Raw genomic sequence first — 57,671 nt, forward strand, 5'->3', positions numbered from 1 at the left:
TCTCCTCCGTCCTGCCGGACTGGGAGATGGCGACGGCCAGCACGCCGTCGAGGTCGAGCTTGCGCCGGTAGGTGGTGGCGATCGACGGCGCGGCGAGGGCGGACAGGCGTCCGGCGTGCGACTCGATGAGATAACGGCCGTAGACTGCGGCGTTGTCGGAGGTGCCGCGCGCGATGAACAGCAGCTGCCTGGTCTGCTCGCCGAGCGCCTTCACCTCGTCGACCCGGGGAAGCAATGAGTCCAGGGTGGCCCGCAACGCGGCCGGTTGCTCGGCGATCTCGCTGCGCATCTTCGTGGTCATCGTGTCCCCATCGCTTGACTGGCTGTTCCGGCATGTGGTCTAGTCCGGACTAGACCAGTACGAACCATAACTCATCGCCCAGGTCAGATCGAGGGGAGGATCCGTGGCGCACATCGATCCGGACAGCCCGGTGCCCAAGTACTTCCAGCTCCGCGAGATCCTGCTGGATCTCATCGACAGCAACGAGCTGAGCATCGGCGCGGCGATCCCGTCCGAGCGCGAGCTCTGCCAGCGTTTCGGCCTGTCGCGGATGACCGTCCGCCAGGCCGTCGACCACCTGGTCTCGGAGGGCCGGCTGCACAGGGTGCCCGGGAAGGGCACCTTCGTCGCCAGGCCGAAGATCGAGCTGGCGCTCCAGCTCACCTCCTTCACCAACGACATGCGCGCCCGCGGCCTCGAACCGGGCTCCCGCGACCTCGACCGGCGCATCGTGCGCGCGAGCGCCCACCTGGCGAAGGAACTCGGCATCCAGCCGGGCGAGGAGGTCCACTTCATCGAACGGCTGCGCACCGCCGACGGCGAGCCGTTGTCGATCGAGCGCGCCCACATCCCCGTCTCGCTGGCGCCCGACCTGGCCGACCACGACCTGACGGGCAAGTCGCTCTACCAGCTGCTCGAGGCGCGCTACGGCATCGTGATGGACGCCGGCGAGCTGACCATCGACGGAGGGATCGCCGACCCCAGCGACGCCGACCTGCTGAAGCTGCCCCGTGGCGGGGCGGTGCTGCTGCTGCAACGCCGCTCCTTCTCCGGTGGGGTCTGCGCCGAGCTGGGCGTGTCCACCTACCGGGCCGATCGGTACCAGTTGCGCACCGTCCTGGAGATCCCCGCCCGTCGCGGCTGACCGGCTCGCAGGGGGTACGGCATGCTTGGGTCCTGCTCGTCACCCCGCCCCGCCAGGTCCCCCGGCCGGGCCTGGTCCTTACCCCCCACACTCCGGAGGAACTCCCGGTGACCGAGTCCGCCGCGATCCCTTCGCCGTTCGCCCGCTTCATGGCCGTGCTCCAGCGCATGGGCCGCTCGCTCATGCTCCCCATCACCGCCCTGCCCGCCGCCGCGCTCCTGCAGCGCTTCGGCCAGCCCGACATGCTGGGCGCCAACGGCGCCGAACCCGGAGGACTGGCCGACGTGGCGGCCTTCGCGTGGATGACCCACGTCGCCGAGGTGCTCGACGCCGCCGGAGCCGCCCTGTTCGAGAACCTGCCGCTGCTGTTCGCGGTCGGCGTGGCCATCGGGTTCGCCCGCAAGGCCGACGGCTCCACCGCCCTGGCCGCCGTGGTCGGCTACCTGGTCTTCGACCGCGTCACCAAGGTGATGTTCTTCGAGTCCGCCATCAGGGACACCGTCATGATCCGCCAGGCGGAGAGCCAGGGGATCAAGGAGATCATCAACTACGGCATCCAGAACCCGACCAAGGTGCTCGGCGGCATCCTGATCGGGCTGGTCACCGCGGTGCTCTGGCAGCGCTTCTACCGGATCAAGCTGCCCTCGTGGCTGGCCTTCTTCGGCGGGCGGCGCTTCGTGCCGATCATCACCTCGATCGCGGCGCTGCTGATCGGCGTGCTCATCGGCTGGATCTGGCCGGTGCTCGGCGAGTGGATCGGCCAGGCGGGCCGGGCGCTGGCCGACGCGGGAGCACTCGGCACCGGCCTGTACGGGTTCTTCAACCGGCTGCTGGTACCGCTCGGCCTGCACCACTTCGTCAACTCGATCGTCTGGTACGTCGTCCCCGAGTGCCAGATCGGCGGGCGCACCTTCGCCGGCGACTGGAACTGCTACTTCGGCGGCGACCCCGGCGCGGGCGAGTTCATGGCGGGGTTCTTCCCCGTCATGATGTTCGCGCTGCCCGCCGCGGCCCTGGCCATCTGGCGCGCCGCACTGCCGGGCAAGCGGACCGCGGTCGGCGGCATCATGCTCTCGGCGGCGCTCGCCTCGTTCGTCACCGGCATCACCGAGCCGATCGAGTTCGCGTTCATCTTCGTCGCGCCGGTGCTGCTCGTCGTCCACGCGGTGCTGACCGGGATCGCGATGGCGGTGACGACGCTGGTCGGCGGGCAGCTCGGGTTCGGCTTCTCGGCCGGGCTGCTCGACATGCTGCTGAACGCCGGCAAGTCCAACACGAACAACGTGATCGGGATCCTGGTCATCGGGGTGATCTACGGGGCGGTCTACTACGTGGTGTTCAGCTTCCTGATCAGGCGGCTGGACATCATGACGCCGGGACGGGAGCCGGAGGTGGACGTCGACTCCGGCGAGACCGCCACCGTCCCCTCCTCCCCACCCACCCCCAGGCCCCCGTCCGAACCCCACACGCCATGACCCACCCCTCATGACCCACCCCCTATGACCCGCCCCTCATGACCCGTCGCCCTCATGACCTGTCGCCCTCAAGACCTGTCGCCCTCAAGACCTGTCGCCCTCATGACCTGTCGCCCTCGGGAAACCCCGCCCGAGACCCGCCACAGGCCATGACCCACCCCTCGGGACCCGCCGTCCTCGGGCCATCCCGCCCGGGCGCCGGCCGCGCGCCCGTCGCCGTGCGGGAGGCGTTTCCGCAGGACGGGGCGTGGTAGATACCCCGCATCCCCCGTGACGATCTGCCGGGGGTGTCGGGATGAGCGAAACGACCGCCGACGGCCGCACGTCCTTCTGGTCGGCCGTCCTCGCCGTGCTGCAGCGGATCGGCCGATCCCTCATGCTGCCCATCGCCGTCCTGCCGGCCGCCGGCCTGCTGCTCCGCTTCGGCCAGGACGACCTGCTCGGCCGTACCGACAACGCCTTCGTCGACAAGGTGGCCGTCATCTTCGCCGCCGCCGGCGGCGCGCTCTTCGACAACCTGCCGCTGCTGTTCGCGGTCGGCGTCGCCATCGGGTTCGCCAAGCGCGCCGACGGCTCGACCGCGCTGGCCGCCGTCGTCGGCTACCTGGTGTTCGACCAGGTCACCCGCCGCATGTTCTTCTACTCCACCAGCGAGGCGGTCAGGGCCAAGGTCACCCTCACCCTCCAGGACCACAGCACGGTCATCAACCAGGCCGCCTCCGCCCAGCCGACGGGCGTCCTCGGCGGCATCGTGATCGGCCTGGTGGCTGCGGTGCTCTGGCAGCGCTACTACCGGATCAAGCTGCCCACCTGGCTGGCCTTCTTCGGCGGCAGACGGTTCGTCCCCATCATCACCGCCGTCGCCGCTCTCGGGCTCGGCGTCGTGTTCGGCATCATCTGGCCGCCCATCGGCACCGCGCTGACCGCCTTCGGCGACTGGCTGGCCACCCATTCCACCGTCGGCGCGGGCGTCTACGGCGTGGCCAACCGCCTGCTCATCCCGCTCGGCCTGCACCACTTCATCAACTCGATCGTCTGGACCGTCATCCCCGAGTGCACGGTGAACGGCGTGCACGCCGCGGGCGACCTCAAGTGCTACGCCATCGGCCAGCAGGGCGCGGGGATCTTCATGACCGGCTTCTTCCCGGTGCTGATGTTCGGCGTCCCGGGGGCGGCGCTGGCGATCTGGCGGGCGGCGCCCTCGCACAAGCGGGCGGCGGTGGGCTCCATCATGGTCGGCGCCGCCCTCACCGCGTTCGTCACCGGGATCACCGAGCCGGTGGAGTTCGCGTTCATCTTCGTGGCGCCGCTGCTGTTCGTCCTGCACGCGCTGCTCACCGGGGTCTCCATGGCCCTGCTCGCGACGCTGGACACCCGCCTCGGGTTCAGCTTCTCGGCGGGTGGCATCGACATGCTGCTCAACGCCACCAAGTCGAACACCCACAACCTGGTCCTGATCATCGCGATCGGGCTGGTCTACTTCGTCCTGTACTACGCGCTCTTCAGCTTCCTGATACGCAAGTTCGACATCCTCACCCCGGGCCGGGAGCCCGACGAGGACACCGAGCAGCCCGCTCGCTGACATTCGACGGGCCGGCAATCGGCCCCAAATACCGGCCGGAATGGATTCGGAACGGCAGGCACGCCATGCGCGTCCGCCGAAATGCACGACAGGCTGGTGACCAACCGATCCAACTCGTCGTGATCTTCTTCGTTGATCCCCGCAAAAAGATCGGGAGAAGCGGAAAAGTTGGCGACTGATGTATCTGGGCTTGGGACCGAAAACTCCTTATACCGACGTTCTCCCGCATGAGGTTGGAGGTTTCATGGCATCACGGCTGCGTCCCGCTCCGCTCCCCCGCGTCACCCTCACCCCCGTCCCCGACCCGCCGTACGACGGGGAGCACCACGGTCCGGAGCCCACCACCCAGGGGTCGCTCGCCCTCGCCCCCGACCCGCTCCCGTTGGTCTGGGGGCCGCCCGGCTCCATCCCCGACGAGCGCCACCTGCGCCACCTCGGCCAGGCGCTCGCCGAGATCCTGGCCGGCCGCCGGCCACCCGAAACGGTCAGCGACCGGCTCACCGAACGGGCCTACGCCGAACTCGTCCGCGCCGGAAAGATGATCACCACCGGCGGCCGGCCGTTCGCGGGCGTTCCCCGCGTGACGCAGCCCGGGGAAGGGGTGGTGGAGATGTGCCTGCTGGTGCACTGCGGCGAACGCAGCCACGTGCTGGCGCTCCGGCTGGAACGGCGCGGTGTCCAGTGGCTGTGCACCGACTTCGAGACCGCCTGACACCCCGGTAGTCCGAACCCACCGGACACGCCGGTACGGCGGGCCTCCCGCCCGCCGTACCGCCCTCTACCGACGCCCCGCGCCACTACCCCACCGACGACCCTCCACACCCGACCTGCCCCCGCTTCCTCAGCCACCCCCCAGAACCCGGCGCCCCCGCAGCCCACCACCGGAACCTGCCGCCCCTCGCAGCCCACCACCCCGGAACCTGCCGCTCCCCACAGCCCACCACCCCGGAATCTGCCGCCCCCCGCAGCCCACCACCCCGGAATCTGCCGCCCCCCGCAGCCCACCACCCCGGAATCTGCCGCCCCCCGCAGCCCACCACCCGGTAAGGACCGCGGCGCCCCGGCAGTACCGTGCCCTCGGCATCACGCCACGCCGGAACCCGACCCGCGCTTCCGCTACTCCCCGGTGTGCGGCCGGTGGGCCGCATGCGAAAGGCCCCGCCCCCACGTGGGGACGGGGCCTCGAAACGCCGGCCGCTACGCCTCGACGTGCTTCGGGTCGCCGTGGCAGCGCTTGTACTTCTTGCCCGACCCGCACGGGCACGGCGCGTTGCGCTCCACGTTGCCGTAGGCGGCACGCTCGGCGGCCGTCGTGCGGACCTTGGTGTGCTCGACCTCGCCGGCCTCACCGGGAGCGGTGTACTCCAGCTCGGTCGGCCGCTGCGGCCCGCGCAGGCCACGCGCGATGATCGACCGGGTCTCGGCGATCTCCGCCGACTCCTCGACGATCGGGTTCTCCTGCACCTCGACCTCGAGGTTGAACAGGTAGCCGACCGACTCCTCCTTGATGCCGTCGAGCATCGCGGAGAACATCTCGAAGCCCTCGCGCTGGTACTCGATCAGGGGGTCGCGCTGCGCCATGGCGCGCAGGCCGATGCCCTCCTGGAGGTAGTCCATCTCGTAGAGGTGCTCGCGCCACTTGCGGTCGAGGACCGACAGGATGACGCGCCGCTCCAGCTCGCGCATGGCCTCGGAGCCGAGCTCCTCCTCGCGCCGGTCGTAGGCGGCGAGGGCGTCGGTCTTGATCTTGTCGCGGAGCACGTCGGCCGACAGCTCCTCGCGGCCGCCCGCCCCCTCGACGACGTCCTCGAGGCTGATCGAGATCGGGTACAGCTCGCCGAACGCCTTCCACAGCTTGTCGAGGTCCCACTCCTCGGAGAAGCCCTCGGCCGTGGCGGCGCCGACGTACTCGTCGATCACGTCGGTGACGAAGCCGCGGACCTGCTCGTGCAGGTCGGCGCCCTCCAGCACCCGGTGGCGCTCGGCGTAGATCACCTTGCGCTGCCGGTTCATGACCTCGTCGTACTTCAGAACGTTCTTGCGGATCTCGAAGTTCTGCTGCTCGACCTGGTGCTGGGCGGAGGCGACGGCCTTGGTGACGATGCCCGACTCGATCGGCTGGTCGTCGGGGATGTTCATCCTGACCATGATCGCCTCGACGCGCGGCGAGTTGAACAGCCGCATGAGGTCGTCGCCGAGCGAGAGGTAGAAGCGCGACTCGCCGGGGTCGCCCTGACGTCCGGAACGGCCGCGCAGCTGGTTGTCGATGCGCCGCGACTCGTGACGCTCGGTGCCGAGGACGTAGAGGCCGCCGAGCTCGGTGACCTCCTCGTGCTCGGTCTTGACCGCCTGCTTGGCCTTCTCCAGCGCCTCGGCGTAGGACTTCTCGTACTCCTCCGGCGTCTCGACGGGGTCGAGGCCGCGCTGGCGCAGCTCGGTGTCGGCGCGGAACTCGGGGTTGCCACCGAGCATGATGTCGGTGCCTCGACCGGCCATGTTGGTGGCCACGGTCACGGCGTGCTTACGGCCCGCCTCGGCGACGATCGACGCCTCACGCGCGTGGTTCTTCGCGTTGAGCACCTCGTGCTTGACGCCCTGGCGGGTCAGCATCTTCGACAGCCGCTCGGACTTCTCGACCGAGGTGGTGCCGACCAGGACCGGCTGGCCGGCGGCGTAGCGCTCCTTGATGTCCTCGACGACCGCGGTGAACTTGGCGTCCTCGGTGCGGTAGATGAGGTCGGACTGGTCCTTGCGGATCATCGGCCGGTTGGTCGGGATCGGGACCACGCCGAGCTTGTAGGTCTGGTGGAACTCGTTCGCCTCGGTGGCCGCGGTGCCGGTCATGCCGGCGAGCTTGCTGTAGAGACGGAAGTAGTTCTGGAGGGTGATCGTGGCGAGCGTCTGGTTCTCGTCCTTGATCTTCACCCCCTCCTTGGCCTCGATGGCCTGGTGCATGCCCTCGTTGTAGCGGCGCCCGTGCAGGACTCGGCCGGTGAACTCGTCGACGATGAGGACCTCGCCGTCGGCGACGATGTAGTCCTTGTCCTTCTTGTAGAGCTCCTTGGCCTTCAACGCGTTGTTGAGGAAGCCGACCAGGTGGGTGTGCTCGGGCTTGTAGAGGTTGTCGATGCCGAGCCAGTCCTCGACCTTCTCCACGCCGGACTCGAGCACGCCGACGGTGCGCTTCTTCTCGTCGACGACGTAGTCGCCGGTGCTGGGCTCGCCCGGGTTCTTGGCCTCGACGCCCCTGCGGAGGCGCGGCACGATCTTGGCGAACTCGGTGTACCACTTGCCCGACTGCTCGCCGGGACCCGAGATGATCAGCGGCGTACGTGCCTCGTCGATGAGGATGGAGTCGACCTCGTCGACGATCGCGAAGTTGTGGCCGCGCTGGACGCACTCGTCCAGCGACCAGGCCATGTTGTCGCGCAGGTAGTCGAAGCCGAACTCGTTGTTGGTGCCGTAGGTGATGTCGGCGGCGTACATCTTGCGCCGCTCCTCGGGACTCTGCCCCGCGATGATCACCCCGGTCTCGAGGCCGAGGAAGCGGTGGATCCGCCCCATCTTCTCCGCGTCACGCTGGGCCAGGTAGTCGTTGACCGTGATGACGTGGACGCCCTTGCCGGTCAGCGCGTTAAGGTAGCTGGGCAGCACGCAGGTCAGGGTCTTGCCCTCACCGGTCTTCATCTCGGAGATGTTGCCCAGGTGAAGGTTGGCGCCGCCCATGATCTGGACGTCGTACGGGCGCTGGCCGAGCACGCGCCGCGCCGCCTCCCGCACCGCGGCGAAAGCCTCGGGCAACAGATCGTCGAGCGACTCCCCATCGGCGTGTCGCTGCTTGAACTCGTCCGTAAGCGCGCGCAACTCCGCGTCGGACAGGCTCTTGAAGTCGTCCTCGATGGAGTTGACCTGGTCGGCGATCCGCTTGAGCTTGCGCAGGACCTTGCCCTCGCCGGCGCGCAGAATCTTGTCGAGAATGGCTGGCACTTTGTGTAAAGCTCCTCGCAGGTCTACCCCGGCGGCCGCCAGGAGGAGAGGCTGAGACAAACTTCCCCATGGCCATCGTAGGCGGTTCCGCCACCAGACACAGCCACCGCGACTAGGAGGCCGCAACACCCGTCTGGGAGAATGGTCTTTCGGCAGAGCGTATGCCGATCTGGTTTGATCTCGCACCATTGACATGGCTCGGCGGGAAACATCTTCAGGAGGGATAGGCCATGGCAGATGGTCACAACCTTGGCAACCACGCCGGACGGGCGTCCTCGTGGCTGGCGGTCAGCATCATGCTGGCCGGGTTCACCGTGGGCGGTGTCGGCCTGACGACAGCCAACTGGATGATCGTCTGGGTCGGTGTCGGGATCTTCGTGCTCGGCGGGGTCCTCGCCCTTGTCTTCGACATCTTCTCCGACGTCGTCATCGACGCGCCCCGTGTCGGCATGCGCGCCGAGGACCATCGCTGACGAACTCCGCCGACGGCGGGCGGCAGGGGATCCAGACCCCGCCGCCCGCCGTCGCCGTTCCAGGACCCGAACCCAGGCGTCGCTCCCGGCGTCCGCCCGATGCCGACGCCGGTGCCGGTGCCGGTGCCGGCCGACCGTTGTGCGGCGGGTGGTCACCCCGCGCGGACACCTCCCGACCGGCGTTTCCCTGACCGGCAGACGTGCTCCCCAGCCGGTGGACGTGCTCGCTGACCGGCAGACGTGCCCCCTGACCGGTGGACGTGCTCGCTGACCGGCAGACGTGCCCCCTGACCAGTAGACGTGCCCTCTGACCGGTGGACGTGCCCCTGACCGGTGGAGGCCGGGGCGGTCCATGTCGAGGCGCCGGTCGTGGTGGCGATCCGTGGCGCGACGGGTGAACGGCGCCGCGGTCCCCCGGGCACGGTTTTCTGTCGGTGCCCGCCGTTACGATCGCGGCATGCTGTGCCGTACCCCCGGATCCACGACATGACCGAGCTGAGCGCCGACGACGCGCGCCGCCTGATCCTGCGCGCCCAGGGCTTCCTGGGCGCCGATGGAAGGCGCGGCGGCGTGCAGGGGATGCTGCGCAGGCTGGGCGCCGTCCAGCTCGACACGGTCTCCGTCCTGGCCCGCTCCCACGAACTGGTCGCCTACGGCAGGCTGGGCGCCGTCGGCAGGACCACCGTCGAGCGCGCCTACTGGCACAACCCCGCCCGCAGCTTCGAGTACTGGTGCCACGCCGCCTGCATCCTGCCGATCGAGCACTGGCCGCTGTACGGCTTCCGCCGCCGCGCCTACCGCGCGCGCCGGCAGCGCTGGCACGAGGTGCCCGCCGACTACGAGAAGGTCCTTCACCAGGTGCGCGACAGCGGCCCGGTCACCACCTCCGACATCGGCGGCGCCAAGAAGAGCGCCGAATGGTGGGACTGGTCCGACTCGAAGATCGCGCTCGAGTGGCTGCTCGACATCGGCGAGCTCGTCTGCACCAGGCGCGTCGGCTGGCGCAGGGTCTACGACCTGGCCGAGCGTGCCGTCCCCGCCGACCTGCTCGGGCAGGAGCTCACCGACGAGGAGTGCGTCGTACGGCTGGCCGCCGTCGCCGGCGCCTCCCTCGGCGTGGCCACGCGCGCCGACCTGATCGACTTCCTCAGGTTGAGGGGCTCCTACGCCGCGCTGCTCGACCAGGCTCTGGCCGGCGGCGCGGCCGGGCTGGTGCCGGTCAAGGTGGCCGGCTGGGCGCCGAACGGGCAGGCCGCCGACGCCTGGGCGAGCCCCGAGGCGCTCGCGTCGGAGCCGCGCGGGCGGCACCGCACCACGCTCGTCTCGCCGTTCGACTCGCTGATCTGGCACCGGGGCCGCACGTCGCGGGTGTTCGGCTTCGACTACACCCTGGAGCTCTACGTCCCCAAGGCGAAGCGGGTCCACGGGTACTTCACGATGCCGGTCCTGTCGGGCGGCAAGCTGATCGCGCGGGTCGATCCGGCGCGCGAGGGGCAGACGTTCGTGGCCAGGCACGTGTCGTTCGAGTCGCCGAGGGTGCGGCCGGCCGACCTGGCGGGGGTGCGGGAGGCGCTCTGGTCGGCGGCGAGCTGGGTGGGGTGCACCGACGTGCGGGTGGAGCGGGTCACCTCCGAGGCGCACGCCAAGCCGCTGCTCGACGCACTCCCTCTCGCCCTGCCCGACCTCCGCTGACGCGCCGGGCGGCCCGCTGACGGCAGACCCAGACGAAGCCGGGCGGCCCGCTGACGGCAGCCCCGGACGAAGCGGGGCGCCCCGGAAAGGGGCGCCCCGTTTGGTCACGCAGGGTGAGGGCGGAGCCTCAGGTGATCTCCAGCATGCGTTCGCGGACGGCGTAGACCACCGCCTCCATCCGGGAGTGCAGCTGTAGCTTGTCCAGGATGTTGCGCACGTGGTTCTTCACCGTGTTCTCGGAGATGAACAGCTGCTTGGCGATCTCGCGGTTGTTCATCCCCTTGGCCACCAGCCGCAGCACCTCCATCTCCCGGTCGGTCAACCGGGGTACGGGCAGCTGCGGCGGCCGCTCGGCCTCCTTGCGGCTCATGTTGGCGAACTCGGTGATGAGCTTGGCCGCCATGGCGGGGTTGATGAGCGACTGCCCCTCGTACACCCCGCGCACCGCGTCGGGCACCTCGTCGATCTGGACGTCCTTGAGCAGGTAGCCGGTCGCCCCCGCCTTGATGGCCTCGAAGAGGTCCTCCTCCTCGTCGCTGACCGTCAGCATGATGATCCGCGTGCTGGGCACCGACGCCTTGATGCCGCGGGTCGCCTCGATGCCGCCTTGGCGGGGCATCCTGACGTCCATCAACACCACGTCGGGCAGAAGACGATCGGCGAGTTCGACCGCCTCCTGACCGTCGCTGGCCTCGCCGACCACCTCGATGTCGTCCTCGGCGGCCAAAGCCAGCGCGAGGCTGCGCCTGATCAGCTCGTGATCGTCAACGATCATCACGCGGATCGGGTCGCTCATGCGGCCTCCTCAGCGGACCGCATCTGCCTGATGGCTCGCTCGCTCACGTGGCCGAGGCGCGCCGCCCCGGCTCGCTCGCTGCGCTCGCTCACGTCTCCTCCTCGTGGGGGGCCAGAGCCGTTGAACCGCCATGATGCCAGGCTTTTGCGGTCCTGGGGTGGTCGAGAGGATCTTCGTTGGCGTTGTTCAGGGCTCGACGAGCCGCAACACGCCGTAGTTGTAGCCGCGCCGGCTGTAGACGACGCTCGCCTGGCCGCTCTCCTTGTCGCGGAACAGATAGAAGTCGTGCCCGACCAGTTCCATCTCGAGGAGGGCCTGGTCGATGGTCATGGGTTCGGCTTTGTGGAACTTCTCCCGGACGACACATGGCCCGTCGCCGTCCATCTCGATGGGGACGATGTCGTCATAGGCCTTGTCGTCGGGCAGGAACTCCTCTTCGGACTCCGCCGGGGCGGGGGCGGGTATGGCCTCCGGCGTCGCTTCGTACACATCGGCGAGTGCGGCTGTCAGCTCCGCCACGGAAGGGGTCGCGTGGTTGCCGTGATGCACCTTGCGCCGGTCGGCGATGCGCCGCAGGCGACCTTCCAGCTTGTCGAGAGCGAGGTCGAGGGCGGCGAATCGGTCGTCGGCCGAGGCCTCGGCGCGGACCGCCGGTCCGCGGGAGTGAATGGTCAGCTCGACACGCTCGCGCTGGTCGGCGAGGCGGGGGTTGCGCTCCTTCGACACCTCCACATCCACTCGGATGAGCTTGTTGTCCAGACGTTCGATCCTGGCCAGCTTGGTCGTCACATGGTCTCGGAACCGGTCACTCACTCCTGTGTGCCGTCCCTTGACGATGATGTCCATGCAACAGCCCCCCTTCGTCTAACGACTGAGACAGAGCGCCCGGCGACGTGCATGCCAGGCGTGGTCTAGTTTCACCGTTACCCTCTTTCGACACGTCGTCACCAATGGCTCCAGTGGCACCCGTTCGGCCGACCTGGTCTTCGACCCCACATCCGCCTGCTGAGGGGTTCGCGGCTCCGTGCCACTACTGCCCTTCTCTTCTTGGCGAGGGACATCTGGACCCTCGGGAAGGCAGGACTTACCTCTAAGCCGCACCGTGATCAGTCGACAAAAAGTCGCTTTACGTGGACCGTTTCGCCTGCGGCTGGCATCGGCTAGCAGAGCCGGGACCCCCGGCTCTGCGCAACCACGGACCCGAACGGGTGCCATGTCAGAACGCTATCCGCATCAGGACCGAATGTCAGCCTGAGGATCGCCCAAAAGATCACTTTCCGTGATTTTATTCGGCTCCTCAAGGGGTAGAAGATGCCCCCTTTGACGGTTGAACACACCTTTCGACCTGCCTCTCCAGACGGATGAGCTGCGCAGAAGGAAGGGACATGTGGCGAACCGGGGAGGCCACGGACTTGGCGTTCTCTTTACCCTCCGTGAGGAAATCCGGTGGACCGTGTCGGCGTGTCGCGGCGACGGTCACCGCGGCGGCCACCTCCGCTCCCGTCGCACGTACCGCTCTGGCCGCCTCCGCGAGCGTCGCCCCCGTGGTGACGACGTCGTCCACGATGACCATGGACGCGCCTGAGCGGCCGCCCAGGCGGCCTTTACCCACGGGGTCGGCTCGCAGGGAGGAGGCGAGGTTGGCGGCCCGCTGCGCGGCGCTCAGGCCCGCCTGATCGGCGACCCGCCTGCCGTGCCGGAGGTCGGTGCGGAGAGTGACCTCCCGGCCGAGCCCGCTCAGCTGCCGTACGGCGAGCGCGGCCAGACGGCGGACCGGGTCGTGCCCCCTGGCCCGTACGGCACGCCCGGCGCTCGGCACGGGCACGACGGCCAGGGCACCCTCGGGGACGGCCGTGGCCAGGGTGAAGGCGAGGGCGTGGGCCAGCGGGACGGCCAGCGCCGTACGGCCGCGCTCCTTGTAATGGAGGATCGCCTGGCGGGCCGCGCCCTCGTAGAGGGTCGCCGACCAGCAGGCGGGCAGGCCGGCGGGGGCGGGACGGGGCGCGCGGGGGGCGGGGGCGACGACCAGGCAGGCGTCGCACAGCAGGCTGCCGCGCCTGTCGCAGCCGACGCAGCGGGTGGGCAGGAGGAGGTCCAGCACGGGGTCCAGCATGGAGGCCGGCACCGACAGAATCCCGGCGCGGGCGGCCGGGCCTCCGGGGTGGAAGGTCGAGGCCGGCACCGGCAGAACCGCCGGTCAGGGCGGATGCCGGCGGCTCCGGAGGAGCGCGTCAGTCCAGGGGGAAGGTCGGTGACTGGGTGCCGGCCTGGACCTTGGTGTCGACCCACTTGTCCTGGACCAGCTCCAGCACCTTGCCGCCATCCTCGCCGTCGGTGCCGGCGACCAGCCGCTCGTTCAGGGCCGAGATGGACGTGATCCGCTTGTCCGCCGCCAGCTGCCGCAGCTGCCCGTTGCTGATGTCGATCTCCGTCGGCGTGCTGCCCGAGCTGCTCCCCACCAGCGCGATCAGGTGCTCGGAGTCACTCCAAGCCAGGTCCTTGATCTCCTCGGTCTCCCCGGTGGTCAGCAACGTCTGGAAGTGGTCGAGCCGGTCGCCCGCGATCACACCCACCATGACCGACAGCGCGCCGCCGTCGGAGACGACGGCCGCCACGCGGGTGCCGTCCCGCGCCACCTTGAACGCGGTGACCCGCTTGCCGTTGAGCTCGGGCGCGGCGACGCGCGTCACCGGCTGCTCGTGGTTGGAGCTGTCGTGGCGCAGCACGTAGGAGGTGTGGTCGTCGATCCTGTCGACCGTCCACAGCGTGCCGTTCCAGTTCCAGCTCGGCGGCGTCAGGTCGGTGCCCTTGATCGCCTCCTGCCACTGGCTCTCCGGCGAGAGCCGGTTGGTCCAGATGCTGCGCCCGTCGCTCTTCAGCGCGGCCACGTACTCGGTCGGGTCTCCCTTGGCGAGGGGGCCTGGCGCGATCGCGGGCTCCTTGTACTCCTCGCCGAGCTGGCCGACGGGTCCGGGGACGGCCAGGCCCGCGCCCTTGGCGCCGAGCCACATCAGCTGGCCGTTCTGGACGAAGTAGACCTTGCTCTCCGGCGGGCGCGGCCAGCCGTCGTTGTCCTTGGGCCCGATGACCAGCGGGGTGGAGTCGTAGAAGGTGTCGCCGTTGAGCCGCACCTCGATGCTGCGGCCCTTGGTCACCTCGCGCAGGCTCCACTGCAGCTGCTTCATCAGCGCCTCGGCCGGTGGCGGGTCCTGCTTGAACCGCCCTTCGAGGTAGACCACGACCGACTCCTCGCCGGGCGTGATCCGGTCGAGGCTGATGCCCTCGAACGCGGTGGACACGGCGCCTTCGAGCGACTCGCTCGGCCCTTCGAGCAGCCTGTCGACGATCGTCTCCGCCAGTGACCTGGTGGGGTTGATCGGCAGCCAGACGTGGTCGACGACGGGCAGCGCGCCCGGGTCGTCCAGCGAGCCGGACCCGCCGAGGAAGTAGATGTCGGCCGGCTCGTAGGCCCTGCGCACGTCGGCGGCGGTGAGCAGCATCAGCCCGTTCCTCAGCCTGGCGACCCGGTAGCCGTCCGGGGTCTTGGCCACCATGAACTGCAGGGTCAGCTTCTCCCGCTTGGGCTCGTACCAGCCGTCGTCGTGGATGACGGCGATCTGGGTGGCCTCGAGCTGCACGATGTCGTCGCCCACCGGCTGGTAGGTGGGGTTGTCCTCGACGACGAGGACCGAACCGTCCGGCTTCCAGGCGCGCTTGGCCTCGGGCGTGAGGTACTCGCGCAGGATCTTCTGCTCGACGTCGTCGAAGCTGGCCATGGAGGCCTGCAGCCCCTTGACGGTCCTGACGGCGTCCCACTCCTTCTGGGGCGGTGTGGCGACCATGCGCTGGAACGGCTTGCTCAGCGAGTCGGCCGCGTCGGCGGGGGTCACCTGCTCGGGTGGGCCGCCCACCGAGATCACCGAGCAGGCGGAGCCGCCGCACATCACGCTCGCCGCCATCACGGAGGCCAGGATCCTCCTACTCCGCATGGAAGACCCCCTCCCCCACCACCGGTGAGAGGACCGGCGTGATGTGCCCGCGCCACGTCCGCCGCATCTCCACCTCCGGCGGCACGAGCGAGAGCGGCGAGCCCTTCAGCTCGGCCCCCGCCGTGCGCGGCAGGGTGAGCCTGAACTGCGAGCCCTCCCCGGGCGAGCCCCACGCCTGCAGCCAGCCTCCGTGCAGCATGGCGTCCTCGCGCGAGATGGCCAGCCCGAGCCCGGTGCCGCCGATGGTGCGCGCCCGCGACGGGTCGGCCCGCCAGAAGCGGTCGAAGACCATCTGCTCCTCGCCCGGCTTGAGGCCCACGCCGTGATCCCGTACGGCCACGGCCGCCGAGTCGCGGTCGGCGCCCACCGTGACGACGATCTCGCGCCCCTCGCCGTGCTCGATCGCGTTGAACAGCAGGTTACGCAGGATCCGCTCGACCCTGCGGCTGTCGATCTCGACCATGCAGGGCTCGCTGGGCAGCCGCAGCTCGAAGCGGGTGCCGTGCCGTTCGGCCAGCGCCTCGGAGTCGGCCACCGCGCGCAGCACCACGTCGCGCACGTCGGTGGAGTCGAGGTCGAGCGTGGCCGCTCCCGCGTCGTAGCGGCTGATCTCCAGCAGGTCGGCCAGCATCGACTCGAACCGCTCGAGCTGCGCCTGCATGAGCTCGGCCGAGCGCGCGGCCATCGGCTCGAAGTCCTCACGGGCGTCGTAGAGCAGGTCGGCGGCCATGCGCACGGTCGTCAGCGGGGTGCGCAGCTCGTGCGAGACGTCGGAGACGAACTGCCGCTGCACCTGCGACAGCTCCTCCAGCTGATGGATCTTGAGCGCCAGGTTGGCGGCCATCTCGTTGAAGGAGGTGGCCAGGCGGGCCAGGTCGTCCTCGCCGCGTACCTTGAGCCGCTCGTCGAGGCGCCCGGAGGCGAGGCGTTCGGCGGCCTGGCGGGCCAGCCGTACGGGGGTCACCACCTGGCGGGTGACCAGGGAGGCGATGGCGCCGAGCAGCAGCACCAGGCCGATGCCCACGACCACGACCACCTGTCTGACGATGGAGAGCAGCGACTCCTCGTCGGTGAGCGGGAAGAAGTGGTAGATCTCGTAGCCGTCGTCGATGAAGGCGCCCACGACCAGGGTAAGCTGCGGTTCGGTGCTGGGGGCGAACTTGAGCCGGTAGACGCCCTGCAGGGGGTCGTTGAGCACGCCCTTGTCGCGCTTGAGGAGGAGCCGGTTGCGCAGGTCCTCGGGGACGTCGGTGGGCAGGACGCTGCCGGTGGCGCGTGACTGCCCCGGTTCGGTCGGGTTGAGCACGAGCAGCTGGTAGCGCTTGCGCCAGCCGTTCTCGCCGGTGCCGATGATGCTGTTGACGGCCGCGTCGAGCGGGCCCTCGGCGACCGCCGGGCCCTCGCCCTGTTTGGGCGGTTCGATGGGCTCGGCGTCGAGGGCCGCCGCGATGGCCACCCGGTCGGCGGTGGCCTCGTTGGCCGCCGACAGCTTGCGGCCGTTGAGCACCGAGGTGTTGATCTCCTGGACCAGGAAGACGCCGAGCACCGCCACCACGGTCACCGAGATCACCAGCGTGCTGGTGATGACCTGGAGCTGCAGCGACCGCCGCCAGGTGCGCCGGACAGCGCTTGCCGCACGCCGAGCCCGCCGCCGGACGCCACCCAGAATCTGGCGAAGCGTCCTGCGACGGATCCTGGTCTTCGACGGAGGCATGAGCGGAGGGGAGGTCAGGCAGGACCGGCTTTGTAGCCCACGCCGCGGACCGTCACCACGATCTCGGGGTGCTCGGGGTCCTTCTCGATCTTGGCGCGGAGGCGCTGGACGTGCACGTTGACCAGGCGGGTGTCGGCGGCGTGCCGGTAGCCCCACACCTGCTCGAGCAGCACCTCGCGGGTGAAGACCTGGCGCGGCTTGCGGGCCAGCGCGACGAGCAGGTCGAACTCCAGCGGGGTGAGGTTGATGGTCTCCTCGCCGCGCTTGACGGAGTGGCCCGCCACGTCGATGGTGATGTCGCCGATCTGCAGGATCTCGGGCGTCGGCTCGTCGGTACGGCGAAGGCGCGCGCGCACCCTCGCCACGAGCTCCTTGGGCTTGAACGGCTTGACGATGTAGTCGTCGGCACCGGACTCCAGACCGAGCACGACGTCGATCGTGTCGCTCTTGGCGGTGAGCATGACGATCGGAACCCCCGACTCAGCCCTGATCCTGCGCGCCACGTCGATGCCGTCCGCCCCCGGCAGCATCAGGTCGAGCAGGACCAGATCCGGGCGCGTATCCCGGAACGCGTCGAGGGCCTTGTCGCCGTCGGAGACGAAGGACGGTTCGAAGCCTTCGCCCCGCAGGACGATGCCGAGCATCTCGGCGAGAGCGGCGTCGTCGTCGACAACCAGCACGCGACCTTTCATGGCCCCTCATTCGTTCTACGCATTGTGGGACATACCCGCACGGTTGCTGAAGGTTACCCTTGCCAGGCTCATGGCATAACCATCAGACCATTGAAAGCCGAATTTTAGACTTCCTGGTAACCCCCGTAATCTCAGTCTGCAAGACCAGGGTGGGTTTCGGCCATCCCCGAAGACCGACTACACCAACGAGCCGCCCATCATGCCAGGATTGGTGTATGTCAGACGGTCACGAGACGCCGCCCGGCTGGTCGGCTGAGCAGCCCCCGCCCTACCAGGCGCCCGGATCCCCCTACAGCGGCCCGGCCCCGTCCGCCTGGCAGCAGCCGGCTTCCCCGCCGCCGCCCCCGCCTCACGCCAACCCAGGCTACGGTCACCCACCCCCAGGGTACGGCTACGCGCCGCCGCCCGCGCTCCGTCCCGGGATCATCCCGCTGCGACCGCTGCGCCTCGGCGACATCTACGACGGCACGATCAAGCTGATCAGGTCGAACCCGAAGGCGGTGCTCGGCCTGTCGGCGATCGTGGCGGCGGTGGCCTCCGTCCCCGTCTCGATCGGGCAGGCGCTGGCGTTCCGCTCGCTGGGCAGCGTGCTGACCGACCCGGCCGCCGCCGACGCCGCCACGCTGGAGGGCGGCGGCTTCCTGTCGCAGACGCTCCCCACGATCATCTCCGCGGTGGTGAGCCTCGTCGCGGTCACGATCCTGACCGGCGTGCTCACCAGGATCCTCGGCCGGGCCGTCTTCGGCGGGAAGATCACCGCCGGCGAGGCGTGGCGGCTGGTCGCGCCGCGGGTGCCCGCGCTGTTCGGGGTGACGTTCCTGATCATGGGCATCGCGCTGCTGCCGGCCGTCCCGATCGCCCTGATCGTCGTCGCGCTGGCGGCGGCGGGGTCGCCGGGCGCGGCGGCCGGGCTCGCCCTGCTGTCCCTGCTCTTCTACATCTGCTACGCGCTGGCCGTCAACGCGCGCTTCGCCTTCGCGGCGCCCGCCGTCGTGCTCGAAGGGCTCGGCCCCGTGCAGGCGTTGCGCCGCTCGTGGCGGCTGGTGAGCGGCGACTTCTGGCGGGTGCTGGGCATCCTCCTCCTCACGATGCTCCTCGCCTACCTGGTCAGCATGGTCATCAGCTTCCCGTTCGGGCTGATCGCGGGCGTCGTCGCGCTGATGGGCGGCGGCTCCACGGGCGCGACCATCCTGGTAGCCGCGGTGTTCGCCATCGGCAGCACGCTCGGCGCGATGATCACCTACCCGCTGCAGGCGGGCGTGGCCGGCCTGCTCTACACCGACAGGCGGATGCGCAGCGAGGCCTTCGACCTGGTCCTGCAGACCGCCGCGCTCGAGCAGCAGCGCCAGGGTTGGGTGCACGCCTCGGCCGACGACCTCTGGCATCCGTCGAACGCGCGCAGGCCGTGACCCCTCCTGGACGAGAGGAGGCCCAGCGCAGGGCCGCCGAGGAGCTGGCCAGGCCCGAGTACGCCCACGAGCCGCTCCCCGACCGGCTCTGGCGCATGCTCCAGCAGTTCCTCGGCGACCTGACCGACTTCAAGACCGGCGACAACCCCGTCGGGGCCGTCCTCGCGGCGGTGCTGCTCGTCCTGGTCGTCGTGGTGGCCGTCGCGGCCATGGTGTGGCTGTCGCGCCGGTCGGCGCGCACCCGCGCCGCCGCGCCAGGCGACCTGTTCGGCGGCAGGGCGATGACCGCCGCCGAGCACCGGCTGGCCGCCGAACGGCTGGCCGGGGAGGGCCGCTGGGCCGAGGCCGTCCAGGAGCGCCTGCGGGCGATCGCCCGCGACCTGCAGGACCGCGCGCTGGTCGACAACCTTCCTGGGCGCACCGCCGACGAGCTGGCCGCCGAGGCGGGCCGGTCGCTGCCTGCCTTCGCCGGCGAGCTCGCCGCCGCCGCGCGCGCCTTCGACGACGTCGCCTACGGCGGCGTGCCCGGCACTCCTGAGGCCTACGCGATGCTGCGCGAGCTGGACGAACGGCTGCGCGCGGCGAGGCCGGTGGCACCGTGAGCGTTCCTGTCTCTCCCACCGCCGCCGGGCTGTGGCGGCGCTCCAGGGCGGCCGTGCTCGTCGGGCTGCTCGTCGTCGTGACGGCCGTCGTGGGCGCGTTGATCGCCGGCGGCGAGAAACCCGGGCACTACCTCGACCCGGCCGACACCTCGCTGGGCGGCGCGAAGGCGCTGGCACGGCTGCTCGCCGCGCAGGGCGTGCGCGTGGACAGGGTCGACTCGGTGGCGGTCGCCGAGTCGCTGGGCCGCGAGGGCGAGCGGGTGCTGTTGGTCGCGGCGCCGTGGAGCGGCGGCTTCGACGAGGCCGAGCGGCTGGCCGCGATCCCGGGCGACCGGGTGGTGGTGGGCGAGCAGCCGTACTTCGACGTGCTCGCGCCCGACATCGTGGCCGAGGAGAAGGTGCGGCTGCGCTCGCGGGAGCCCGGCTGCGACCTGCCCGCCGCCCACGTCGCGGGCAGCGCCTTCCTGGGCGGCCGGACGTTCGAGGCGGGCGGCACCTCCTGCTACGACGGATCGCTCATGGTCGCGGGTACGGTCACCGCGGTCGGCAGCGGCGAGTTCATGACCAACCAGCGCCTGGCCGAGGACGGCAACGCGGCGCTGGCGCTGCACCTGCTGGGCACGCGGAAGGCGGTGACGTGGCTGGTGCCCGCGCCGGTTCCGCCGGGCGGCGAGCCGGTGGCCGGACCCGGCGGCAGGACCATCGAGGAGCTGCTGCCCGACAGCGTCCCGTGGGCGGTGCTGATGGCGGCCGTCGCGGTCCTGCTGACCGCGTTCTGGCAGGCCCGGCGCCTGGGCCCGGTGGTGGCCGAGCGGCTGCCCGTGGTCGTCAGGGCGGCCGAGACCGTGGAGGGCAGGGGACGCCTCTACAACGCCCGCAGGGCCAGGCTCCAAGCCGCCGAGGCGCTGCGCGGCGGCGCCCTCGACCGGCTCGTCCCCCGGCTCGGGCTCGGCTCGGGCGCGGGCGCCAACGAGGTCGTCGCGGCGCTCGCCGTACGGACGGGGCAGGACCCCGGCAGGCTCGCGACGGTTCTGTACGGCCCGCCGCCGGCCGGCGACGCAGAACTCGTGGCCCTGGCTGGATACTTGGACGAGATCGAGAGGCAGGTACGTGAACACTGAGGAGACCACCCGCGTGGCGGGGCGCGGCGACGTCGCGCGCGAGGCGCTCGGAGCGCTGCGCGCCGAGGTGGCCAAGGCCGTCGTCGGCCAGGACGCGGTGGTGACGGGGCTGGTCATCGCGCTGCTGTGCAGGGGCCACGTGCTGCTGGAAGGCGTGCCGGGCGTCGCCAAGACGCTGATGGTGCGCACGCTCGCGGCGGCCATGTCGCTCGACTTCAAGCGCGTGCAGTTCACGCCCGACCTGATGCCGGGCGACGTGACCGGCTCGCTGATCTACGACGCGAAGACGGCCGAGTTCGAGTTCCGCGAGGGCCCGGTCTTCACCAACCTGCTGCTCGCCGACGAGATCAACCGCACGCCGCCCAAGACGCAGGCCTCGCTGCTGGAGGCGATGGAGGAGCGGCAGGTCAGCGTCGAGGGCGACGCGCGGCCGCTGCCCGACCCGTTCGTGGTGTGCGCGACGCAGAACCCCGTGGAGTACGAGGGCACCTACCAGCTGCCCGAGGCGCAGCTCGACAGGTTCCTGCTGAAGCTGACCGTGCCGCTGCCGCCGCGCGATCAGGAGATCGCGGTGCTCGAACGGCACGCGCGCGGCTTCGACCCTCGCGACCTGACCCAGGTCAAGCCGGTCGCCTCCGCCGACGACCTGGCGGCCGGACGCGACGCGGTCGCCGCCGTGCACGTGGCGCCCGAGGTGCTCGGCTACATCGTCGACCTGGCCAGGGCCACCAGGCAGTCGCCGTCGCTCCAGCTCGGCGTCTCGCCGCGCGGCGCGACCGCGCTGCTGGCGGCCTCGCGGGCGTGGGCGTGGCTGTCCGGCCGTACCTATGTGACACCTGACGACGTGAAGGCGTTGGCCAGGCCCGCGCTGCGGCACCGGATCCAGCTGCGGCCCGAGGCGGAGCTCGAGGGCGCGACCCCCGACGGCCTGCTCGACGGCATCCTGGCCGCCGTGCCGGTTCCCCGCTGATGGCGCTGACAGGACGTGTGGGGCTCGTCGCGGCGCTCTGCGTCGTGGTGGTCCTGCTCGCGCCCGGCCCCGGCTACGCGGTGGCCGCCTGCTGCCTGCTGCTGGCCGCGGCCGTCGTGGTGGACCTGCTGTTCGCCGGATCGGTGCGGGCGCTCAGGTTCACCCGCTCGGGCGACACGACGGTACGGCTCGGCCAGACGGCCACCGTCTCGCTCGTCGTGGAGAACCCGGGGCCGCGCCGGGTGCGTGGCGTCCTGCGCGACGCCTGGCCGCCCTCGGCCGGGCTCGCGACCCGATCTGTGCCGCTCGACGTGCCCGCGGGCGAGAGGCGGCGGATCGACCTGGCGCTGACGCCCACGCGCCGCGGCGACCGCTCGTCCGTCGCGGTGACCGTGCGCGCGCTCGGCCCGCTCGGGCTGGGCGCCCGTCAGGGCGACCACAGCGCGCCGTGGACCCTCAGGGTGCTGCCGCCGTTCCTGTCACGCAAGCACCTGCCCTCACGGCTGGCGCGCTTGAGAGAGCTCGAAGGCAGCCATCCCGCGCTGGTCAGAGGGCAGGGCACGGAGTTCGACTCGCTGCGGGAGTACGTGGTCGGCGACGACGTGCGCTCCATCGACTGGCGGGCCACCGCCCGCCGCAACGACGTGGTGGTGCGCACCTGGCGGCCCGAGCGCGACCGGCGCGTGCTGATCGTGCTCGACACCGGGCGCACCTCCGCGGGCCGCCTCGACGCCGGTTGGCCCCGCCTCGACTGGTCGATGGACGCGGCCCTGCTGCTGTCCGCCCTGGCCGCCAAGGCGGGCGACCAGGTCGACTTCCTCGCCTACGACAGGGCCGTACGCGCGTGGGTGGCCGGCGCCTCCCGCACCGAGCTGCTGTCGGCGCTGGTGAACGTCATGGCGCCGATCGAGGCCTCGCTGGTGGAGTCCGACGCGCCGGGGATGGTCGCCGCGATCCTGGCCAGGGCCAGGCGGCGTGCCCTGGTGGTCGTGCTCACCGACCTCAACGCCGCCGCGCTGGAGGAGGGCCTGATGCCGGTGCTGCCGCAGCTGTCGGCCAGGCACCTGGTGCTGGTCGCGGCCGTCTCCGACCCGCGCGTCGCCGAGATGGCCGCCGGCAGGGGTACGGCCGAGCTGGTCTACGACGCGGCGGCGGCCTCCCGCGCCGTCGCCGAGCGCAGGCGCATCACGGCCCGGCTCAGGGGCCATGGCGTGGAGGTCGTGGACGCCCTGCCGGAGGACTTCGCGCCCGCCCTCGCCGACGCCTACCTGGCGCTGAAGGCGGCCGGACGCCTCTAACCGCGCCGGGATGACCCGCAGGGGCGGCCGGACAGCTCTTAGCCGCGCCGCGTGACCTGCAGGGGCGGCCGGACTGCTCTTAGCGGCGCCGCATGACCCGCAGGGGCGGCCGGACGGCTCCGGCCAGGCCGGACGGACCGCTGGGCGGGGGCGGCTTTTCGCGTGTCAGGCCGTGGGAACGACGTCCGGCGCCCGCTCCAGGTCGCCCGTCTCGCCGGCCCGCTCGGCCTTCCGCCCGAACCAGCCGATGTAGGCGAGGAAGGCCACCAGCGCCAGTACCCCGATGCCCACCCGGGCCCACGTCGGCAGGCCCGAAGGAGTGACCAGCGCCTCGATCAGCCCCGACACGAACAGCACCACCACCAGCCCGACCGCCACGCTGACCACCGCCCTGCCCTGCTCGGCCAGCACGTCGATCCGGCGGCGCGCGCCCGGCGCGACGACCGTCCAGCCGAGCCGCATGCCGACGGCCGCGGCCAGGAACACCGCCGTCAGCTCGAGCAGACCGTGAGGAAGGATGAGGCCGAAGAAGACGTCGAGCTTGCCCCGCGAGGCCATGAGCCCGCCGGAGATCGCCACGTTGGCCGCGTTCTGGAACAGGATCCACGGGATGGGCAGGCCGAGAAAGATGGCGTACACGATGACCTGCATGGACACCCACGCGTTGTTGATCCACACCCGGCTGGCGAACGACGCGGCGGGATTCTCCGAGTAGTAGTCGGAGAAGTCGTGCTCGACGAGCTGCTTGATCTCCTCGGGCGTGCCGATCGCGGCCTGCACCTCGGGGTTGCCCGCCACCCACGCGCCCATGATCCACGAGAGGGCCAGGAAGGCCAGCGCCGTGATCGCCCACCACCATCTGGCGCGGTAGGCCACCACGGGGAACGACACGGTGAAGAACCGCACGAACTCCCGCCACACGGGCACGTGCGCACCCGTCACCGCCGAGCGGGCCCTGGCCACGAGCGCCGACAGCCGTCCGACGAGCATCGCGTCCTGGGCGTCCGAGCGCACGATCGACAGGTGGGTGGACACCCGCTGGTAGAGCTCGACCAGTTCGTCCACTTCCGCGCCGGTCAGCGACCTGCGTCGCCGTACCAGATGCTCCAGGCGATCCCAGGCCGGGCGATGCGCGGCGACGAAGGCGTCAATGTCCACCGGGACATTCTGGCACTAGGCTCCCCTTATGTCCGAGGTGGTAACCGGCGACGCGGTCGTCGTGGAGGTGCGGGTAGCGCAGCCGCCCATCAGGGCCGTGGCGCTCGCGATCGACATGATCGTGCAGATCGTGCTTCTGGTCGGGGCCGTGACACTGGTCTTCTCCGCCTCCATCGTGTCCGACCCCGCCCTCGCCGCCGCGGTGTCGATCCTGATCAGCGTCCTGGTGATGGTCGGCTACCCGGTCGTCTTCGAGACGGCGACGCGGGGGCGCAGCCTCGGCAAGCTCGCGCTCGGCCTGCGGGTGGTCAGCGACGACGGCGGGCCCGAGCGGTTCCGGCAGGCGCTGTTCAGGGGGCTGGCCGGGGTGCTGGAGTTCTGGACGTTCTTCGGCGCGCCCGCGCTCATCGCCTCCCTGGTCTCGCAGCGGGGCAAGCGGCTCGGCGACGCGTTCGCCGGCACGATCGTGATCTCCGAGCGCGGGCCGAGCGGGACGTCGCAGCCGGTTCTCATGCCGCCCGAGCTGAGGGGATGGGCGCAGACGCTGGAGCTGTCCCAGCTGCCGGACGAGGTGGCGGGGGCGGCCCGGCAGTACCTCTTGCGATGGCATGACCTGTCGCCCGCCGTCCAGCACGAGATGGGGGTGCGGATCGCCACCCAGGTCGCGGCCTACGTGACGCCCCCGCCGCCGCCCGGGGTGCCACCGCACGCGTACCTGAGCGCGGTGCTGGCCGAACGCCGTCGGCGGGACCATGCGCGCCTGGGTTATCCACAGGGCGCTCCTCATGCCGCCGGTCGTCCACAGGCTGCGCCGCGACCGCCGTCCATGCCGTACGGCGGGCCGTACGCTGCTCCGCATGCCCCGGCCGCACCACCACCCCCCTCGCAGCCCTGGTCCGCCCCTGGCTCCGCGCAGCCTGCGCCCGGCCGGTCCGGTCCCACGGGCGCTCCGCCGTCGGGTCCCGCGCCGGGCACGACCACCCCGCCCGGCCCCACCCCGGGCGGCTTCGCCCCACCCCAGTAACCGGGCCCTGCCTTCGTCGAGTGTCGCCAGGTGCGGGCGCCTCCCGGCATCCCGGGAGTGCCGTCGGACGCGCGGCTTGGCTTGTCGGGCGCGCGCCTCGCCGGCACCCCGGCACCCCGGCACCCCGGCACCCCGGCACCCCGGCACCCCGGCACCCCGGCACCCCGGCACCCCGGCACCCCGGCACCCCGGCACCGGGGAATGTTCTCGGGTGCGCGGATCGCCGGCACCTCGGTCTTCCGCCGACCGCCTCCGGGCGGGCCGTCCTGCGCGAAGGGCGGTGCCGCGCCGTACCGTGCGACGGCGCGGCACCGGAAGGGTCAGAAGGGCAGCTGGGTTTAGACGAAGCCGTTGTAGTAGTACGCCGACCACGACCCGCCTGCCCGGCGCGGCTTCAGCGCGCCACGGTCGAAGTAGCCGATCTCCTTGGGGCTGGCCGAGTCGGTGAAGTCCCAGATCGAGACGCCGCCCTGGTACCACGCCTGCACCATGATGTCCTTGCCCTTGACGGGGATCAGCGAGCCGTTGTGCGCCACGCAGTTCTCCGCCGCCCCCTGATGGCGGGGGATCTTGAAGTACGCCTTGTGCGTCAGCTGCCCGTCCACGATGTCGAAGATCGCGTCCGCGCCGCGCTGCCCGCCGACCCGCTCGTTACACGTGGCCGACATGCCTCCGCCGAGCTCGTCGGTGAAGACCACCTTCGTCCCGGTGTTGTTGAAGGTCGCCGAGTGCCAGAAGGCGAAGTTCTCGTCGGTGACCGTCGCCGTCACCTTGGGGCGCTCACGGTCGGAGATGTCCATCAGCACGCCGTCGCCCATGCAGGCACCGGCGGCCAGGTTCTTGGAGGGGAAGACGGTGATGTCGTGACATCCGCTGGTGGGCAGCAGCAGACCGTTCTGCTGCTCGTTGCCGCCGTCGGGGAAGAGCACGGGCGTCGCGACGACCTTCGCGGCGGCCGGCTTGTCCAGCGGCACCTTGACGATCGAGATCTTGTCGTGGGGCGGCTTGCACTCGGCGAAGACGGGGGCCGGCATGTACGAGGAGACATACAGATAGACCGACTTACCCGACTTACCGGGCACCAGCGTGTGCGTGTGCGAGCCACAGGCCGTCTCGACCGCCTTCACGTACTTCGGCCGGGACTTGTCGCTGATGTCGAAGATCCTGATGCCCTCCCACGACGCCTTGCTCGTGGGCACGCCGTAGTCGCTCGAACAGGACTCGCCGTCGCGGGGGTCGTCCACCGACAGGAAGAGGAGGTCGCCGTGCACCGAGATGTCGTTCTGCGCGCCCGGGCAGTTCACCTGGCTGACGACCTTGGGCTTCACCGGGTTCTTGATGTCGTAGATCGTGAAACCGTTGTAGTTGCCCTGGAAGGCGTAGCTGCCCTGGAACGCCAGATCGGAGTTGAACGCGTCAGCGCCCTTGAACGATCCCGTCTTGGGCAGGTTGGCCACGTGCTGGACGTTGGGGCTCTTGATGATCGTGTCAGCCGACTCCGCCTGCGCCGGCGTCGTGGCCGCCGCCAGAGTCAGGGCCATACCGGCCATCATGAACAAGCGGCCGAGTCTGGACGCCACCGAGACCTCCTGTCGAGACTAAACGATCAGACCGACCCACTATGTCACCACAAATCACCCTCAATCCGGCCCGATACCGAGCCGATACACCTCCCCCGGCAAACCTCCGTACGGCACGCCCTCCCACAGACCACTCCGCCCGCAACCCCAGTCACCCCATCCCCCCAGCTCAGACCCTCACGCCGGTTCTCCGGCCAGCCGAACAGCTCCCACATGTCCCCCGATCGCCACCCGGACTCACGCCCGCCCCGTCCTCCCACAGACCGCTCCGCCCTCAATCCCGGCCACCCAGTCGCCCCAGCTCAGACCGTCACGCCGGTTCTCCGGCCGGCCGAACAGCTCCCCACACGCCCTCCGGTCCCCCGCCACCCGGACCCACGCCCGCCCCTGCCCTCCCACAACCGCTCCGCCCGCAACCCCAGCCACCCCCGTCGCCCAGCTCAGACCCTCACGCGGTTCTCCGGCCAGCGACACAGCTCCCCACACGCCCTCCGTTCCCCCGCCGCCCGGACCCACGGCCCACAGGCCGCTCCTGTCACGCCGCCGACGAGTGTGACGCCTGCCGCGTCGTCCTGCGCGGCGAAGGGGACGGCCGGGCGCTGCGCCGGTTCGTGGACGCGCTCGGCGAGGCGACCGCCACGGTGTTCCCGGCCCGCACCGAGGCGATGGACGCGACACCCGCGTCGACGTCGAGGTGCTCCCGAGCGGACAGGTCTCCGTGCTCCTGTGGTGGCTGGAGTCCGGCTCACCGCGACTGCCGGCCGAAGCGGTCACGCGGATGCTGCTCGCGCTCTCCTCACGGGAGGTACTGGGCCAACGGCTCACGGGAGGTACTGGGCCAACGGCTCACGGGAGGTACTGGGCCGACGGCTTCGACGGCGAACCACCCACCACATTCACATGACACGGCTTCCCACCCCCGGGCAACACCACAGGAAAGCGGCGAGCCGCCAGGGATCTGCCCTGGCGGCTCGCCGAGTTGCGGAAGGAGGGGAAGGAACCTAGTCGCGGCCGTGCTCGGCGTACGACGGCTGCGTCTGGGCGTTCAGGAGGTCGAACTTGACGCTGTTGGCCTGGTTCGTGCGCGGGTCGTTGATCCGCAGCACGTCGAGCCCCAGGTTGAAGTCCGATCCGTAGATGTAGCCGTTGTAGTAGTACGCCGACCAGAAGCCGCCGGACAGCGGCGGAGCGGTGTTGTCGGGGCCGCGCTCGAAGAAGGCGATCTCCTGCGGGTTGGCCGAGTCGGTGAAGTCGACGACCGAGATGCCGCCCTGGTACCAGGCCTGGACCATGATGTCGCGGCCCTTGACCGGGATCAGGGAGCCGTTGTGGGCGACGCAGTTCTCGGTGTCCGCCTGGTGGCGGGCGATCTTGAAGTAGCCGCGACGCTCCAGCTTGCCGCCGACGATGTCGTAGTAGGCGTTGGCGCCCCGGTTGGCGCCGATGGCCGCGTTGCAGGTGGCACGGGTGCCGCCGCCGAGCTCGTCGGTGAAGATGACCTTGGTGCCCTCGTTGTTGAACGTCGCCGAGTGCCAGAAGGCGAAGTTCTCCGTGTCGCGGACGACCTCGGTGACGCGCGGGTGCTCGCGGTCGGAGATGTCGAGCAGGATGCCGTCGCCCATGCAGGCGCCGGCCGCGATGTCCTTCTCCGGGTAGGCGGTGATGTCGTGGCAGCCGCTGGTCGCCGACTTGCCGTTCGGGTACGGCAGCTGCACGCCCCCGTAGCCGTCCTCGTCGGGGATGCCGTCGCCGGTGATGTCCTTGGGCGGGAACAGCACCGGCGTGCCGACGACCGCGGCGGCCGTCGGGTTGTTCAGCGGCACCTTGATGACCGAGATCAGGTCGTGCGGCGGCTTGCAGTCAGGGAAGCTGGCGTTCGGGCTGTAGGACGAGACGTAGATGTAGACGTTCTCGCCCGTCTTGTCCGGCACCAGGGTGTTGGTGTGCGAACCGCAGTTGGTCTCGACCGACTTGATGTACGTCGGGTTGGTCTTGTCGCTGATGTCGAAGATCCGGACGCCCTCCCACGACTCCTTGATCGACGCGCTCTGCGACGTGCTGTTGCACGAGTCGTTGTTGCGGGAGGAGTCGACGGAGCCGAACAGCAGGTTGCCGTAGACGGACACGTCCATCTGGCCGCCCGGGCAGACCACCGAGCTGACGAGGGTGGTCTTCTTCGGGTGCTTGATGTCGTAGATCGAGAACCCGGCGTAGTTGCCGACGTAGGCGTAGTCGCCCTGGAAGGCCATGTCGGTGTGGATGTCGGTCAGTACGCCCGGCTTGGGCACGTTGGTGACGTGCTCGATGTTCGGGCTCATGACGATCTCGCCGGGGGCGGGGATGTCAGACGCCTGGGCGGGCAGCGCCGTCAGGACCAAGGCGCCTGCCGCTCCGAGCATGACGAGGGCTTTGCGGGGGGTGATCACTCAGTTGCCTCCATAAAGGGGACATAAATGTAGAGAATCTTCGCCCGCGACCCGTCTGATGACCAGCGTCCAGAATGTCAGATGATATTGCGCTTTGCCGTCTTTTTAATGATCACGGTTATGGTTTACAGTTCGCTCTCTCGACACAGGGAGGTCAGGTGCGCGCCGCGCTCATTGTCATCACTGGTACGGTGATCGCCCTCTCGGGCTGCAGTGGTGACAGCCGTCCCGTCGCCGCCACGGACACGTCGACGGCACCGGTGCTCGCGCCGGGCAAACCGGGCGAGCCGGCACGGACGCTGTCGCCTGCCGAGGCCGCGACCGCCGTTCCCACGCCCACGGCCAACGCGGCGGACGTCACGTTCATGCAGGACATGATCATTCATCACCGCCAGGCGCTCGACATGGCGATCCTCGCCCCGACCAGGGCCCAGTCGGAGAAGCTGAAGGGACTCGCCTCCCGGATCAAGGACGCGCAGGCCCCGGAGATCCAGTACATGACGACGTGGCTGCAGGAGCAGGGCCAGAAGGTGCCCGCCCACCACGCGGGGCACGCGACCATGCCGGGCATGGCCACCCCCGAGCAGATGGAGGCGCTGAAGGCGGCCTCCGGGGCGGCGTTCGACAAGCTGTTCCTGGAGTTGATGATCGCGCACCACAGCGGGGCGATCACGATGTCCACGAAGCAGCTCACCGAGGGCTCGCACCAGCGAATCTCCGAGCTGGCCACCGACATCGGCGCGGAGCAGACGGCGGAGATCCGGCGCATGCGGGAGATGCAGGCAGCCCTCTGACCGCTCCGTGAGGGCTGGCGGTACGGCCCGCACAGCCGTCCCGGCGACTCATCAGGGCCCCGTGGCGGAACGCACCGGTGGGACGCACGTCGCCGGGGCGCAGGAGCCCCTACGGGAAAGTCGCCGGCGTGCGGGAACCGTACGGGGAAGGTCGCCGGCGTGCGGGAGCCGTACGGGAAGAGAGGGCCCGCGCCGGTCGCGACGCGGGCCCTGCGAGGCGCGGTCAGTGGCCGCGGCTCCGGTACCTGGACTGGGTCTGCACGTTCAGCCGGTCGAACCTGACGCCGTCGGCCGAGTTCACCCACGGATCCCTCACCCTGAAGACGTCGAACCCGCGGAAGATCTCGCTCCCGTAGATGTAGCCGTTGTAGTAGTAGGCCGACCAGAAGCCGCCCAGCGTGAGCTGGGTGTCGTTGATCGGGCCGCGGTCGAAGAAGGCGATCTCGCGTGGACGGGACGAGTTGGTGAAGTCCCAGACCGACAGCCCGCCCTGGTACCAGGCCTGCACCATGATGTCGCGCCCCCTGACCGGGATCAGCGATCCGTTGTGGGCGACGCAGTTCTCGGTGCTCGTCTGGATCCTGGAGATCTTGTAGTAGCTCTTGAAGACGAGCTTGCGGCCGACGATGTCGACGATGGCGTCGGCGCCCCTGGTCGGGCCCTCGGCCGCGGTGCAGCGGGCTTGCGAGCCGCCGCCGAGCTCGTCGGTGAAGACCACCTTGGTTCCGGCGTTGTTGAAGGTCGCCGAGTGCCAGAACGCGAAGTTCGTGTCCCTGATCGTGTCGATGACCTTGGGGTGTTCCCTGTCGGAGATGTCGAGGAGGACGCCGTCGCCCATGCAGGCGCCCGCGGCGAGGTCCTTCTCGGCGTAGACGGTGATGTCATGGCAGCCGCTGGTGTCGGCCAGGAGGTTGGGCTGCTGGGTGCGGTCGTTGCCGCCCTCGGGGAAGATCACCGGCGTGTTCACCACGGCGGCCGCGGCCGGGTCGCGCACGGGGACCTTCACGACCGAGATGCGGTCGTGCGGCGGCTGGCAGTCGGGGAAGTCTGCCGCCGGGAAGTAGGACGAGACGTAGACGTAGAAGGCGTCACGCGACCTGCCCGGCACCAGCGTGTGGGTGTGGGAGCCGCAGCTGGTCTCGACGGACTTGACGTACTTCGGGTTGGCCCTGTCGCTGACGTCGAAGATCCGCAGGCCCTCCCATGAGCTCTTCTCGCGGGCCGACTGGCGCGTGCCGGAGCAGGAGTCGTCCTTCATCGACTCGTCGACGGAGGTGACCAGGATGTCCCCGTAGACGGTGACGTCCATCTGACCACCCGGACAGGTGACCGAGCTGACCAGCTTGGGGCGCTTGGGGTGCTTGATGTCGTAGATCGAGAATCCGCTGTAGCTGCCGACGTAGGCGTAGTCGCCCTGGAAGGCGATGTCGGTGTTGATCTGCACACCGGCGGGCAGATCGAGGTGGGCTTCGTGCCGGATGTTGTCACTCTTGGTGACCTCGTCGCCGGCCGAGGCGGGGACGGGAACAAGGGCGATCGCCACCACGATCCCGGCCAGGAGGGAGGATAAGCCACGCAGTCCCATGGAGCCTCCAGAGATGGAAATGTCCTGGATTATCCCTAGAGCCGGTGGATCAACCAAGTGATTGTCCGGGAACTGTCACACGAAAATCAGGAGCCCGTCCGCCAGGAGTGGAGGTAGTCCTCCTGCTCGGCGGTCAGCCGGTCGATCTCGATGCCCGCCGCCGCCAGTTTCAGCCGCGCCACCTCGATGTCGATGTCCTCGGGCACGTCGTAGACGCCCGGCGCCAGCCGTACGCGCTCGACGGCCAGCCAGGCGACGGCCAGCGCCTGGGCCGAGAAGGACATGTCCATGACGGCGGCCGGATGCCCCTCGGCGGCCGTGAGGTTGACCAGGCGCCCCTCGGCCAGCAGCAGCAGGCGGCGGCCGTCGGCGAGCACGTACTCGTCGGTGTTGGGCCGCACCCCCGGATTGAGCGCGACGGCCAGCCCCTCCAGCCCGCGCACGTCGACCTCGACGTCGAAGTGGCCCGCGTTGGCGAGGATCGCGCCGTCCTTCATCACCGACAGGTGCTCGGCCGTGATGACGTCGCGGTTGCCGGTGACGGTGATGAACAGGTCGCCGACCTGCGCGGCGGCCGCCATGGTGCGCACCTCGTAGCCCTGCAGGGAGGCGTCGAGCGCCTTGACCGGGTCGATCTCGGTGACGATCACCCGCGCGCCCAGGCCCTTGGCCCGCTCGGCGACGCCCCGCCCGCAGTAGCCGAACCCGGCCACCACGACCGTCCGGCCGGCGAGCATGACGTTCGTGGCGCGCATGATGCCGTCGAGCGTCGACTGGCCGGTGCCGTACCTGTTGTCGAACATCCGCTTCGTCCGCGTGTCGTTGACCGCGACGACGGGGAACCTCAGCGCGCCCTCGGCCGCCATCTGGCGCAGCCTGATGATGCCGGTGGTGGTCTCCTCACAGCCGCCGCTCACGCCGTCGAGCAGGTCGGTGCGCTCGGTGTGGAGGATGTTGACCAGGTCGCAGCCGTCGTCGAGGACGAGGTCGGGCGCCAGGTCGAGCGCTTGATGGATGTGGCGGTAGTAGGTCGCCCGGTCGACGCCCGCGCGCGCGTGGACCGCGATGCCGTAGTCCTTGAGCGCCTCGGCGACGTCGTCCTGGGTGGAGAGCGGGTTGGAGGCGGCCAGCGCGATCTCGGCGCCGCCCGCCTTGAGCGCGCCCATGAGGACGGCGGTCTCGGCGGTCACGTGCAGGCACGCGGCGATCCTGAGGCCGTCGAGCGGGCGCTCGCGCCCGAACCGCTCCCCGATCGCGGTGAGGACGGGCATCGCCCTCCCCGCCCACGCGATCCTCCGCTCTCCCACCACATCTCCAGTCTCTTGTACGGCAAGCCGGCCCGGCGCCACCGTGGTCACCGGTGACCGCCCGTCCATCACAGCACTCCAGCAGGACTCCGGTGGCCACCGTCACGTCGTATCGTGCACCGGCTTCCGCGGACGGCCGTCCCGCCGGCCGCCCGCCATCGGCTCGTCGGGGGCCGCGACAGGGCACCGGAACCCTGCCGCCAGGTCTTCGGGGCGCCGTGACGGCGGGGACCGGAGTCCTGCCGGGCGGCGCGCCCGCGGCGGGCGGTGACCCGGTGACCGCGCAGGCGCCAGGCCCGGCTTGCCGTACGGGCCCGGCCCCGCGAGAACGGAAACCCCGCCCGGCGCGACGGGTGCGGCCGGGATATGGGACGACGGCGGGTGCCCGGCCGGGCGCCCGCCGTCGGGAGGAACGTCAGTAGCGGTAGTGGTCCGACTTGTACGGGCCCTCGACGTCGACGCCGATGTACTCCGCCTGCGCCTTGGTCAGCGTCGTCAACTTGACGCCCAGCGCGTCGAGGTGGAGGCGGGCGACCTTCTCGTCCAGGTGCTTGGGCAGGGTGTAGACGCCGATCGGGTACTCCTCGGTCTTGGTGAAGAGCTCGATCTGCGCGATGACCTGGTTGGTGAAGGAGTTGGACATCACGAACGACGGGTGGCCGGTCGCGCAGCCCAGGTTCATCAGGCGGCCCTCGGCCAGCACGATGATGGAGTGGCCGTCGGGGAAGACCCACTCGTCGACCTGCGGCTTGATGGTGTTCCTGACGATCCCGGGGGTCTTCGCGAGCCCGGCCATGTCGATCTCGTTGTCGAAGTGGCCGATGTTGGAGACGATCGCCTGGTGCTTCATCTTGGCCATGTGGTCGGCCGTGATGATGTCGAAGTTGCCGGTGGTGGTCACGAAGATGTCGGCGATGCCGACGACCTCCTCCAGCGTGGTGACCTGGAAGCCGTCCATGGCCGCCTGGAGCGCGCAGATCGGGTCGATCTCGGTGACGATGACGCGGGCGCCCTGGCCGCGCAGCGCGTCGGCGCAGCCCTTGCCGACGTCGCCGTAGCCGCAGACCACGGCCACCTTGCCGCCGATGAGCACGTCGGTGGCCCGGTTGAGGCCGTCGATGACCGAGTGGCGGCAGCCGTACTTGTTGTCGAACTTCGACTTGGTCACCGAGTCGTTGACGTTGATCGCCGGGAACAGCAGCGAGCCGCTCTTGAACATCTCGTAGAGGCGGTGGACACCGGTGGTGGTCTCCTCCGTCACGCCCTTGATCTGCTCAGCGATCTGCGTCCACTTCTTGTCCTCGCCGACCGTGCGGGTGAGCAGGTCGATGATGACGTGCCACTCCTCCGGGTCCTCGTCGGAGGCGGCGGGGACGGCGCCGGCCTTCTCGTACTCGGCGCCCTTGTGGACCAGCAGCGTGGCGTCGCCGCCGTCGTCGAGGATCATGTTCGGGCCCTCGCCGCCGGGCCAGGTGAGCGCCTGCTCGGTGCACCACCAGTACTCCTCCAGCGTCTCGCCCTTCCAGGCGAAGACGGGGACGCCCTGCGGGTTGTCGACGGTGCCGTTGGGGCCGACGGCGACCGCGGCGGCGGCGTGGTCCTGGGTGGAGAAGATGTTGCAGCTGACCCAGCGGACCTCGGCGCCGAGCGCGACGAGCGTCTCGATGAGGACGGCGGTCTGGATGGTCATGTGGAGCGAGCCCATGATCTTCGCGCCGCGGAGGGGCTGGGAGGCCGCGTACTCCTTACGAACCGCCATGAGGCCGGGCATCTCGTGCTCGGCGAGCCGGATCTCCTTGCGGCCGAAGTCGGCAAGTGAAAGGTCGGCGACCTTGAAGTCCATCTGATTACCCCTCGATACACGAAGTTGTCGCCGTCGAGTTTAGGCGCCGGTTCTCCGAGCCGCATCTCGCGGGGGCTGAATCTTCCACAAGAATGTAAGGATGCGCATCACTGAGGCAGCGAGACGGTTGGGGATGTCCCCTCGCATGCTCCGCTACCGGGAGGCACTGGGACTGTTGCCGCCGGTCAGGGAGCAGGGCGCGCACCGCAGGTTCACCGAGGAGGACCTGACGGCCGTGGCCCAGGCCGCGGAGCTGGAGAAGCGGTTCGACGTCTCACCCGCCGAGCTGGCCTTCGCGTTGCGGGCGCTGGCCGAGCCGGCGGTGACCCAGGCCGTCAGGGACCTGGGCCTGCGGATCGGCCGCCTCCACGCGCCCAGGAGGGCACTGGACTTCGAGAAGGAGAAGGCGTTGCGACTGCTGCAAACCAGAGGCGCGAACGGACCGTCCAACCGGATATGAAGGCTCTCCTCACGGCCACCGCGCTGGCGGTGGTTCCCGCGCTCGCCCTGATGCCCGCGCAGGCGTCAGCGGCCTCCCCCACGGCCTCGACGGCCGCCTCGACGACCTCCGCAGCCGCCGCCTCAGGCGGCTCCTCAGGTGGGACGGTGAAGGTCTACTTCTCCGCCGACTTCGACGTCCCCGGCAAGGTCGTCGCCGTCACCAGGAAGGCGCCCGACCGCGGGGTGGCCACGTTCGCCATCCAGCAGCTCATCAAGGGCCCGACCAAGGCCGAGCGCAAGCGTGGCCTGCACTCCGAGCTCGGCCCGCAGATCAGGGGCAGGTCCGACTGCGGGGCCGACTTCAAGCTGTCGATCAAGAGCGGCACGGCCACGCTGCGCTTCTGCCGTACGGTGTTCGGGCTCGGCGTCGGCGGCGACGCACGCATCCTGCACACCATCGACAGGACGCTGCGTCAGTTCAGCACGGTCAAGAAGGTCATTTCCCTCGACAAGGACGGCCGCTGCCTGTTCGACCAGACCGACCGCGGGATCTCCTGCATCACCGGGCACGAGTGAGCCGCGCCGGCCACCACGGGAAGGCCGCCGAGGGGGCTCATCTGGCGGCGGCCTTGTCCAGGTCCGGCTCGAGGTAGATGACGCGGGCGATGGGGACGGCGGCGCGGATGCGCTGCTCGGCCTCGTCGATGCCGCGGGCCACCTCGGCGGCCGTGTCGTCGTGGGCGACCGCGATCTTCGCGGCGACCAGCAGTTCCTCGGGGCCCAGGTGCAGCGTGCGCATGTGGATGATGCGGCTGACCTCGGGGGCGCTCTCCAGCGCGTTCCTGATCTGCGTCTCGACCTCGGGGGTGGCGCCCTCTCCCAGCAGCAGCGACTTGGTCTCGATCGCCAGGATGATCGCGATGACCGCCAGCAGCGCGCCGATCATCACCGTGCCGACGCCGTCCCAGAGGCCGTCGCCCGTGACCACGGCCATGGTGACGCCGAACAGCGCGAAGATCAGGCCGAGCAGCGCGCCGAGGTCCTCCAGCAGCACCACCGGCAGCTCGGGCGACTTCGACCGGCGGATGAAGGCCCACCAGCTCTGGCTGCCGCGGTGCTCGTTCGACTCCTTGATCGCCGTCCTGAACGAGAAGCCCTCGGCGATGATCGCGAAGATCAGGACGCCGAACGCCCACCCCGGCGACTCGACGGGATGCCGCTCTGCGATCTTGTGGAAGCCCTCGTAGAGCGAGAACACCGCACCGATCGTGAACAGCACGACCGCGACGACGAAGGCGTAGAAGTAGCGCTCCCTGCCGTAGCCGAACGGGTGCTGGGGGGTGCGGCCCCGCTGCGCCCGCTTGCCGCCGACCAGCAGCAGCGCCTGGTTGCCCGAGTCGGCCACCGAGTGGATCGACTCCGCCAGCATGGACGAGGAGCTGGTGAACACGAACGCGACGAACTTGGCCACGGCGATCGCGAGGTTCGCCCCCAATGCCGCGACAATTGCCTTGGTACCGCCACTCGCGCTCAACGCACTTCTCCGCTCATGCCACTGGATTCCCGAACATGGGATCCTATTGGGAAAGTCTCGCCTTTAGCTCTGTGATCGAGGTCACCGGGGTCGGATCAGTGCCGTACCCGAGCGCGAGGTAGGCACTCGCGTAGTCGCCCAGCTCGATCAGCGTGGCCAGCCGTTCGAGCGGCGTGACGCCTTCCGCGGTCAGCTCGCTGACCGGGACCCCGCGGTCCTGGGCCATTCTGAGCAGCTCCTGCGGGCGGTCGTCGGCCTCGCGCAACACGACCAGGCGCAGCGTGCGCTCGGCGGTGTCGGCGAAGATGTCGCGCTGGGCCAGCGGGCCGTCGAGCACGGCCAGCTGGTTGTGCCCGGCCTCGGGGATCTCGCCCCAGATCGCCGGATACTTGGCGTTCTCGTTGAGCTGCAGCGCCAGCCGGTGGGCGGCGACCGCCGTCAGCGGCGAGGTCCCCCAGAGCACGGGCACGCTGTCGGCCAGCTCCATGGCCAGCGACTTGCCCGGGTTGATGAACGACTCGCTCGTGGGACGGCAGCGGTGCGCCATCTCCTCCAGCGCCCTGGCCGCCCCCTCGAACAGGTCGGCGTCCGCCTGCGCGATCCCCAGCGACCCGGCCGCCACCAGCAGAGGTACGGCCAGGCCCCACAGGTTCGCGCGCGAAGGGCCGTGCGCCCGCACCGGCACGAACAGCGCCGAGGCCTGCGTGGCGATCGCCTGCAACGGCGACTCCGGAGCGCTGACCACCAGCAGCGACGCGCCCCGCCGTACGGCCTCGGTCGCCGCGGCGAGCGTCTCCGCCGTCCGGCCCGAGCTCGACACCGCCATCACCAGGTCGGTCGCGCCGACCCAGCCGGGCAGCCGGCCGGAGCGCACGGTGATGATCGGCAGCGGCGCGCCGTACCCGCAGACCGCGGCCAGGATGTCGCCCGCGAGCGCGGCCGCGCCCATGCCCGCCACCACGATCGCCCTGGGCCTGCCGTCACGGGTGAGGCGCGCGACGCCCGCCTCGCTCGCGTCGCGGTGGGCGGTGCGCACCTGCGCGGCCGCGGAAGCGACCACGGGCAGCATGCCGCCCTGGTCGGCCTCGGCGAGCAGGGTCTGATCGTCGAGCCGCTCGGGCTCCCAGGTCACGGCTTCCTTGCCTCGTCCACGAGCAGCACCGGGATGTCGTCCCTGACCGGATAGACCAGGCCGCAGCCGGTGCAGGCCAGCTCGTCCGTGCCGTCGGGGTCGTCCTGCGCGCGCAACGGCGCCTTGCACGCCGGGCAGGCCAGGATCTCCAGCAGCCAGTCGTCGATCTTCACTGTTTCAGCTCCTTACAACGGCGAGGACCTCGTCCCTGATCGCCGCCATCTGGCTCGGGTCGGCCGCCTCGGCATTCAGCCTGAGCAGCGGCTCGGTGTTGGACGGACGCAGATTGAACCACCAGCCGGATCCCGTCACGGTCAGGCCGTCGAGCTCGTCGAACTCGCCGCGGCCCGTGAAACGCTCACGCACCCGCCGCAGGGCCTCCTGCTGGTCGGCGACCGTGCTGTTGATCTCGCCGCTGGCACTGTAGCGCGCGAACGGCGCCAGCACCTGCGACAACGGCCGATCCTGCTCGCCCAGCGCGGCCAGCACGTGCAGCGCGGCCAGCATGCCGGAGTCGGCGAACCAGAAGTCGCGGAAGTAGTAGTGGGCCGAGTGCTCCCCGCCGAAGACCGCGCCCGTGCGGGCCATCTCGGCCTTGATGAAGGAGTGGCCCACCCGGGTGCGCTCCGGCACGCCGCCGTGCTCGGCGATGATCTCCGGCACGCCGCGCGAGGTGATCAGGTTGTGGATGACGGTCGAGCCCGGGTGCTTGGCCAGCTCGCGGGCCGCCACCAGGGCCGTGATCGTGGACGGCGAGACCGACTCGCCACGCTCGTCGATCACCCAGCACCGGTCGGCGTCGCCGTCGAAGGCCAGCCCCAGGTCCGCGCCGTTGTCGAGGACGGCCCGCTGCAGATCGCGCAGGTTGTCGGGCTCGATCGGGTTGGCCTCGTGGTTGGGGAAGGTGCCGTCGAGCTCGAAGTAGAGCGGCGTCACCGTGATCGGCAGCCCCTCGAAGACCGCGGGGACGGTGTGACCGCCCATCGCGTTGCCAGCGTCGACGGCGACCCTGAGCGGTCTGATGCCGGACAGGTCGACCAGGGAGCGCAGGTGCCGGGCGTAGTCGTGGAGCAGGTTCTTCTCGATCCTGGTGCCGGTACGGCCGGCGGGGATGCCGCCGGCGAGGTAGCCGGCGGCCCTGTCGCGGATCTCGGTCAGCCCGGTGCCGGCGCCCACCGGCACCGCCTCGGCGCGACACATCTTCATGCCGTTGTAGCGGGCGGGGTTGTGGCTGGCGGTGAACATCACACCGGGCAGACCGAGGCTGCCGCTGGCGTAGTAGAGCAGGTCGGTGGAGCCGAGCCCGGCGTCGATCACGTCCGCGCCCCTGGCGGTGGCGCCGCGGATGAAGGCGTCGGCCAGCGCGCGCGAGGAGACCCGCATGTCATGGGCGAGGACGGCCTGCTCGGCGCCGAGCACGTCGACGAACGCCGCCCCGACGGCCTCGGCGCTCTCCTCGTCGAGCTCCTCGGGCACCACGCCGCGCACGTCGTACGCCTTGAAGATCCTGGAGAGATCGCCCACTCGTCCGCCCCTTGGTCGCCTGCTTACTGGGACGAGCCTACTAGCGCTCCCGGTGGGGTTGGGCGGAGCGCAGAACACGCAGATGACCGCGCCGGCCGACCTCCACACCCTGCCCGACGGGCTCGGTGCTGCCGGACGAGGGCGGCCTGGCCGCCTCGCGCACGGCGTTGGCCAACGCCTCGAGGTCATCGGTGCTCGGGCTGGCACCGTCCGTCGGCAGGCGCACGACCTCCCAACCACGGGGGGCGGTCAGCCGTTCGGCGTGTTCGGCGCACAGGTCGTAGCAATGCGGCTCCGCGTACGTCGCCAAGGGGCCGAGAACAGCGGTCGAGTCGGCGTATACGTACGTGAGCGTGAAGACGGCAGGCTGACTGCACGCAGTGCGGGAACAGCGACGGACGGGGCTCACGGAGGGACCGTATCTGCTATGCGTGCGAGGCGCCACTACCTGAGCACTCTTAACGAGCGTGTCGCCACAATTCGGACACCTGTCCCACTGTTTCCACCCACCTGTACCGATGTCGGCCCTGATTGGGTGCGGCCGAAAGCTTAAGCTTGGGGTGTGACACCGACGCGCGGCCCTCGACGGCGCGACCGCCACGGGCGCGGCCTTCGCGGTCCGCTCGCTCCCTCGTACGTTCCCCTTGCCCGCTCGCGCAGCGAGCGCTTCGACGACCTCGTCCTCGACGCGGTCGACCGGCTGAAGCCCAAGTGGGGCAAGCAGCTGGCCGCCGTGGAGTTCGCGGTGGAGGAGGTCCCGCCGGCCAGCGAGCTGGGCGACGGGCCCGGCCGGCTCGGATCGGACCCGATCCCCTTCGGCCGCGCCGACGCGGCGTCGGGCTCCCAGCCGGCGTCGGTGGTGATCTACCGGCGGCCGCTGGAGGCGCGGGCACGCGACCGCGACATGCTGGGGGCGCTCGTCCACGACACGGTGGTGGAGCAGGTGGCGTCCCTGCTCGGCGTGTCCCCCGAGACGGTCGACCCCGGCTACGACGAACGCTGACCACCCCGGCCACGGACCGGAGGGCCCTTCCGGGGAAGCCCGCGGCCGAGCCGTTCCTGCTGCTGCTGTTGCCGGCGCCGACGACACGGTCGGCGGGTCGGCCCCAACCGGGGAGATGATCAGCGTCGGGCACCATGACAGCCGAAAAGGGTCACGCGGCAGACACCGAACCGCCGCGTGACCCTTCGTAGATATCTCGTTGAATCAGTTAAACGGCCTGCTTCTTGATCCTTCGGCGTTCCCGCTCGGACAGCCCACCCCAGATGCCGAATCGCTCGTCGTGCTCGAGTGCGTACTCCAGGCACTCGGCCCGCACCTCGCATGAACGACAGACCTTCTTGGCCTCTCGGGTGGAGCCACCCTTCTCCGGGAAGAACGCCTCAGGATCGGTCTGAGCGCACAACGCACGCTCCTGCCAGCCGAGTTCTTCAGCCTCAAGCTGATCTTGTGCGATGACCACCAAGTCGGTCACTGCACACCTCCCTGCCGCCCGCCCGCAATGGAGCCCCCCATAGACGCCTCCCTCTATACCCCTCCTGGAGGCGTAACAACATGGCTGTAATTACACGCGCGGGCCGTGGCCGACGTCAAGCGGCATGCCGGTATCCGGGGAAAGACCACCTCGCCCCGGTGTGCTTGCCATGGGAGGTTCACGACCGTGTGAATCCGGTATCCATGGCCTTGCCGTGACTTGTTCAACGCTGTCAGCGGTCGGAACCGTACCAGGGCAGACTTGACGCCCGCCCAGGGCCCACCTTCTCTCTATCCGGAATTGACCGACCTCTTACCGGCCCTCTTACCGGCCTTTTTACCGGCGCGGATCGTTCGGCGTGTAGATGGCCGTCGGGTCGATAGGGTCGTCTCCCGGGCGGTAGCCGCTCTGGTCGAACCTGATCGTCGACTCGGCGTGCTGCCCCTGCGGGTAGGTGGCCGCGGGCGGGGACTGCGGGTGGCCGAACGGGTCGTCGTAGGGCTGCTGGTACGGCTGCGCCGCGTCGAAGTGCAACTGCGGATGCGTGCCGGCGGTCGACTGCTGGTAGCTCTCCGCCTGCTGGTAGGCGTGCAGCATCTGCTGCGAGCGCGGGTCGACGGGCGGGTCGGGCTCGGCGTAGGGCGGCTGCTGCTGCGCGTACTCCTGGCCCGAGTAACCGGCGAACGGGGTGCCGCTCTGCTGCTCGAAGGCGGGCGGCTGCTCGTAGTAGGGCTGCTGCTGCGGCTCCGCCTGCGGGTACGGCGTGCTCGGCGCGGTCTCGGCCGGCTGGTAGGACGGCGTGTCGTAGGCGCTCGGCGGCGTGTCGTAGGCGGCCGGTGCGCTCGGCGGCGGGTTGTAGGCGTTGGGGAGGCTGTCGGCGGGCACGTACGGCGCGGGCTGGTAGTCCTGCTGCGGCGCGAAGCCGTTGCTCGGCAGCGTCTCGGACGGCGTGTAGCCGTTCTGCTCCTGCGGTGAGGCGTAGGAGGCCGGCTCGGGCCGGTAGGTCTGGGGCTCGGGCGCGTAGGCGCTCGGCTGCGGCTCGACCGGCGCGTAGGCGGGCTGCTGCGGCGTGTCGTAGGCGGTCTGCTGGGGCGCCTCGGCGTAGGGGCTGTCCAGCGAGGTGTAGGCGCCCGGCTGCGGCGCGTAGAGGCTCTGCGACTCGGGCTGGGCGGCGTAGAGGTTCTGCGACTCCGGCTGCGGCGCGTAGGCGCTCTGCGGTTCCGGCTGGGGCGCGTAGAGGTTCTGCGGCTCGGACGGCGACGCGTAGAGGCTCGGCGACTCCGGCTGGGGCGAGTAAAGGCTCTGTGACTCCGGCTGCGCGGCGTAGACGTTCTGCGACTCCGGCTGCGGCGCGTAGACGTTCCGCGGCTCCGCCTGGGGGGCCGCATAGGCGCTCTGCGACTCCGGCTGGGGCGCGTAAAGGCTCTGCGACTCGGACTGCGGCGCGTAGGCGCTCTGCGACTCGGGCTGCGGCGCGTAGGCGCTCTGCGGCTCCGGCTGAGGCGCCGCGTAGGCGGTCTGCGGCTCGGGCTGCGGCGCGTAGGCGCTCTGCGGCTCCGGCTGAGGCGCCACGTAGGCGGTCTGCGGCTCGGGCTGCGGCGTGGGCGCGGGCGGCAGGGCGGGCAGTTCGGGTCTGGGCGGCGGCTGGTAGGCCACCTCCGGCTGGACCTGCTGCGGGGCGGGGCCGGCGGCGGCGCCCTGGCCGAACGGCTGCTGGTCGTAGCCCTGCGGGCCGCCGTGGGCCGCCGGCTGCGAGGCGTGACCGGAGGAGGAGGGCTGCTGGGCGTACCCGACGGTGGACTGGCCGTACTGCTGGGTCTGGCCGGGGGGCTGCTGGCCGTACTGCTGGCCGGAGGGGGGCTGCGGCGCGGAGGGGTGCTGGCCCTGCGGCTGCTGGCCCGGAGTCTGGTGGCCCGAAGTCTGGTGGCCCGAAGTCTGGTGGCCCGGGGTCTGGTGGCCGGGCGCCTGGCTCGGAGGCTGCTGGCCGAAGCTCTGCTGACCGAATCCGGGCTGCTGGCCGAAGCCTGGCTGCTGGCCGTACCCACTGAAGGAGGGGGTGGCAGGACGTGCGGCGAGCACCTGCGGGAGCAGGTAGACCACGCCGAGCGCGGTGAGCGCGAGGGTGGGGACGCCGGTGAGCACGAAGGCCAGCAGAGCGGCGAAGCCCAGGCCCGCGAACAGGCCCAGCAGCAGCGCGATGGCGCCGAAGACGGCACCCGCGGCCAGCGTGCCGGCCGCGCCGTAGGCGATGGTCTTCGCCTTGGGGGTGGGGCTTCCGCCCAGCTGGGTGACCAGGACCACGGCGCCGACGGCGAGCGCGGCCCCGACGGGGCTCGTCAGGTCACCCTGGACCATGCGCGCCCTGAGCACCAGCGAGGACACCGTGCCGGACTCGGAGACCAGCAAACGCACGAGCGCGGCGAGGACGTTCCCCGCCGCGACGGCAAGCATGATCAATGCAGCCGGCTCTCTCAGCCGGCTGACGTCTATTTTGCTCACAGTTAACCCCCTGCTGGTGGCTTACCACCCGAGGGGAGTTTGCCACATACCTGACTTTGGTGGCGGGAGTCCCAGCAAGCTCATCTACCCCAATCCTCCCTGATCAGCCCAGATGCACTGAAATTTCATGACATGAGGACATGGAACGCTGCCGCTCCGGACAGGTCTCCGAGACCCGGATGCAAGACTGACGGCATGCGTATCGTGTCCCTAGCCGGCGGCATCGGCGGAGCCCGCTTCCTGCGCGGCCTGCGTGCCGCCGTCCCCGACGCCGAGATCACCGTCATCGGCAACACCGGTGACGACATCACCCTCTTCGGCCTGCGGGTCTGCCCCGACCTCGACACCGTGATGTACACGCTCGGCGGCGGCATCAACGAGGAACAGGGCTGGGGGCGAGAGAAGGAGAGCCACGTCGTCAAGGAGGAGCTGGCCGCCTACGGCGTCGAGCCGCAGTGGTTCGGGCTCGGCGACCGTGACTTCGCCACCCACATCGTGCGCTCGCAGATGCTGGAGGCCGGCTACACCCTCTCCCAGGTGACCGAGGCGCTGTGCGCGCGGTGGCAGCCGGGGGTGCGGCTGCTGCCGATGAGCGACGACCGCTGCGAGACCCACGTCGTCATCAGCGACGACCAGGGCCGCCGCGCCGTCCACTTCCAGGAGTGGTGGGTACGGCTGCGCGCCTCCGTGCCCGCCGAGTCGATCGCGCTGATCGGCGCCGACACGGCCAGGCCCGCCCCGGGCGTCCTCGAGGCGATCGCCGAGGCGGACGTGGTGATCCTGCCGCCCTCGAACCCGGTGGTGAGCATCGGCACCATCCTGCAGATCCCCGGCATCCGTGACGCCCTGGTCGCCAAGACGGTCGTCGGCGTCTCCCCCATCATCGGCGGGGCGCCCGTGCGCGGCATGGCCGATGCCTGCCTGACGGCCATCGGCGTGGAGACCAGCGCGCAGGCCGTGCTGTCCCTCTACGGCGCCGACCTGATCGACGGCTGGCTCGTGGCGGAGGAGGACGCCGCCGTCGCCCTCGACGGCGTGCGCGTCGAGGCCCGGCCCCTGATCATGCACGACGCCGACGCCGCCGCCGACATCGCCCGCGCCGCCCTGTCCCTGGCCGAGGAGCTGAAGCGATGACCGCCGGGATCCAGGTCTTCGGCGTCCAGGGCATCGGCGAGGTCCGTCCCGGCGACGACATCGCCGCGCTGCTGAAGGCGGAGGACCTGCGTGACGGCGACATCGTCGTCATCACCTCCAAGATCGTCAGCAAGGCCGAGGGCCGCCTCCGCCAGGACACCGACCGCACCGCGGCCATCGAGGAGGAGACCGACCGCGTGGTCGCCAGGCGAGGCGACACCGTCATCTCCCAGACCCGCCACGGATTCGTCATGGCCGCGGCCGGCGTCGACGCCTCCAACACCGAGCCGGGCACCGTCCTGCTGCTGCCCGAGGACTCCGACGCCTCCGCGCGCCGGATCAGGGCCGCCCTCGGCGGGCGCGTCGGCGTCATCGTCTCCGACACCTTCGGCCGGCCATGGCGGCACGGGCTCACCGACGTCGCCGTCGGCGCGGCGGGCGTGCGGCCGCTCGAGGACTTCAGGGGCGGCACCGACACCCACGGCAACCCGCTCGTCGTCACGGTGACCGCGCTGATCGACGAGATCGCCGCGGCGGCCGAGCTGGTCAAGGGCAAGGTCGCGGGCGTCCCGGTGGCGATCGTGCGCGGCCTGTCCCATCTGGTGACCGATGACGACGGTCCGGGGGTCCGCCCGCTCATCCGTCCCGCCGACGAGGACCTGTTCCGTTACGGCTCCCGCGACGTGGTCTTCGCCCGCCGTACGATCAGGGAGTTCTCCTCCGCCCCCGTCGACCCGGAGGCGGTACGGCGGGCCGTGGCGGCCGGCATCGCGGCCCCCGCGCCGCACCACACGACGCCGTGGCGGTTCGTGCTGGTGGAGTCGGCCGAGACGCGGCTGCGGCTGGTGGACGCCATGCGCGAGGCGTGGATCGCCGACCTGCGCGGCGACGGGTTCTCCGAGCAGTCGATCGCCAAGCGGATCAGGCGCGGCGACGTCCTGCGGAACGCCCCCTACCTGGCCGTGCCCTGCCTGGTGATGGAGGGCTCGCACACCTACCGCGACGACAGGCGCAACGCGGCCGAGCGGGAGATGTTCGTCGTCGCGACGGGCGCGGGGGTGGAGAACTTCCTGGTCCAGCTGGCGGTGGAGGGGCTCGGTTCGGCCTGGGTGTCGTCGACGATGTTCTGCCGCCCGGTGGTGCGTGAGGTGCTCGACCTGCCCGAGTCGTGGGACCCGATGGGGTGCGTCGCCATCGGGCACGCCGCCGCGCCGCCCCGTGACCGCGCCCCGCGCGACGCCGCCGACTTCATCGTCACCCGCTGACCCGCCGGGAGCCCGCCGTCGTGCGACGGCGGGCAGTCCGCTCACCTGGGCCCGGCCTCCGCCTCACCCGCCGGAACCACCCATTCAGTCGGCTGCCGGGTGACTCATGGATATCCGGTGGGGTGGTCAGACGACTGGCAGGGGGCGGCGGACGCTGCGGCAGACGCCGTCGCTGGCCGCCGACGCCGCCAGCCGCTCCGCCGACGGCGTGCCGTACTCGGTGGTGCGCTGGCGCAGCGGGCGCCCCGCGGCGGCGACCATCTCGCCGATCTCGCTGATGGTCTTGTAGGAGCCGTTCTCCGACCCCGCCATCCGGCTGATCGTCTCCTCCATCAGCGTGCCGCCCAGGTCGTTGACGCCGCCCCGCAGCACCTGCTTGCACAGGTCGTCGCGAAGCTTCACCCACGAGCACTGGATGTTGTCGATCGCGCCGTGCAGCAGGATCCGCGCCAGGGCGTGGACGGCCCGGTTCTCGCGGGCGGTGGGGCCGGGCCTGGCGATGCCCGCCAGGTAGATGGGCGCGCTGTGGTGCACGAACGGCAGCAGCACGAACTCGGAGAAGCCGCCGGTCCGCTCCTGGATCTCGCGGATGAGCCTGATGTGCCGCACCCAGTGCAGGTGGGTGTCCACGTGGCCGTACATCATCGTCGAGGTCGTCGGGATGCCCACCCGGTGCGCGGTGGTGATGACCTCGATCCATTCCTTGGCCGGCAGCTTGCCCTTGGTCAGCACCCAGCGCACGTCGTCGTCCAGGATCTCGGCCGCGGTGCCGGGAAGGGAGTCGACGCCCGCCTCCTTGGCCGCGACCAGCCAGTCCTCGATGGACAGGTTCGTACGGCTGGCGCCGTTGATGACCTCCATCGGGGAGAAGGCGTGGACGTGCATGTCGGGCGTCCTGGCCTTGACCGCCCTGGCGATGTCGAGGTAGGCGGTGCCGGGCAGGTCGGGGTGGATGCCGCCCTGCATGCACACCTCGGTGGCGCCCGCCTCCCAGCCTTCCTGGGCGCGGTCGGCCACCTGGTCGAGCGAGAGGGTGTAGGCGTCGGCGTCGGTCCTCCGCTGGGCGAAGGCGCAGAACCGGCAGCCGGTGTAGCAGACGTTGGTGAAGTTGATGTTGCGGTTGACGACGAAGGTGACGTCGTCGCCCACGGCCTCCCGCCTGAGGTGGTCGGCGAGACGGGCCAGCTCCTCCAGGGCCTCGCCGTCGGCGCCGAGCAGGGCGACGGCCTGGGCGTCGGTCAGGCCGGCCGGGTCGCGTTCGGCCTGGCGGAGCGCCTCGGCGACGTCTCCCATGACGCCTGCCCCGGGCGCCCCGACGGCGCCGGCAGGCGCCTCCTGGGCGTCGGAGGAGGAAGGCCCGCCGCCGGGGAGGCGGTCGCGCAGGGCCTCCCAGTCGCCGTAGACGTCGTCGAAGTCGTCGCGCCGGTCGTTGGTGCGGCCGGAGGTGTCGACCTCGACGTGCAACTCGGTGCGCCCGGCCGCCTCGAACCCGCCGTCGGGCTCCTGCCAGGGCCGTCCTACCAGCGGCGCGTCCTCGCGCGCCAGCCCGGTGGCCGGGTCCGCCAGCGCCGAGACGTGCGCGAAGAGCCGGGGGTCGAGCCATGGCTCGCCGGCCAGCACGTACTCGGGATAGATCGTCAGCCGTTCCTTCAGGTCGAACCCGGCGGCGGCCGTACGGGCGGCCAGCTCGTCGATGTGCGGCCACGGACGCTCGGGGTTGACGTGGTCGGGCGTGAGCGGCGACACCCCGCCCCAGTCGTCGATCCCGGCCCTGATCATCAGCGCGTACTCGTCGTCGACCAGGTTCGGCGGCGCCTGGACGTGCATCTTGGGGCCCAGCACCAGCCTGGTCACCGCGATCGTCGCGGCCAGCTCCTGCAGGGAGGCGTCGGGCAGCCCGCGCATCGCCGTGTCCTGCTTGGCGCGGAAGTTCTGCACGATGACTTCCTGGATGCCCCCGTACTCCCTGGCCACCCGGCGCATCGCGAAGACGGACTCCGCCCTGTCCTCGATCGTCTCGCCGATCCCGATCAGGATGCCGGTGGTGAAGGGCACGTTGGAGCGGCCGGCGTCCTCCAGCACGCGCAGCCGTACCGCGGGGTCCTTGTCGGGCGAGCCGTAGTGGGGCTGGCCCTTCTCCTCGAACAGCCGGCGCGAGGTGGTCTCCAGCATCATGCCCATCGAGGGGGCGACGGGCTTGAGCCGCTGGAAGTCCCGCCACGAGAGCACGCCCGGGTTGAGGTGGGGCAGCAGGCCGGTCTCCTCGAGCACCCTGATCGCCATCGCCCGCACGTAGGACAGCGTGTCGTCGTAGCCGTGGGCGTCCAGCCACGAGCGGGCCTGGTGCCAGCGGTCCTCCGGCCGGTCGCCGAGCGTGAACAGCGCCTCCTTGCATCCCATGGCCGCGCCCTGCCTGGCGATCTCCAGCACCTCGTCGGGGCTCAGGAAGGCGGCCGGCAGCTTGCCCGGCGCGGTGGCGAAGGTGCAGTAGCCGCACCTGTCCCTGCAGAGCCTGGTCAGCGGGATGAAGACCTTCCTGCTGTAGGTGATGACGCCGTTGCGGCCGTTGGCGTCACGCACGCGCGAGGCGTGCTCCAGCAGGGTGTCCAGATGCTCGTCACGGGCCTGGAGCAGCACGGCGGCCTCGGTGCGGTCGAGGGCCTTGCCGTCGCGGGCGCGGGCGAGCGCGCGACGGAGTGCGGAATCGCTGACTTGGGTCATACCGGCACCCTAGTCGTTAAGCAATGCTGAAGGGTAGTTCGTAGAAAGTCTCGATGGACGTAAATAGATGCACAGACAATAATTGGAGGTGAGCAAAAGGAGCACATCATGTCCTGGATCTTCGTCGTCAGCCTCATCGCCCTCCTCGCCATCGCCGGCCCGTTCCTGGGCACCGACTCGCGCGACGGCAGGGACTGGAGGAAGCCGCCTTTCAGAATGACCGGTAGTCGCGGGCGGGCAGCCTAGGCCCGCGCGCGGGCGGCCGCCGCCCGGTGAGCTCGACCAGGAGGCAGGCCCGGTGCCGGTGCCCCCGGTACGGCTCGAGCAACCGCAACATCTCGGCGTCGTCGGCCTTTCGCCCCGTCAACGCCCAGCCCACGATCGAGGCGAGATGGTAGTCGCCGACGCTCACCGCGTCGGGATCACCCCAGCAGCGCTGCCGAACCTCCGCCGACGTCCAGACTCCGATGCCGGGCAACGCCCGCAGGAGCCGGTCCAGCGAGGCGGAGTCGGCGGCTGCTTCCAGCTTGTCCGCATGCCAGGCCGCGGTGGCGATCGTCCTGGCGCGCACGGCCTCCGCACCCGCCCGATGCCAGTCCCAGGCGGGGATCTGGCGCCAGACCTCGGGTTCGGGGATCACCCGCATGCCCTCGGGCGCCGGCCCCGGCGCGGGCGTGCCGTACCTGCGCAGCAGGTACCGCCACGCGCGCCACGCCTCCCGGCCGACCACCTTCTGCTCCAGGACGGCGGGCACCAGTGCCTCGAGCACCCGGCCGGTGCGCCCGATCCCGGGCACGCCGTAGCCCCGCAGCACGTCATGGTGCACCACGAAGCCGGAGACGTCGTCCTCCGCGCCCAGCAGGCCGGGCAGCGAGTCGAGCAGCCACGCCGCGCCTGGCCCCCACGCCTGGCCGCCCCATCTGGTGACGCGCAGGGTGCCGGGACCGTCAGGGGTGCGGCAGGTGCGCCAGATGGTGCCGTCGGCGGCCCGGTGCCAGGTCGGGTCGTGCCCGCCGTGCTGGTGCGGCCCCAGGATCCGCGCGTGGTCGGCGCCGACCGCCAGCCTCCGCTCCATCGCGGCCACCGGTCTCGGCCGCACGGCCGACAGGGGGCGGGGCGCCGCCGTACGGACCGGGCGGGCGTCCGGGGCCGGGGAGAGGCCGTCCATGACAGCCAGGCTACGCGTCGCTGGAGAAGCGGACCGCGCACTCCGGCAACACCACGCCAGGCCAGATCCGGGCCCCCGCCTGCAGCTCGTTGCCCGGCCCCACGGTCGCGCCGTCGCCGATCACCGAGTCGCGCACCGTGGCGCCCTTGGCGATGCGCGCGCCGAGCCCGATGAGTGAGTCGACCACCGTCGCCCCCTTCTCGATCACGCACCCGTCGCCGAGCACGCTGCCGCGCACCGAGGCACCCGCCTCGACCACCGCCCGCGCCCCCACCACCGAGCCGCCGGTGACCTTGGCCTCCTGCGACACGACGGCCCCGTCGAGCGTCAGCGACTCGCCCGTCGGCCCCGGCAGCGCCGGGGAGCTGAGCCGGCCGAGGACCAGGTCGCGCGAGCCCTGCACGAAGGCGGCGGGGGTGCCGACGTCGAGCCAGTAGCTGCGGTCGGCGTAGCCGAGCACCAGGGCGCCCGACTCGATCAGCCCGGGAAAGGTCTGCCGCTCCACCGACACGACCTCGTCCGGCGGGATGGAGTCGATCACCGACCGGGTGAAGACGTAGCACCCGGCGTTGATGCGGTTGGTCACGGGATGCGGGGTCTTCTCCAGGAACGCGGTGACCCGCCCGTCGGCGTCGGTCGGCACGCAGCCGAACCGCGACGGGTCGTCGACCTCGGTCAGGTGCAGCGTCACCGCGGCCTCGCGGGCGACGTGCTGCCTGACCTGGTCGCCGACGTCGTGCCCGGACAGGATGTCGCCGTTGAGGATCAGCACGGGGTCGTCGGGACCCGCGGTCAGCGCCTGGGCCGCGTTCCGGATCGCTCCACCGGTGCCGAGCGGCGTCTCCTCGGTCATGTAGACCAGTTCGAGGCCCATCGCGGAGCCGTCGCCGAAGACCGGCTCGAACATCGCTGCCTTGTAGGACGTGGCGAACACGATGCGCCGTACGCCGAAGGAGCGCGCCTGGGCGAGCTGGTGCGCCAGGAACGGAACTCCGGCTGTCGGCAACAACGGCTTCGGCGTGCCGAGCGTCAGTGGGCGCAGGCGCGTTCCCTGGCCTCCGACCAGGAGTATGGCCTCAAGACCTGGCAAGGAGCTTCCCATCACCCCGTGAGGTTACCCAACTATTCGACCGCGCGTTGATAGGACAACAGATGTGCCTGCGCGGAGGCGTCCCAGCTGAACTCCTTCGCCCTGGCGAGGCCCGCGGCCGCGAGCCCCGCGCACCGCTCGGCCGAGGTGAGCAGCTGGCGGAGCGCGGTGGCGATGCTGTCGGAGTCGGGTTCGGTGTAGGCGACCGCGTCGCCGCCGACCTCGGGCAGCGAGGTGCGCCGCGTGGTGAGCACGGGCGTCCCGCAGGCCATCGCCTCCAGCACCGGCAGCCCGAAGCCCTCACCCATGGAGGGGAAGGCCACCACGAGCGCGCCGCCGAGGAAGCCCGGCAGGTCGGCGTAGGACAGGTAGCCGGGCCTGACGACCTTCACCGTCGCCGACACCTCGCTGACGGCCGCGTCGACGTCGGCCTCGTGCACGCCGCCGCCGATCACCAGCGCGGGCGGGTCCTGCAGCCCCTCGATGGCCCTGGCGAAGCCCCTGATCAGGTTCGGCACGTTCTTGCGCGGCTCCAGCGCGCCCAGGAAGGCGACGTACGGCCGGCCGTGCAGCGCCAGCCGGTCGGCCACCCGCCCGATCTCCGCCTCGCTGGGCGAGTGGAACATCGCGTGGTCGACGCCGTGGTAGGCCACGTCGATCCTGGTCGGGTCGGCGGCCAGTACCTTGACCAGCTCGTCGCGCGTCGCCTTGGACGGCACGATCACGCGGTGAGCGTGCCGTACGGCGGTGCGGGTGGCCGACCGGAAGAAGACGGACTCCTGCTGCTCCGGCTGGCTGAACCAGGTGACGTCGTGCACGGTCACCACGGTGGGCAGGCCGGAGCGCAGCGGCATGGAGTAGTAGGGCGCGTGGATGACCTGGGCGCCCACCCGCTGGGCGATCAGCGGCAGCCCGGACTGTTCCCAGGTGAGCCTGGCCGCCTTGTTGGTGATGGAGGCGGGCCCCGGCACCACTCTGGCCGACGGCGCGATCCTGGCGTACCGGTCGGCGTCGGCCCGCTGGCAGGCCACGCTCACATCGGCGCCCGCCCGGTGGAGCCCACCGACGAGCCCGTCGACATACCTGTTCAGCGCGCCACGATCGGCCGGCACGGCGGCCGCGTCGATGAGCACTCGGGGTATCACGAAAGATCCCTCCCCAGAAGACCCTCGCCTGCCCTCAACCCTACGACCGTGTGGGGCGAATCACACGGAATTGCGGTCCATGGCGGACTTGGCGGCGGCGCCCGCGATGGCGGCGCAGACGAGATCCCCGAGGATGATCACCATGCGGGAGCAGAGCGCGAGCGCGAGCGCCGAGCCGCGGTCGAGCACGGGCGACATCACCGCCACCATGGCCGCCTCGCGCACCCCCGCCCCGGCAGGCACGACGAAGGTCATGATGCCCAGGCACCACGTCAGCGCGAACGCGCCGACGGAGAACAGCAGCCCGCCCGAGGCGCCCATGTCGGCGGCCAGCAGGTGGAGGTGGGCGCCGTAGGCGGTCCAGCCGGCCACGGACCAGGCCAGCGCGGTCAGCATGCCCCTGCGGGTCAGCGGCCGTTCGAGCGGCTCGCGCTTCAGCTTGCGCAGCCCGAAGCCGATCAGCGAGTTGATCACCTTGGGTTCGAGCAGCACGGCGAGCACCGGGATGAGCAGCAGCGCCCAGCCGAAGCGGTCCCAGCCGAGCGTGACCAGCGTGACCAGCAGCCCGGTGGCCAGCTGGATCGGCATCATCAGGAAGAAGGCCGCCGCGCTGCGCGCGCGTGGCACGCCGAGGTCCTTGCCCATCTCCATCTGGGCGAGCACCGGCCAGACCGCGCCGGGGATGTACTTGCCGAGCTGGCCGACGAAGAACACCCTGGCCGCCGGCCTGAGCCGCAACGGCGAGCCCAGATCGGCCAGCAGGGTGCGCCAGGTCAGCATGGCGGCCAGCAGGGCGGCGACGACGGAGACGAGCGAGCCGGCCACCATGGGCCAGGTCAGCCTGGCGAACCCGGCCAGCACGGAGTCCCACTGCTTGGCGACGACCCAGGCCCCGAAGCCGAGGGCGACCAGCAGGAAGCCGAGCCGTACCGCCTTCTTCACAGTCGCTCCGGCGGCTGCGGGAGCCTGGCGCCCGCGGGGGTGCGCGGCCGCTTGGTGGCCACCCACAGGTAGGTCGGCACCAGCGGGAGCATCAGCTTGAGCACCCCGCGCGGTGTCCTGGCCAGCACGGTCTTGACGAGCCTGCCGAGCGCTCCGGGAAACAGCTCGCCGCCGGCGAAGGCCGCGGGCGTGGCCAGCACGGGGAAGGTGTAGTCCCACACGTGGAAGGCGCGGGTCATCCGGCGCAGGCCACGCCGGGTGCGGAAGCGCTCGTAGTAGTGGTCGGCCCGGCCGAAGGCGCGGACGTAGCGGTCGGCGAGCGCGGGCGGCAGGTAGGACAGGAACGGCAGCTTGTAGTGCGGCTCCATGATGCCGAGCTTGTTGCCGAGGCCGAGGTAGAGGACGCCGTCGTCGGACAGCACGCGGTGCATCTCGGCCACGACCGCGTCGGGGTCGATGACGTGCTCGTAGATGTGGTTGAAGACCAGCACGTCGACCGAGCCGTCGGGGAAGGGCAGCGCGGTGCCGTCGCCGCAGATGAAGGCCACCCGCTTGCCGAACCTGTCGGCCGCCTTGCGCAGGCCCGGCACGTCGATGTCGATGCCCAGCGTGCGGCCCGCGCCCGCCGCGGCCAGCTCGTCGGCGATGAACCCGGCCGAGCAGCCGATGTCGCCGACCGTCAGCCCGTCGAGCGGCCCGTGGAAGTGCTCCAGCACCGCGATGATCTTCGCGGCCTTGCGCCGGCGCTTCGCCTCGTCGAGCATCGCCGACTGGAACTCGGAGTACTCCAGCTGCTTTTCCCTCACCACACCCGCATCCTCTCAGGCCCCGAGGAGCGTGTCGGTGTAGTCGCTCCAGTAGGGCTCGGGGTCGACCGCCCGCACGCCCGCGCGCAGCCGCTCCGGGTCCTCGTAGAAGCGCTCGATCGCCTTGCGCAGCGCCTCGACGTCACCGGGCTCGACCAGCAGCCCGTCGACGCCGTCGCGGACGTTGTCGGCCAGCGCGCCGACCCGCGTCGCGATCACCGGCACCCCGTGCTCGTGGCCCAGCCAGACGTTCTGGCTGGCGGTGGCGTGCCGGTACGGCAGGACGAGCGCGTCGGCCGCGGCGAACAGCGCGGGCACGTCGGCGGCGGCCACGTAGCCCGGCCTGAGCTCGACCCGGTCACCGATGCCGAGCTCGGCGACCAGCGCCTTCGTCTGCTCGATCCCGCCCCAGAACTCGCCCGCCACGGTCAGCGAGACCCCCTCGGGCAGCGCCCTGAGCAGCAGGTCGAGCCCCTTGTAGGGGCGGACGATGCCGAAGAACAGCAGCCTGCGGTGGACGCCCTCGCCCCTGGCCTGACTCCTGGCGGGCAGGTGGGGCGGCAGCGCGGCCGTGCTGACCGGCCTGCCCGTCAGGCTCCTGGCCAGCTCCGCCTGCTCCTCGGAGTGGGTGAGCACGCCGTCGACCCGCCGCAGCAGCGCCCTCATCAGCGGCTCGTCCCAGGGCTTGCGCTCGTGCGGCAGCACGTTGTGGCACAGCGCCACGACCCTGGCCGCGCGGCCCACGCCGTACGCGATGCCGAGATAGGGCGGCACCTGCACCGGGCTGAGGACGGCCAGGATCACCAGGTCGGCGGTCCTGAACCGGCGGCCCGCCGCCAGCCACCCGTCGGGCCTGCGCCAGTCGAGCTTCCTGCGCGTCTTCGGGTACGGCTCGCCTTCGGGCACGTCGATCGTCTGCTGCCCCGGGTAGAGGAAGGACGGGTACTGCGCCTTCCACGACTCGATCACCACGTCGTGGCCCAGAGCCGCGAGCCGGCGCGCCAGCTCGGTGGTGTGCTGGGCCCCGCCGCCCTTGTACGGGTACGTGGGGCCGACGATCGCGATCCTCATTCGCCGCGCGACCTCACGATCAGGTCGGCCAGCAGCGCGACCGAGCCGATCAGCATGCCGGACAGGAAGATCACGATGGTGTTGCTGGTGAGGTAGAAGCCGTAGCGGGCCACGTCGTAGACGCCCTTGCCCAGGCCGAGGACCACCAGCCACAGCGCGGGCGGCATCAGGACCTTGAGCGGGTTGAAGTACATCACCATCCGCAGCACCTGCAGGATGTAGCGGTAGGCGTCGCTGACGAAGCTGAACTTGGACTTGCCCGCCCGCTTGGCGTAGTCGATCGGCAGGTAGTAGACGTCGTGCTGGTTCGACAGGAACGACAGCGTGATCGTCGTGACGCAGGAGAAACCGGGAGGCAGCAGCCTCAGGTACGGCCTGGCCACCGACTTGCGGAACGCGCGCATCCCCGAGTTGAGGTCGGGGATCTTCTGCCCGGCGAGCTTCTCCGCGATCTTGCGGATCACCCACTTGGCGGGCACCCGCAGCAGCTTGTGCGAGCCTTCCTCGCTGGTCCGCGCGCCCACGACCTGGTCGACCGTCTGGTCCTTCTCGAGGATCTGGACGAGCTCGGGGATCCGCTCGTTCGGGTAGGTCATGTCGGCGTCGGTCCACACGACGATCTCGCCGCGCGCCTCCTGGGTGCCGATCCTGCGGACCGTGCCCGAGCCGCCGTTGCGGTGGAAGGCGCGGATGCGCATGTGCGGGAAACGCGGAGCCGCCTCCTGCAGCCTGACCAGCGTCTCGTCGGTCGAGCAGTCGTCGACCGCGACCAGCTCGTAGGTGTAGCCGCTCGAGTCCATCGCCTCGGTGATGCGTTCGACCTCGTCAATGACGTGGTCCTGCTCGTTGTAGCAGGGCAGGACGATCGTGACGTACGGCGTAGCTTCCACAGCGGATCCAGTCTCGGGGGGCTCAAGCGTGCTCACGTGGGACGAGGGTACCGTTACCTGGAATGTGATCGTGGCTCCTTGGCCACCCCCACTGCCCGCTCACCTCGCTCTTACACCGGCAGCGCCATCCACACGTCGACCACCAGACGCCACGTCCCGTTGGGCGGCTCGACGAGCGAGCGCTCGTCCTGGCGGGTGTCGAGGGAGACCACGTGCCGCGGCGTGCCGTACGGCGCCAGCTGGCGGCTTTCGGCGGCCAGCAGGACGGGCCGGCGGCCCGCCGCGCGGATGCGTTCGACCAGCCGGCGGACCTCGCCGGGCGCGGCCACGTCGAACCCCGACGACCTGTTCACCTGTGCCGTGGGCAGGCCGCAGGTGCCGCGCACGACCTGCGTGAACCGGTCGGCGGTGACCCGCTCGACGATCAGCACGGAGGCGTCGGGGGGGATCCGCGCGCACAGCCCGGCGACGGCGGCGCGCTCGCCGCGCTCGACGGGGGTGAAGGCGGTGCCGATGGAGACGACCGCCACCGGCACGAGGACGAGCACCGCGCCGGCCGCGGCGAACCAGCGCGTGCCGTGGCCCCGCCGGCCCAGCTTGTCGCGCGACCAGGCCAGCCCCCACATGGCCAGCGCGATCAGGCCGGGGATGACGATCGGCACCAGGCGGCGGGTGGCCCACGGGTGGTCGGGGGTGATCTCGGGACGCAGCAGGGTGGTGACGGTGGTCCAGCCGATGACGGCCAGCGGCAGCAACCACTCGCCGGAGGAGCCGCGCAGCATCCGCCTGACCAGGACGGCCGCGGCCAGCGTCGCCAGCACGACGACGGGGACGCCGACGTACCAGACCACCCAGAACAGCGAGTCCTCGAAGTAGAGCCGGGTGCCGTCGACGGGCAGGCCGTTGGCCTTCTGGGTCGCCTCGAGGAACCGGAAGGTGGTCCGGTCCTCGACCGTGACGGGGGTGCGGCGCACCGTCTGCACCCACGGCCGTACGGCCAGGCCGACCATGACCAGGACGACCAGGGCGGCGCCGATCTCGGGCAGCCGCCGGGGCGGCCTGATCCGCGCCAGCCGTCCCGCCAGCGCCGTGCCGACGGCGGTCAGGACCAGAACCACGACACAGATCAGCAGCAGCGGACGCACCGAACGGGACAGGTAGTCGAGGTAGGGCCCCGCGAACACCCATGCCGCGACGAAGCCCAGCCCCACGCCCACGGCCAGCCCCGCCAGCAGGGAGAAGCCGCGCCGCAGCGCGACCAGCAGCCCGCCGAAGGCGAGCACCGGCAGCACGTCGCGCAGCGCGTCGATGCGCACGAGCACCGCCAGCCCGAACACCAGCCCCGCCACGGCCGTCTCCCACCTGTCGTGGGCGTCGTGCAGAAGGGCGATGCCGCCGAAGATCAGGATGACGGAGGCGATCTCGCTGAACGTGGCGCGGGAGGTGTAGAGGATCGGCATGCTGATCGCGAAGGTCAGCGCCGCGAGCGGGGCCCACCGGGCGCCCGCCAGCCTGGCCACCACCCCCGCCACGACGAGCACGGCGAGCGCGCCGAGCACGGGCGGCGTGAGCAGCAGCCCGCCCAGCCACTCCCCCGCGGCGTAGAGCATCGGCGGGCCCGGCAGGAACTGCGGCACGACCGCGCCGTCGGAGTCGTAGAAGCCCATGCTGTCGAAGCGCAGTGCGGGGTCGGGGCCGCCGAACGCGTCGGCCTGCTGCGGGATGGGCAGGAAGCCGTTCCTGGCGATCCAGATGGCGTACTGGGCGTAGGTGGCGGGGTCGCGGCGGACGATGAGCTGCTCGCTGTGCAGGACGGCGTTGAAGACCAGCGAGCCGAACGCGATCCCGACGACGCCGCCGGCCTGCCAGGCCGTGGCGTCGAGGTCGGTGATCCTGGGCAGCGTGATCCCGCACAGCGCCACGAGGACCACGACGCTGAGCGCCAGGGTGGGCAGCGGGCGGAACCAGCCGGCCAGCAGCAGCGGCAGCCCGGCCAGCAGCCAGCTCGCCACGGCGAGGGCGGGCAGCACGGAGACGACGGCGAGCACCCTGCCCGCCGACGGTCCGCGCGTCTGATCGAACCAGGCCAGTCTCATCAGTTGATCGGGAGGCTATCCAACGCGGGCCACCGCTCACACCACCCGGCCGTGGCCGGGGTCACGACGGGCGCGC

48 protein-coding genes (1 of these 48 only partly in view) are annotated in these 57,671 nt (G+C 70.8%); 18 read left to right on the forward strand and 30 right to left on the reverse strand.

What is annotated here, in order from left to right; genetic code table 11:
• A protein-coding gene (locus ACWENQ_RS28930) for an SIS domain-containing protein (RefSeq protein WP_449920480.1) crosses the window boundary here: on the reverse strand, positions 1 to 301 show its 5' end (the start). Its footprint begins 734 nt before the window's first position; 301 of the gene's 1,035 nt are visible here — the first part of the coding sequence; it begins with the start codon at positions 299 to 301; its stop codon lies off the left edge, out of view.
• A 103-nt stretch (positions 302 to 404) separates the two neighbouring features.
• Between ACWENQ_RS28930 and ACWENQ_RS28935 the strand changes: the two genes are divergently transcribed.
• From ACWENQ_RS28935 to ACWENQ_RS28950, 4 genes are all read left to right on the forward strand, one after another.
• On the forward strand, positions 405 to 1,145 hold the full coding sequence (locus tag ACWENQ_RS28935; RefSeq protein ID WP_354911176.1) for a GntR family transcriptional regulator: 741 nt from the start codon (positions 405 to 407) through the stop codon (positions 1,143 to 1,145).
• A gap of 107 nt (positions 1,146 to 1,252) precedes the next feature.
• The gene (locus tag ACWENQ_RS28940; RefSeq protein ID WP_452417063.1) at positions 1,253 to 2,620 is read left to right on the forward strand and encodes a PTS transporter subunit EIIC; all 1,368 of its coding nucleotides are present in this window, start codon (positions 1,253 to 1,255) and stop codon (positions 2,618 to 2,620) included.
• A 295-nt stretch (positions 2,621 to 2,915) separates the two neighbouring features.
• Positions 2,916 to 4,202: a PTS transporter subunit EIIC gene (locus ACWENQ_RS28945; protein WP_449920474.1), complete on the forward strand. Its 1,287-nt coding sequence runs from the start codon at positions 2,916 to 2,918 to the stop codon at positions 4,200 to 4,202.
• 244 nt (positions 4,203 to 4,446) lie between these two features.
• Positions 4,447 to 4,914: an Rv3235 family protein gene (locus ACWENQ_RS28950; protein WP_449920472.1), complete on the forward strand. Its 468-nt coding sequence runs from the start codon at positions 4,447 to 4,449 to the stop codon at positions 4,912 to 4,914.
• Positions 4,915 to 5,399: 485 nt separating this feature from the next.
• Here ACWENQ_RS28950 and secA read toward each other — a convergent pair whose 3' ends face one another.
• Positions 5,400 to 8,189 (reverse strand): preprotein translocase subunit SecA, encoded by a 2,790-nt coding sequence (gene secA, locus ACWENQ_RS28955; protein WP_354911168.1) that lies wholly within the window; start codon positions 8,187 to 8,189, stop codon positions 5,400 to 5,402.
• Between the two features lie 230 nt (positions 8,190 to 8,419).
• On the opposite strand from secA, the gene ACWENQ_RS28960 reads away from it, so the two are divergent.
• Together ACWENQ_RS28960 and ACWENQ_RS28965 are read left to right on the forward strand one after the other, a co-directional pair.
• Complete coding sequence (locus ACWENQ_RS28960; RefSeq protein ID WP_449920468.1) at positions 8,420 to 8,662, forward strand: HGxxPAAW family protein; 243 nt, start codon at positions 8,420 to 8,422, stop codon at positions 8,660 to 8,662.
• Positions 8,663 to 9,148: 486 nt separating this feature from the next.
• The gene (locus ACWENQ_RS28965; RefSeq protein ID WP_452417065.1) at positions 9,149 to 10,354 is read left to right on the forward strand and encodes a winged helix-turn-helix domain-containing protein; all 1,206 of its coding nucleotides are present in this window, start codon (positions 9,149 to 9,151) and stop codon (positions 10,352 to 10,354) included.
• Positions 10,355 to 10,481: 127 nt separating this feature from the next.
• On the opposite strand, the gene ACWENQ_RS28970 is transcribed toward ACWENQ_RS28965, so the two are convergent.
• The 6 genes from ACWENQ_RS28970 to mtrA all read right to left on the reverse strand — a co-directional run bounded on the left by ACWENQ_RS28970 (position 10,482) and on the right by mtrA (position 17,545).
• Positions 10,482 to 11,150 carry a response regulator transcription factor gene (locus ACWENQ_RS28970; RefSeq protein WP_354911159.1) on the reverse strand — a complete coding sequence of 223 codons (669 nt, stop codon included), beginning with the start codon at positions 11,148 to 11,150 and terminating at the stop codon, positions 10,482 to 10,484.
• 186 nt (positions 11,151 to 11,336) lie between these two features.
• The gene (gene hpf, locus ACWENQ_RS28975; RefSeq protein WP_354911157.1) at positions 11,337 to 11,996 is read right to left on the reverse strand and encodes a ribosome hibernation-promoting factor, HPF/YfiA family; all 660 of its coding nucleotides are present in this window, start codon (positions 11,994 to 11,996) and stop codon (positions 11,337 to 11,339) included.
• Positions 11,997 to 12,447: 451 nt separating this feature from the next.
• Positions 12,448 to 13,251, reverse strand: coding sequence for a ComF family protein (locus ACWENQ_RS28980; protein ID WP_452417067.1), 804 nt, complete (start codon positions 13,249 to 13,251; stop codon positions 12,448 to 12,450).
• 130 nt (positions 13,252 to 13,381) lie between these two features.
• A complete protein-coding gene (locus ACWENQ_RS28985; RefSeq protein ID WP_449920461.1) occupies positions 13,382 to 15,139 on the reverse strand; it encodes an LpqB family beta-propeller domain-containing protein in 1,758 nt (585 codons plus the stop codon).
• Positions 15,129 to 16,853 (reverse strand): MtrAB system histidine kinase MtrB, encoded by a 1,725-nt coding sequence (gene mtrB / locus ACWENQ_RS28990; RefSeq protein ID WP_452417069.1) that lies wholly within the window; start codon positions 16,851 to 16,853, stop codon positions 15,129 to 15,131. The genes ACWENQ_RS28985 and mtrB overlap by 11 nt, the downstream gene beginning before the upstream one ends.
• 14 nt (positions 16,854 to 16,867) lie before the next feature.
• The gene (mtrA, locus tag ACWENQ_RS28995; protein WP_043620615.1) at positions 16,868 to 17,545 is read right to left on the reverse strand and encodes an MtrAB system response regulator MtrA; all 678 of its coding nucleotides are present in this window, start codon (positions 17,543 to 17,545) and stop codon (positions 16,868 to 16,870) included.
• 215 nt (positions 17,546 to 17,760) lie between these two features.
• Here mtrA and ACWENQ_RS29000 point away from each other — a divergent pair, with 215 nt between their 5' ends.
• The 5 genes from ACWENQ_RS29000 to ACWENQ_RS29020 are packed head-to-tail and all read left to right on the forward strand — an operon-like array spanning position 17,761 to position 22,945.
• On the forward strand, positions 17,761 to 18,954 hold the full coding sequence (locus ACWENQ_RS29000) for a glycerophosphoryl diester phosphodiesterase membrane domain-containing protein (protein WP_449920455.1): 1,194 nt from the start codon (positions 17,761 to 17,763) through the stop codon (positions 18,952 to 18,954).
• Positions 18,951 to 19,556, forward strand: coding sequence for a DUF4129 domain-containing protein (locus ACWENQ_RS29005; RefSeq protein ID WP_449920454.1), 606 nt, complete (start codon positions 18,951 to 18,953; stop codon positions 19,554 to 19,556). Before ACWENQ_RS29000 ends, ACWENQ_RS29005 begins: the two co-directional genes overlap by 4 nt.
• Positions 19,553 to 20,677 (forward strand): DUF4350 domain-containing protein, encoded by a 1,125-nt coding sequence (locus ACWENQ_RS29010; protein WP_452417070.1) that lies wholly within the window; start codon positions 19,553 to 19,555, stop codon positions 20,675 to 20,677. Before ACWENQ_RS29005 ends, ACWENQ_RS29010 begins: the two co-directional genes overlap by 4 nt.
• A complete protein-coding gene (locus ACWENQ_RS29015) occupies positions 20,667 to 21,647 on the forward strand; it encodes an AAA family ATPase (RefSeq protein WP_354911139.1) in 981 nt (326 codons plus the stop codon). Before ACWENQ_RS29010 ends, ACWENQ_RS29015 begins: the two co-directional genes overlap by 11 nt.
• Positions 21,647 to 22,945 (forward strand): DUF58 domain-containing protein, encoded by a 1,299-nt coding sequence (locus ACWENQ_RS29020; protein ID WP_449920449.1) that lies wholly within the window; start codon positions 21,647 to 21,649, stop codon positions 22,943 to 22,945. Before ACWENQ_RS29015 ends, ACWENQ_RS29020 begins: the two co-directional genes overlap by 1 nt.
• 165 nt (positions 22,946 to 23,110) lie before the next feature.
• Here ACWENQ_RS29020 and ACWENQ_RS29025 read toward each other — a convergent pair whose 3' ends face one another.
• Entirely contained in the window at positions 23,111 to 24,103 is a 993-nt protein-coding gene (locus ACWENQ_RS29025) for a stage II sporulation protein M (RefSeq protein WP_449920447.1), read from the reverse strand.
• A 28-nt stretch (positions 24,104 to 24,131) separates the two neighbouring features.
• Between ACWENQ_RS29025 and ACWENQ_RS29030 the strand changes: the two genes are divergently transcribed.
• On the forward strand, positions 24,132 to 25,127 hold the full coding sequence (locus ACWENQ_RS29030) for an RDD family protein (RefSeq protein ID WP_452417072.1): 996 nt from the start codon (positions 24,132 to 24,134) through the stop codon (positions 25,125 to 25,127).
• Between the two features lie 338 nt (positions 25,128 to 25,465).
• On the opposite strand, the gene ACWENQ_RS29035 is transcribed toward ACWENQ_RS29030, so the two are convergent.
• Positions 25,466 to 26,668 carry an LVIVD repeat-containing protein gene (locus ACWENQ_RS29035; protein ID WP_452417074.1) on the reverse strand — a complete coding sequence of 401 codons (1,203 nt, stop codon included), beginning with the start codon at positions 26,666 to 26,668 and terminating at the stop codon, positions 25,466 to 25,468.
• A gap of 1,040 nt (positions 26,669 to 27,708) precedes the next feature.
• Entirely contained in the window at positions 27,709 to 29,133 is a 1,425-nt protein-coding gene (locus tag ACWENQ_RS29040) for an LVIVD repeat-containing protein (protein ID WP_452417076.1), read from the reverse strand.
• 158 nt (positions 29,134 to 29,291) lie between these two features.
• Between ACWENQ_RS29040 and ACWENQ_RS29045 the strand changes: the two genes are divergently transcribed.
• Positions 29,292 to 29,927, forward strand: coding sequence for a DUF305 domain-containing protein (locus ACWENQ_RS29045; protein WP_449920441.1), 636 nt, complete (start codon positions 29,292 to 29,294; stop codon positions 29,925 to 29,927).
• Between the two features lie 223 nt (positions 29,928 to 30,150).
• On the opposite strand, the gene ACWENQ_RS29050 is transcribed toward ACWENQ_RS29045, so the two are convergent.
• From ACWENQ_RS29050 to ahcY, 3 genes are all read right to left on the reverse strand, one after another.
• Complete coding sequence (locus ACWENQ_RS29050) at positions 30,151 to 31,512, reverse strand: LVIVD repeat-containing protein (RefSeq protein ID WP_452417078.1); 1,362 nt, start codon at positions 31,510 to 31,512, stop codon at positions 30,151 to 30,153.
• Positions 31,513 to 31,598: 86 nt separating this feature from the next.
• Positions 31,599 to 32,819: an adenosylhomocysteinase gene (locus ACWENQ_RS29055; RefSeq protein ID WP_452417080.1), complete on the reverse strand. Its 1,221-nt coding sequence runs from the start codon at positions 32,817 to 32,819 to the stop codon at positions 31,599 to 31,601.
• A gap of 415 nt (positions 32,820 to 33,234) precedes the next feature.
• On the reverse strand, positions 33,235 to 34,662 hold the full coding sequence (gene ahcY / locus ACWENQ_RS29060; protein ID WP_354905999.1) for an adenosylhomocysteinase: 1,428 nt from the start codon (positions 34,660 to 34,662) through the stop codon (positions 33,235 to 33,237).
• A 100-nt stretch (positions 34,663 to 34,762) separates the two neighbouring features.
• Here ahcY and ACWENQ_RS29065 point away from each other — a divergent pair, with 100 nt between their 5' ends.
• Together ACWENQ_RS29065 and ACWENQ_RS29070 are read left to right on the forward strand one after the other, a co-directional pair.
• Positions 34,763 to 35,122, forward strand: a complete 360-nt coding sequence (locus ACWENQ_RS29065) for a MerR family transcriptional regulator (RefSeq protein ID WP_452417082.1) — start codon at positions 34,763 to 34,765, stop codon at positions 35,120 to 35,122.
• Entirely contained in the window at positions 35,119 to 35,679 is a 561-nt protein-coding gene (locus ACWENQ_RS29070) for a GerMN domain-containing protein (RefSeq protein WP_452417083.1), read from the forward strand. Before ACWENQ_RS29065 ends, ACWENQ_RS29070 begins: the two co-directional genes overlap by 4 nt.
• A gap of 37 nt (positions 35,680 to 35,716) precedes the next feature.
• Here the strand turns inward: ACWENQ_RS29070 and ACWENQ_RS29075 are convergent, their stop codons facing one another.
• Genes ACWENQ_RS29075 through ACWENQ_RS29095 form a run of 5 tightly spaced genes read right to left on the reverse strand, consistent with a single transcriptional unit; the run spans position 35,717 to position 39,702 of the window.
• Positions 35,717 to 36,637, reverse strand: coding sequence for a cation diffusion facilitator family transporter (locus ACWENQ_RS29075; protein WP_449920428.1), 921 nt, complete (start codon positions 36,635 to 36,637; stop codon positions 35,717 to 35,719).
• A 43-nt stretch (positions 36,638 to 36,680) separates the two neighbouring features.
• Positions 36,681 to 37,769, reverse strand: a complete 1,089-nt coding sequence (locus ACWENQ_RS29080) for an SIS domain-containing protein (protein WP_449920425.1) — start codon at positions 37,767 to 37,769, stop codon at positions 36,681 to 36,683.
• Positions 37,766 to 37,942 (reverse strand): Trm112 family protein, encoded by a 177-nt coding sequence (locus ACWENQ_RS29085; protein WP_354906006.1) that lies wholly within the window; start codon positions 37,940 to 37,942, stop codon positions 37,766 to 37,768. The genes ACWENQ_RS29080 and ACWENQ_RS29085 overlap by 4 nt, the downstream gene beginning before the upstream one ends.
• A 4-nt stretch (positions 37,943 to 37,946) precedes the next feature.
• Positions 37,947 to 39,293 carry a phosphomannomutase/phosphoglucomutase gene (locus ACWENQ_RS29090; RefSeq protein ID WP_452417084.1) on the reverse strand — a complete coding sequence of 449 codons (1,347 nt, stop codon included), beginning with the start codon at positions 39,291 to 39,293 and terminating at the stop codon, positions 37,947 to 37,949.
• A gap of 40 nt (positions 39,294 to 39,333) precedes the next feature.
• Positions 39,334 to 39,702: a DUF3499 domain-containing protein gene (locus ACWENQ_RS29095; protein WP_354906010.1), complete on the reverse strand. Its 369-nt coding sequence runs from the start codon at positions 39,700 to 39,702 to the stop codon at positions 39,334 to 39,336.
• 153 nt (positions 39,703 to 39,855) lie between these two features.
• Here ACWENQ_RS29095 and ACWENQ_RS29100 point away from each other — a divergent pair, with 153 nt between their 5' ends.
• Entirely contained in the window at positions 39,856 to 40,296 is a 441-nt protein-coding gene (locus tag ACWENQ_RS29100; RefSeq protein WP_354906011.1) for a metallopeptidase family protein, read from the forward strand.
• Between the two features lie 208 nt (positions 40,297 to 40,504).
• On the opposite strand, the gene ACWENQ_RS29105 is transcribed toward ACWENQ_RS29100, so the two are convergent.
• Complete coding sequence (locus ACWENQ_RS29105) at positions 40,505 to 40,768, reverse strand: WhiB family transcriptional regulator (RefSeq protein WP_354906012.1); 264 nt, start codon at positions 40,766 to 40,768, stop codon at positions 40,505 to 40,507.
• 336 nt (positions 40,769 to 41,104) lie between these two features.
• Positions 41,105 to 43,267 (reverse strand): hypothetical protein, encoded by a 2,163-nt coding sequence (locus tag ACWENQ_RS29110; RefSeq protein WP_452417085.1) that lies wholly within the window; start codon positions 43,265 to 43,267, stop codon positions 41,105 to 41,107.
• Positions 43,268 to 43,462: 195 nt separating this feature from the next.
• Between ACWENQ_RS29110 and cofD the strand changes: the two genes are divergently transcribed.
• Positions 43,463 to 44,401, forward strand: a complete 939-nt coding sequence (gene cofD, locus ACWENQ_RS29115) for a 2-phospho-L-lactate transferase (protein WP_452417087.1) — start codon at positions 43,463 to 43,465, stop codon at positions 44,399 to 44,401.
• Positions 44,398 to 45,666, forward strand: a complete 1,269-nt coding sequence (locus tag ACWENQ_RS29120; protein ID WP_354906016.1) for a coenzyme F420-0:L-glutamate ligase — start codon at positions 44,398 to 44,400, stop codon at positions 45,664 to 45,666. The genes cofD and ACWENQ_RS29120 overlap by 4 nt, the downstream gene beginning before the upstream one ends.
• A gap of 126 nt (positions 45,667 to 45,792) precedes the next feature.
• On the opposite strand, the gene ACWENQ_RS29125 is transcribed toward ACWENQ_RS29120, so the two are convergent.
• The 9 genes from ACWENQ_RS29125 to ACWENQ_RS29165 form a co-directional block, all read right to left on the reverse strand.
• Positions 45,793 to 48,387, reverse strand: coding sequence for a bifunctional FO biosynthesis protein CofGH (locus ACWENQ_RS29125; protein WP_452417088.1), 2,595 nt, complete (start codon positions 48,385 to 48,387; stop codon positions 45,793 to 45,795).
• A 211-nt stretch (positions 48,388 to 48,598) separates the two neighbouring features.
• Positions 48,599 to 49,555, reverse strand: coding sequence for a DNA-3-methyladenine glycosylase family protein (locus ACWENQ_RS29130; RefSeq protein ID WP_452417090.1), 957 nt, complete (start codon positions 49,553 to 49,555; stop codon positions 48,599 to 48,601).
• Positions 49,556 to 49,565: 10 nt separating this feature from the next.
• Positions 49,566 to 50,645: a sugar phosphate nucleotidyltransferase gene (locus ACWENQ_RS29135; protein WP_452417091.1), complete on the reverse strand. Its 1,080-nt coding sequence runs from the start codon at positions 50,643 to 50,645 to the stop codon at positions 49,566 to 49,568.
• Positions 50,646 to 50,677: 32 nt separating this feature from the next.
• Complete coding sequence (locus ACWENQ_RS29140; RefSeq protein WP_449920405.1) at positions 50,678 to 51,790, reverse strand: glycosyltransferase family 4 protein; 1,113 nt, start codon at positions 51,788 to 51,790, stop codon at positions 50,678 to 50,680.
• Positions 51,791 to 51,850: 60 nt separating this feature from the next.
• The gene (locus ACWENQ_RS29145) at positions 51,851 to 52,732 is read right to left on the reverse strand and encodes a lysylphosphatidylglycerol synthase transmembrane domain-containing protein (protein WP_452417093.1); all 882 of its coding nucleotides are present in this window, start codon (positions 52,730 to 52,732) and stop codon (positions 51,851 to 51,853) included.
• Positions 52,729 to 53,538, reverse strand: coding sequence for a class I SAM-dependent methyltransferase (locus ACWENQ_RS29150; protein WP_354906026.1), 810 nt, complete (start codon positions 53,536 to 53,538; stop codon positions 52,729 to 52,731). Before ACWENQ_RS29150 ends, ACWENQ_RS29145 begins: the two co-directional genes overlap by 4 nt.
• A gap of 15 nt (positions 53,539 to 53,553) precedes the next feature.
• Positions 53,554 to 54,609, reverse strand: a complete 1,056-nt coding sequence (locus ACWENQ_RS29155; RefSeq protein WP_452417094.1) for a glycosyltransferase family 4 protein — start codon at positions 54,607 to 54,609, stop codon at positions 53,554 to 53,556.
• A complete protein-coding gene (locus ACWENQ_RS29160) occupies positions 54,606 to 55,499 on the reverse strand; it encodes a glycosyltransferase family 2 protein (RefSeq protein WP_354906029.1) in 894 nt (297 codons plus the stop codon). The genes ACWENQ_RS29155 and ACWENQ_RS29160 overlap by 4 nt, the downstream gene beginning before the upstream one ends.
• A 110-nt stretch (positions 55,500 to 55,609) precedes the next feature.
• Positions 55,610 to 57,595 (reverse strand): hypothetical protein, encoded by a 1,986-nt coding sequence (locus ACWENQ_RS29165; RefSeq protein ID WP_452417095.1) that lies wholly within the window; start codon positions 57,593 to 57,595, stop codon positions 55,610 to 55,612.
• Positions 57,596 to 57,671 lie beyond the last annotated feature (76 nt).

This window comes from Nonomuraea sp. NPDC004354, from assembly GCF_053602555.1.

Coding starts and splice junctions, on each gene's coding strand:
- ACWENQ_RS28945 (WP_449920474.1), top strand. CDS start 2,916: ATGAGCGAAACGACCGCCGACGGCCGCACGTCCTTCTGGTCGGCCGTC.
- ACWENQ_RS28950 (WP_449920472.1), top strand. CDS start 4,447: ATGGCATCACGGCTGCGTCCCGCTCCGCTCCCCCGCGTCACCCTCACC.
- ACWENQ_RS28960 (WP_449920468.1), top strand. CDS start 8,420: ATGGCAGATGGTCACAACCTTGGCAACCACGCCGGACGGGCGTCCTCG.
- ACWENQ_RS28965 (WP_452417065.1), top strand. CDS start 9,149: ATGACCGAGCTGAGCGCCGACGACGCGCGCCGCCTGATCCTGCGCGCC.
- ACWENQ_RS28970 (WP_354911159.1), bottom strand. CDS start 11,150: ATGAGCGACCCGATCCGCGTGATGATCGTTGACGATCACGAGCTGATC.
- hpf (WP_354911157.1), bottom strand. CDS start 11,996: ATGGACATCATCGTCAAGGGACGGCACACAGGAGTGAGTGACCGGTTC.
- ACWENQ_RS28985 (WP_449920461.1), bottom strand. CDS start 15,139: ATGCGGAGTAGGAGGATCCTGGCCTCCGTGATGGCGGCGAGCGTGATG.
- mtrB (WP_452417069.1), bottom strand. CDS start 16,853: ATGCCTCCGTCGAAGACCAGGATCCGTCGCAGGACGCTTCGCCAGATT.
- mtrA (WP_043620615.1), bottom strand. CDS start 17,545: ATGAAAGGTCGCGTGCTGGTTGTCGACGACGACGCCGCTCTCGCCGAG.
- ACWENQ_RS29000 (WP_449920455.1), top strand. CDS start 17,761: ATGTCAGACGGTCACGAGACGCCGCCCGGCTGGTCGGCTGAGCAGCCC.
- ACWENQ_RS29020 (WP_449920449.1), top strand. CDS start 21,647: ATGGCGCTGACAGGACGTGTGGGGCTCGTCGCGGCGCTCTGCGTCGTG.
- ACWENQ_RS29030 (WP_452417072.1), top strand. CDS start 24,132: ATGTCCGAGGTGGTAACCGGCGACGCGGTCGTCGTGGAGGTGCGGGTA.
- ACWENQ_RS29035 (WP_452417074.1), bottom strand. CDS start 26,668: ATGGCCCTGACTCTGGCGGCGGCCACGACGCCGGCGCAGGCGGAGTCG.
- ACWENQ_RS29050 (WP_452417078.1), bottom strand. CDS start 31,512: ATGGGACTGCGTGGCTTATCCTCCCTCCTGGCCGGGATCGTGGTGGCG.
- ahcY (WP_354905999.1), bottom strand. CDS start 34,662: ATGGACTTCAAGGTCGCCGACCTTTCACTTGCCGACTTCGGCCGCAAG.
- ACWENQ_RS29065 (WP_452417082.1), top strand. CDS start 34,763: ATGCGCATCACTGAGGCAGCGAGACGGTTGGGGATGTCCCCTCGCATG.
- ACWENQ_RS29070 (WP_452417083.1), top strand. CDS start 35,119: ATGAAGGCTCTCCTCACGGCCACCGCGCTGGCGGTGGTTCCCGCGCTC.
- cofD (WP_452417087.1), top strand. CDS start 43,463: ATGCGTATCGTGTCCCTAGCCGGCGGCATCGGCGGAGCCCGCTTCCTG.
- ACWENQ_RS29120 (WP_354906016.1), top strand. CDS start 44,398: ATGACCGCCGGGATCCAGGTCTTCGGCGTCCAGGGCATCGGCGAGGTC.
- ACWENQ_RS29125 (WP_452417088.1), bottom strand. CDS start 48,387: ATGACCCAAGTCAGCGATTCCGCACTCCGTCGCGCGCTCGCCCGCGCC.
- ACWENQ_RS29130 (WP_452417090.1), bottom strand. CDS start 49,555: ATGGACGGCCTCTCCCCGGCCCCGGACGCCCGCCCGGTCCGTACGGCG.
- ACWENQ_RS29155 (WP_452417094.1), bottom strand. CDS start 54,609: ATGAGGATCGCGATCGTCGGCCCCACGTACCCGTACAAGGGCGGCGGG.
- ACWENQ_RS29165 (WP_452417095.1), bottom strand. CDS start 57,595: ATGAGACTGGCCTGGTTCGATCAGACGCGCGGACCGTCGGCGGGCAGG.